The sequence below is a fragment of the Lelliottia sp. 489 genome, assembly GCF_050435885.1.
Lineage (GTDB): Bacteria > Pseudomonadota > Gammaproteobacteria > Enterobacterales > Enterobacteriaceae > Enterobacter > Enterobacter nimipressuralis.
The window spans coordinates 57,672-112,974 of the sequence record NZ_JBNDLC010000009.1; the positions used below are offsets into that span (position 1 = coordinate 57,672).

Annotated in this window: 59 protein-coding genes and 1 tRNA gene (1 of these 60 running past the window's edge); 34 read left to right on the forward strand and 26 right to left on the reverse strand. The window is 51.7% G+C overall.

Annotation, left to right across the window (positions count from 1 at the left end; genetic code table 11):
• On the reverse strand, nt 1-1,107 hold the 5' portion of the coding sequence (gene pncB, locus ABIE11_RS20185; RefSeq protein ID WP_102105764.1) for a nicotinate phosphoribosyltransferase. 96 nt of this gene lie to the left of the window's left edge; only the first 1,107 of its 1,203 coding nucleotides appear in the window; its start codon is at nt 1,105-1,107; the stop codon falls past the left edge of the window.
• A gap of 265 nt (nt 1,108-1,372) precedes the next feature.
• On the opposite strand from pncB, the gene pepN reads away from it, so the two are divergent.
• Entirely contained in the window at nt 1,373-3,985 is a 2,613-nt protein-coding gene (gene pepN / locus ABIE11_RS20190; RefSeq protein ID WP_102105765.1) for an aminopeptidase N, read from the forward strand.
• 109 nt (nt 3,986-4,094) lie between these two features.
• Here the strand turns inward: pepN and ssuB are convergent, their stop codons facing one another.
• The 5 genes from ssuB to ssuE are packed head-to-tail and all read right to left on the reverse strand — an operon-like array spanning nt 4,095 to nt 8,321.
• Nucleotides 4,095-4,862 (reverse strand): aliphatic sulfonates ABC transporter ATP-binding protein, encoded by a 768-nt coding sequence (ssuB, locus tag ABIE11_RS20195; RefSeq protein WP_429185238.1) that lies wholly within the window; start codon nt 4,860-4,862, stop codon nt 4,095-4,097.
• Nucleotides 4,859-5,650, reverse strand: a complete 792-nt coding sequence (ssuC, locus tag ABIE11_RS20200; RefSeq protein WP_100780699.1) for an aliphatic sulfonate ABC transporter permease SsuC — start codon at nt 5,648-5,650, stop codon at nt 4,859-4,861. The genes ssuB and ssuC overlap by 4 nt, the downstream gene beginning before the upstream one ends.
• Nucleotides 5,651-5,660: 10 nt before the next feature.
• On the reverse strand, nt 5,661-6,806 hold the full coding sequence (gene ssuD, locus ABIE11_RS20205; protein WP_429185240.1) for an FMNH2-dependent alkanesulfonate monooxygenase: 1,146 nt from the start codon (nt 6,804-6,806) through the stop codon (nt 5,661-5,663).
• On the reverse strand, nt 6,803-7,753 hold the full coding sequence (locus tag ABIE11_RS20210; protein WP_429185241.1) for a sulfonate ABC transporter substrate-binding protein: 951 nt from the start codon (nt 7,751-7,753) through the stop codon (nt 6,803-6,805). The genes ssuD and ABIE11_RS20210 overlap by 4 nt, the downstream gene beginning before the upstream one ends.
• Complete coding sequence (gene ssuE, locus ABIE11_RS20215) at nt 7,746-8,321, reverse strand: NADPH-dependent FMN reductase (RefSeq protein WP_100780696.1); 576 nt, start codon at nt 8,319-8,321, stop codon at nt 7,746-7,748. Before ssuE ends, ABIE11_RS20210 begins: the two co-directional genes overlap by 8 nt.
• A gap of 247 nt (nt 8,322-8,568) precedes the next feature.
• Between ssuE and pyrD the strand changes: the two genes are divergently transcribed.
• Complete coding sequence (gene pyrD, locus ABIE11_RS20220) at nt 8,569-9,579, forward strand: quinone-dependent dihydroorotate dehydrogenase (protein WP_107703924.1); 1,011 nt, start codon at nt 8,569-8,571, stop codon at nt 9,577-9,579.
• Nucleotides 9,580-9,744: 165 nt separating this feature from the next.
• Nucleotides 9,745-10,287, forward strand: coding sequence for a cell division protein ZapC (gene zapC, locus ABIE11_RS20225; protein WP_100780694.1), 543 nt, complete (start codon nt 9,745-9,747; stop codon nt 10,285-10,287).
• On the opposite strand, the gene ABIE11_RS20230 is transcribed toward zapC, so the two are convergent.
• Nucleotides 10,284-11,393, reverse strand: a complete 1,110-nt coding sequence (locus tag ABIE11_RS20230; RefSeq protein WP_429185242.1) for a YcbX family protein — start codon at nt 11,391-11,393, stop codon at nt 10,284-10,286. The genes zapC and ABIE11_RS20230 overlap by 4 nt on opposite strands.
• 104 nt (nt 11,394-11,497) lie before the next feature.
• Here ABIE11_RS20230 and rlmKL point away from each other — a divergent pair, with 104 nt between their 5' ends.
• From rlmKL to rmf, 6 genes are all read left to right on the forward strand, one after another.
• Complete coding sequence (gene rlmKL, locus ABIE11_RS20235) at nt 11,498-13,606, forward strand: bifunctional 23S rRNA (guanine(2069)-N(7))-methyltransferase RlmK/23S rRNA (guanine(2445)-N(2))-methyltransferase RlmL (protein ID WP_102105594.1); 2,109 nt, start codon at nt 11,498-11,500, stop codon at nt 13,604-13,606.
• A 12-nt stretch (nt 13,607-13,618) separates the two neighbouring features.
• Nucleotides 13,619-15,526: an ABC transporter ATP-binding protein gene (locus ABIE11_RS20240; protein WP_429185243.1), complete on the forward strand. Its 1,908-nt coding sequence runs from the start codon at nt 13,619-13,621 to the stop codon at nt 15,524-15,526.
• 13 nt (nt 15,527-15,539) lie between these two features.
• Nucleotides 15,540-16,793 (forward strand): membrane integrity-associated transporter subunit PqiA, encoded by a 1,254-nt coding sequence (gene pqiA, locus ABIE11_RS20245; protein WP_100780690.1) that lies wholly within the window; start codon nt 15,540-15,542, stop codon nt 16,791-16,793.
• Between the two features lie 4 nt (nt 16,794-16,797).
• Complete coding sequence (gene pqiB / locus ABIE11_RS20250; protein ID WP_429185245.1) at nt 16,798-18,435, forward strand: intermembrane transport protein PqiB; 1,638 nt, start codon at nt 16,798-16,800, stop codon at nt 18,433-18,435.
• On the forward strand, nt 18,435-19,001 hold the full coding sequence (gene pqiC / locus ABIE11_RS20255) for a membrane integrity-associated transporter subunit PqiC (RefSeq protein WP_429185246.1): 567 nt from the start codon (nt 18,435-18,437) through the stop codon (nt 18,999-19,001). The genes pqiB and pqiC overlap by 1 nt, the downstream gene beginning before the upstream one ends.
• Nucleotides 19,002-19,255: 254 nt before the next feature.
• Nucleotides 19,256-19,423, forward strand: coding sequence for a ribosome modulation factor (gene rmf / locus ABIE11_RS20260; RefSeq protein WP_100780687.1), 168 nt, complete (start codon nt 19,256-19,258; stop codon nt 19,421-19,423).
• A 76-nt stretch (nt 19,424-19,499) separates the two neighbouring features.
• Here rmf and fabA read toward each other — a convergent pair whose 3' ends face one another.
• Together fabA and ABIE11_RS20270 are read right to left on the reverse strand one after the other, a co-directional pair.
• Nucleotides 19,500-20,018 (reverse strand): bifunctional 3-hydroxydecanoyl-ACP dehydratase/trans-2-decenoyl-ACP isomerase, encoded by a 519-nt coding sequence (gene fabA / locus ABIE11_RS20265; RefSeq protein ID WP_064325594.1) that lies wholly within the window; start codon nt 20,016-20,018, stop codon nt 19,500-19,502.
• Between the two features lie 68 nt (nt 20,019-20,086).
• On the reverse strand, nt 20,087-21,847 hold the full coding sequence (locus ABIE11_RS20270) for an AAA family ATPase (RefSeq protein ID WP_429185248.1): 1,761 nt from the start codon (nt 21,845-21,847) through the stop codon (nt 20,087-20,089).
• A gap of 186 nt (nt 21,848-22,033) precedes the next feature.
• Between ABIE11_RS20270 and matP the strand changes: the two genes are divergently transcribed.
• Entirely contained in the window at nt 22,034-22,486 is a 453-nt protein-coding gene (gene matP / locus ABIE11_RS20275; protein WP_100780685.1) for a macrodomain Ter protein MatP, read from the forward strand.
• A gap of 63 nt (nt 22,487-22,549) precedes the next feature.
• On the opposite strand, the gene ompA is transcribed toward matP, so the two are convergent.
• Both ompA and sulA read right to left on the reverse strand, forming a co-directional pair.
• A complete protein-coding gene (gene ompA / locus ABIE11_RS20280; RefSeq protein ID WP_123429141.1) occupies nt 22,550-23,605 on the reverse strand; it encodes a porin OmpA in 1,056 nt (351 codons plus the stop codon).
• A 356-nt stretch (nt 23,606-23,961) separates the two neighbouring features.
• On the reverse strand, nt 23,962-24,471 hold the full coding sequence (gene sulA, locus ABIE11_RS20285; protein WP_181827581.1) for an SOS-induced cell division inhibitor SulA: 510 nt from the start codon (nt 24,469-24,471) through the stop codon (nt 23,962-23,964).
• 218 nt (nt 24,472-24,689) lie between these two features.
• On the opposite strand from sulA, the gene ABIE11_RS20290 reads away from it, so the two are divergent.
• Nucleotides 24,690-25,316 (forward strand): TfoX/Sxy family DNA transformation protein, encoded by a 627-nt coding sequence (locus ABIE11_RS20290; protein ID WP_100780904.1) that lies wholly within the window; start codon nt 24,690-24,692, stop codon nt 25,314-25,316.
• Here the strand turns inward: ABIE11_RS20290 and yccS are convergent.
• Both yccS and ABIE11_RS20300 read right to left on the reverse strand, forming a co-directional pair.
• Nucleotides 25,273-27,435, reverse strand: a complete 2,163-nt coding sequence (gene yccS / locus ABIE11_RS20295; protein WP_429185249.1) for a YccS family putative transporter — start codon at nt 27,433-27,435, stop codon at nt 25,273-25,275. The two genes, ABIE11_RS20290 and yccS, sit on opposite strands and share 44 nt — an antisense overlap.
• 19 nt (nt 27,436-27,454) lie before the next feature.
• Nucleotides 27,455-27,901 (reverse strand): YccF domain-containing protein, encoded by a 447-nt coding sequence (locus tag ABIE11_RS20300; RefSeq protein ID WP_429185250.1) that lies wholly within the window; start codon nt 27,899-27,901, stop codon nt 27,455-27,457.
• A gap of 123 nt (nt 27,902-28,024) precedes the next feature.
• Between ABIE11_RS20300 and helD the strand changes: the two genes are divergently transcribed.
• Nucleotides 28,025-30,079, forward strand: a complete 2,055-nt coding sequence (helD, locus tag ABIE11_RS20305) for a DNA helicase IV (RefSeq protein ID WP_429185252.1) — start codon at nt 28,025-28,027, stop codon at nt 30,077-30,079.
• Nucleotides 30,080-30,121: 42 nt separating this feature from the next.
• On the opposite strand, the gene mgsA is transcribed toward helD, so the two are convergent.
• A complete protein-coding gene (gene mgsA / locus ABIE11_RS20310; RefSeq protein WP_100780679.1) occupies nt 30,122-30,580 on the reverse strand; it encodes a methylglyoxal synthase in 459 nt (152 codons plus the stop codon).
• 88 nt (nt 30,581-30,668) lie between these two features.
• Nucleotides 30,669-31,331 carry a curli synthesis inhibitor gene (gene csgI, locus ABIE11_RS20315; RefSeq protein WP_429185254.1) on the reverse strand — a complete coding sequence of 221 codons (663 nt, stop codon included), beginning with the start codon at nt 31,329-31,331 and terminating at the stop codon, nt 30,669-30,671.
• 173 nt (nt 31,332-31,504) lie between these two features.
• Here csgI and ABIE11_RS20320 point away from each other — a divergent pair, with 173 nt between their 5' ends.
• Nucleotides 31,505-31,918 carry a CoA-binding protein gene (locus ABIE11_RS20320; protein ID WP_100780677.1) on the forward strand — a complete coding sequence of 138 codons (414 nt, stop codon included), beginning with the start codon at nt 31,505-31,507 and terminating at the stop codon, nt 31,916-31,918.
• Between the two features lie 35 nt (nt 31,919-31,953).
• Here the strand turns inward: ABIE11_RS20320 and hspQ are convergent, their stop codons facing one another.
• Both hspQ and rlmI read right to left on the reverse strand, forming a co-directional pair.
• A complete protein-coding gene (gene hspQ, locus ABIE11_RS20325) occupies nt 31,954-32,271 on the reverse strand; it encodes a heat shock protein HspQ (RefSeq protein ID WP_100780676.1) in 318 nt (105 codons plus the stop codon).
• A 60-nt stretch (nt 32,272-32,331) separates the two neighbouring features.
• Complete coding sequence (rlmI, locus tag ABIE11_RS20330; RefSeq protein ID WP_268196487.1) at nt 32,332-33,522, reverse strand: 23S rRNA (cytosine(1962)-C(5))-methyltransferase RlmI; 1,191 nt, start codon at nt 33,520-33,522, stop codon at nt 32,332-32,334.
• 94 nt (nt 33,523-33,616) lie between these two features.
• Between rlmI and yccX the strand changes: the two genes are divergently transcribed.
• Nucleotides 33,617-33,898, forward strand: a complete 282-nt coding sequence (yccX, locus tag ABIE11_RS20335; RefSeq protein ID WP_100780674.1) for an acylphosphatase — start codon at nt 33,617-33,619, stop codon at nt 33,896-33,898.
• On the opposite strand, the gene tusE is transcribed toward yccX, so the two are convergent.
• Together tusE and yccA are read right to left on the reverse strand one after the other, a co-directional pair.
• On the reverse strand, nt 33,895-34,224 hold the full coding sequence (gene tusE / locus ABIE11_RS20340) for a sulfurtransferase TusE (RefSeq protein WP_100780673.1): 330 nt from the start codon (nt 34,222-34,224) through the stop codon (nt 33,895-33,897). The two genes, yccX and tusE, sit on opposite strands and share 4 nt — an antisense overlap.
• Nucleotides 34,225-34,311: 87 nt before the next feature.
• The gene (gene yccA, locus ABIE11_RS20345; RefSeq protein ID WP_107703913.1) at nt 34,312-34,971 is read right to left on the reverse strand and encodes an FtsH protease modulator YccA; all 660 of its coding nucleotides are present in this window, start codon (nt 34,969-34,971) and stop codon (nt 34,312-34,314) included.
• A 266-nt stretch (nt 34,972-35,237) separates the two neighbouring features.
• On the opposite strand from yccA, the gene ABIE11_RS20350 reads away from it, so the two are divergent.
• Nucleotides 35,238-36,866: an ABC transporter substrate-binding protein gene (locus tag ABIE11_RS20350; RefSeq protein ID WP_429185257.1), complete on the forward strand. Its 1,629-nt coding sequence runs from the start codon at nt 35,238-35,240 to the stop codon at nt 36,864-36,866.
• Between the two features lie 145 nt (nt 36,867-37,011).
• A tRNA-Ser gene (locus tag ABIE11_RS20355) sits at nt 37,012-37,099 on the forward strand.
• A 103-nt stretch (nt 37,100-37,202) separates the two neighbouring features.
• Here ABIE11_RS20355 and ABIE11_RS20360 read toward each other — a convergent pair.
• The 4 genes from ABIE11_RS20360 to ABIE11_RS20375 all read right to left on the reverse strand — a co-directional run bounded on the left by ABIE11_RS20360 (nt 37,203) and on the right by ABIE11_RS20375 (nt 39,049).
• Entirely contained in the window at nt 37,203-38,231 is a 1,029-nt protein-coding gene (locus ABIE11_RS20360) for a tyrosine-type recombinase/integrase (RefSeq protein ID WP_429185296.1), read from the reverse strand.
• On the reverse strand, nt 38,170-38,448 hold the full coding sequence (locus ABIE11_RS20365) for a DUF4224 domain-containing protein (protein WP_409255621.1): 279 nt from the start codon (nt 38,446-38,448) through the stop codon (nt 38,170-38,172). Before ABIE11_RS20365 ends, ABIE11_RS20360 begins: the two co-directional genes overlap by 62 nt.
• Nucleotides 38,449-38,480: 32 nt before the next feature.
• Nucleotides 38,481-38,690 (reverse strand): hypothetical protein, encoded by a 210-nt coding sequence (locus ABIE11_RS20370; protein WP_429185300.1) that lies wholly within the window; start codon nt 38,688-38,690, stop codon nt 38,481-38,483.
• Nucleotides 38,691-38,866: 176 nt separating this feature from the next.
• Entirely contained in the window at nt 38,867-39,049 is a 183-nt protein-coding gene (locus ABIE11_RS20375) for a DUF1482 family protein (RefSeq protein ID WP_429185259.1), read from the reverse strand.
• A gap of 369 nt (nt 39,050-39,418) precedes the next feature.
• Between ABIE11_RS20375 and ABIE11_RS20380 the strand changes: the two genes are divergently transcribed.
• Complete coding sequence (locus ABIE11_RS20380; RefSeq protein WP_429185261.1) at nt 39,419-39,889, forward strand: hypothetical protein; 471 nt, start codon at nt 39,419-39,421, stop codon at nt 39,887-39,889.
• Between the two features lie 316 nt (nt 39,890-40,205).
• Here the strand turns inward: ABIE11_RS20380 and ABIE11_RS20385 are convergent, their stop codons facing one another.
• Nucleotides 40,206-40,610, reverse strand: coding sequence for a helix-turn-helix domain-containing protein (locus ABIE11_RS20385; RefSeq protein WP_429185263.1), 405 nt, complete (start codon nt 40,608-40,610; stop codon nt 40,206-40,208).
• Nucleotides 40,611-40,732: 122 nt separating this feature from the next.
• On the opposite strand from ABIE11_RS20385, the gene ABIE11_RS20390 reads away from it, so the two are divergent.
• The 14 genes from ABIE11_RS20390 to ABIE11_RS20455 all read left to right on the forward strand — a co-directional run bounded on the left by ABIE11_RS20390 (nt 40,733) and on the right by ABIE11_RS20455 (nt 51,385).
• The gene (locus ABIE11_RS20390) at nt 40,733-40,963 is read left to right on the forward strand and encodes a transcriptional regulator (protein WP_429185265.1); all 231 of its coding nucleotides are present in this window, start codon (nt 40,733-40,735) and stop codon (nt 40,961-40,963) included.
• Between the two features lie 2 nt (nt 40,964-40,965).
• Nucleotides 40,966-41,520, forward strand: a complete 555-nt coding sequence (locus tag ABIE11_RS20395) for a toxin YdaT family protein (RefSeq protein WP_429185267.1) — start codon at nt 40,966-40,968, stop codon at nt 41,518-41,520.
• Between the two features lie 27 nt (nt 41,521-41,547).
• Nucleotides 41,548-42,588, forward strand: a complete 1,041-nt coding sequence (locus ABIE11_RS20400; RefSeq protein ID WP_429185269.1) for a DnaT-like ssDNA-binding domain-containing protein — start codon at nt 41,548-41,550, stop codon at nt 42,586-42,588.
• On the forward strand, nt 42,500-43,045 hold the full coding sequence (locus tag ABIE11_RS20405) for a replication protein P (protein ID WP_429185298.1): 546 nt from the start codon (nt 42,500-42,502) through the stop codon (nt 43,043-43,045). Before ABIE11_RS20400 ends, ABIE11_RS20405 begins: the two co-directional genes overlap by 89 nt.
• 14 nt (nt 43,046-43,059) lie before the next feature.
• Nucleotides 43,060-43,479 (forward strand): PerC family transcriptional regulator, encoded by a 420-nt coding sequence (locus tag ABIE11_RS20410; RefSeq protein WP_429185271.1) that lies wholly within the window; start codon nt 43,060-43,062, stop codon nt 43,477-43,479.
• Between the two features lie 3 nt (nt 43,480-43,482).
• On the forward strand, nt 43,483-43,737 hold the full coding sequence (locus ABIE11_RS20415) for a DUF977 family protein (RefSeq protein WP_429185273.1): 255 nt from the start codon (nt 43,483-43,485) through the stop codon (nt 43,735-43,737).
• Nucleotides 43,738-44,080: 343 nt separating this feature from the next.
• Nucleotides 44,081-46,201 (forward strand): hypothetical protein, encoded by a 2,121-nt coding sequence (locus ABIE11_RS20420; RefSeq protein ID WP_429185275.1) that lies wholly within the window; start codon nt 44,081-44,083, stop codon nt 46,199-46,201.
• Nucleotides 46,202-47,041: 840 nt separating this feature from the next.
• Nucleotides 47,042-47,929: an endonuclease/exonuclease/phosphatase family protein gene (locus ABIE11_RS20425; protein ID WP_429185277.1), complete on the forward strand. Its 888-nt coding sequence runs from the start codon at nt 47,042-47,044 to the stop codon at nt 47,927-47,929.
• Complete coding sequence (locus ABIE11_RS20430) at nt 47,919-48,350, forward strand: hypothetical protein (RefSeq protein WP_429185278.1); 432 nt, start codon at nt 47,919-47,921, stop codon at nt 48,348-48,350. Before ABIE11_RS20425 ends, ABIE11_RS20430 begins: the two co-directional genes overlap by 11 nt.
• Nucleotides 48,351-48,791: 441 nt before the next feature.
• The gene (locus ABIE11_RS20435) at nt 48,792-49,025 is read left to right on the forward strand and encodes a DinI-like family protein (RefSeq protein ID WP_429185279.1); all 234 of its coding nucleotides are present in this window, start codon (nt 48,792-48,794) and stop codon (nt 49,023-49,025) included.
• A 415-nt stretch (nt 49,026-49,440) separates the two neighbouring features.
• Nucleotides 49,441-49,641 carry a hypothetical protein gene (locus ABIE11_RS20440; protein ID WP_429185281.1) on the forward strand — a complete coding sequence of 67 codons (201 nt, stop codon included), beginning with the start codon at nt 49,441-49,443 and terminating at the stop codon, nt 49,639-49,641.
• A complete protein-coding gene (locus ABIE11_RS20445; RefSeq protein ID WP_429185283.1) occupies nt 49,632-50,000 on the forward strand; it encodes a RusA family crossover junction endodeoxyribonuclease in 369 nt (122 codons plus the stop codon). The genes ABIE11_RS20440 and ABIE11_RS20445 overlap by 10 nt, the downstream gene beginning before the upstream one ends.
• Nucleotides 50,000-51,019 (forward strand): DUF968 domain-containing protein, encoded by a 1,020-nt coding sequence (locus ABIE11_RS20450; RefSeq protein WP_429185284.1) that lies wholly within the window; start codon nt 50,000-50,002, stop codon nt 51,017-51,019. Before ABIE11_RS20445 ends, ABIE11_RS20450 begins: the two co-directional genes overlap by 1 nt.
• A 9-nt stretch (nt 51,020-51,028) precedes the next feature.
• A complete protein-coding gene (locus ABIE11_RS20455; RefSeq protein ID WP_429185285.1) occupies nt 51,029-51,385 on the forward strand; it encodes an antiterminator Q family protein in 357 nt (118 codons plus the stop codon).
• Here the strand turns inward: ABIE11_RS20455 and ABIE11_RS20460 are convergent.
• Together ABIE11_RS20460 and ABIE11_RS20465 are read right to left on the reverse strand one after the other, a co-directional pair.
• Nucleotides 51,366-52,592 carry a hypothetical protein gene (locus ABIE11_RS20460; RefSeq protein WP_429185286.1) on the reverse strand — a complete coding sequence of 409 codons (1,227 nt, stop codon included), beginning with the start codon at nt 52,590-52,592 and terminating at the stop codon, nt 51,366-51,368. The two genes, ABIE11_RS20455 and ABIE11_RS20460, sit on opposite strands and share 20 nt — an antisense overlap.
• Nucleotides 52,593-52,597: 5 nt before the next feature.
• On the reverse strand, nt 52,598-53,737 hold the full coding sequence (locus tag ABIE11_RS20465; protein ID WP_429185287.1) for a nucleoid-associated protein: 1,140 nt from the start codon (nt 53,735-53,737) through the stop codon (nt 52,598-52,600).
• A 223-nt stretch (nt 53,738-53,960) separates the two neighbouring features.
• On the opposite strand from ABIE11_RS20465, the gene ABIE11_RS20470 reads away from it, so the two are divergent.
• Genes ABIE11_RS20470 through ABIE11_RS20480 form a run of 3 tightly spaced genes read left to right on the forward strand, consistent with a single transcriptional unit; the run spans nt 53,961 to nt 55,224 of the window.
• The gene (locus ABIE11_RS20470) at nt 53,961-54,176 is read left to right on the forward strand and encodes a class II holin family protein (RefSeq protein WP_000286102.1); all 216 of its coding nucleotides are present in this window, start codon (nt 53,961-53,963) and stop codon (nt 54,174-54,176) included.
• On the forward strand, nt 54,176-54,712 hold the full coding sequence (locus ABIE11_RS20475; protein WP_429185288.1) for a lysozyme: 537 nt from the start codon (nt 54,176-54,178) through the stop codon (nt 54,710-54,712). The genes ABIE11_RS20470 and ABIE11_RS20475 overlap by 1 nt, the downstream gene beginning before the upstream one ends.
• On the forward strand, nt 54,709-55,224 hold the full coding sequence (locus ABIE11_RS20480; RefSeq protein ID WP_429185289.1) for a hypothetical protein: 516 nt from the start codon (nt 54,709-54,711) through the stop codon (nt 55,222-55,224). The genes ABIE11_RS20475 and ABIE11_RS20480 overlap by 4 nt, the downstream gene beginning before the upstream one ends.
• Nucleotides 55,225-55,303 lie beyond the last annotated feature (79 nt).

Below are 55,303 nucleotides of genomic sequence, written 5' to 3' on the forward strand. Positions count from 1 at the left end.
AAGCTTGGCGACCGGCTTGCCGTTACATTCCACCAGTTTGATAACGATATTCAGCGGTTTTACCTGGGGAATATCGCACGTCAGGCGGGTACCGATGCCAAAACTGAGGTTAACCCTAGAGGAGAACTGGCGGTAAAGATCGACCGCTTTTGTCAGATCCAGATTGTCGGAGAAGACCAGCACTTTGGTGAGCGGGTCGATGCCGAGCTTCTGATAATGGGCGATTGCTTTCTCACCCCATTCAACCGGATCCCCGGAGTCATGGCGCAGACCCTGATAGCGATTGGCAAATTCCGGGCCGAAATCGCGCAGGAATGCATCCATGGTAATACAGTCGGTGAGGGCAATACCCAGCTGATCCGGATACTCATCAAGCCATGCGGCGAGCGCCGCGCGCTGGCTGGTGGCAAGATCGGGGCTTATCTGCTGATGAGCCTGGAACCACTCGTGAGCCTGTGTACCCATCGGCGTTAGATTACGGCGACGCGCCAAATCATAGTTGCTGGTTCCGACAAACCACGGCTCTTGCTGCAGACGTTCCACAATCGCCTGCTGCACTTCGCGGGAGAAACGACGGCGCGTGCCGAAATCCATCAGTCGGAAACGAGACATATCAATCGATTCCGTCATCTGGTGGAAATCAACCAGCTTGCTTTCCAGCGTCGCCAGCGCCTGTTCAACGCTCGCTTCGGGAGAACGGTAGCGGTGCACAATCTCGCTAATCACCGCCAGCAGCGGCACTTCCCACATGATCACTTCACGCCACGGGCCGGCGAGGCGAATGTGCAGCCTGCCATTATTGTTGGTGACGGTAACCTGTTCGGGGTTGTAGCGGAAATCGCGCAGCCAGTTGAGATAATCGGCTTTGAAGAAGGGGAGACCAGAGAGCCACTGGTATTCGTCGTCCTGAAGAGTCAGATGCTGCATGGCATCGACCTGTTCACGGATGGTATCAGCGTAAATACCGAGCAGGTCATCACCGCGGCAGCGAAATTCAGCCGCTACCTCTACATCATAGTAATGGTGAAAAACGGCTTGCTGCATATGCAGTTTATACGCATCGGTATCCAGCAGTGTATGCAGAACAGGGGAAGCGAATTGAGTCATAGGTGCGCAGTAGCATCCTCTCACGGGAGCGTTTAGTACAATAAACAACTATTGAAACCGCTGGAGTATACCTTGTTTAGCGATTTATTGAACCCCGATCACAACATAAGCTGCCGTTATGGTCGAGGGCATTTCGTGCCCCGTGTTATACAAATGTAGCAAAAATGGTTTTTCCGCCTGAAAAGATGAACATTCTGCGTAGCGCGTTTTACACAACAGGAATAGACTGGATTCGTTATTCGACAAACGATGCATAAGGTTTTCTATGACACAACAGCCACAAGCCAAATACCGCCACGACTACCGTGCGCCGGAATACCTGATTAGCGATATCGATCTGACTTTTGACCTGGATGCCACCAAAACCGTTGTCACGGCCGTAAGCCAGGTCACACGCCAAAGTGCGACGGCTGTTCCGCTGCGTCTCGATGGCGAAGACCTGACGCTGGTCTCAGTCCACGTGAACGACGAAGCCTGGTCTGACTATAAAGAAGAAGAGAACCAGCTGGTCATCAACAATCTGCCAGAGCGTTTCTCCCTGCGCATCGTGACTGAAATCAGCCCGGCGTCCAATACGGCGCTGGAAGGCCTGTATCAGTCAGGCGTGGCGCTTTGCACCCAGTGCGAAGCCGAAGGTTTCCGCCATATTACCTGGTATCTGGACCGCCCGGACGTTCTGGCGCGTTTCACCACCAAAATCATTGCCGATAAAAAGCGTTATCCGTATCTGCTTTCCAACGGTAACCGTGTGGGGCAGGGCGAGCTGGAAAATGGCCGTCACTGGACACAGTGGCAGGATCCGTTCCCGAAACCATGCTACCTGTTTGCCCTTGTCGCGGGTGATTTCGACGTGCTGCGCGATACCTTCAAAACCCGTTCCGGTCGTGACGTCGCGCTGGAGCTGTTTGTCGATCGTGGCAACCTCGACCGCGCGCCGTGGGCGATGACGTCCCTGATTAACTCTATGAAGTGGGACGAAGAGCGTTTCGGCCTGGAGTACGATCTCGACATCTATATGATCGTCGCCGTCGACTTCTTTAATATGGGCGCGATGGAGAACAAAGGCCTGAACGTCTTTAACTCCAAATACGTGCTGGCCCGTACCGACACCGCCACCGATAAAGATTACCTCGATATCGAACGCGTGATTGGTCACGAGTATTTCCACAACTGGACCGGGAACCGCGTCACCTGCCGCGACTGGTTCCAGCTGAGCCTGAAAGAGGGCCTGACCGTGTTCCGCGATCAGGAGTTTAGCTCCGATCTGGGATCACGCGCCGTCAACCGCATCAGCAATGTGCGCACCATGCGCGGCCTGCAGTTTGCCGAAGACGCCAGCCCAATGGCGCACCCGATTCGTCCTGACAAAGTGATTGAGATGAACAACTTCTACACCCTGACGGTGTACGAGAAAGGTTCTGAAATCATTCGTATGATCCACACCCTGCTCGGCGAAGAGAACTTCCAGAAAGGGATGCAGCTCTATTTCGAACGCCACGACGGCAGCGCGGCGACGTGCGACGATTTCGTGCAGGCGATGGAAGATGCGTCCAACGTTGACCTGTCGCATTTCCGCCGCTGGTACAGCCAGGCCGGTACGCCGATTGTCAGCGTTAAAGATGACTACAATCCGGAAACCGAGCAGTACACCCTGACCATCAGCCAGCGCACGCCGCCGACGGCTGAGCAGGAAGAGAAGCACCCGCTGCACATTCCGTTCAGCATCGAGCTGTACGATAACGAAGGCAACGTGATCCCGCTGCAGAAAGGCGGTCATCCGGTGCATCACGTGCTGAACGTAACCCAGGCGGAACAGACCTTTATCTTTGATAACGTCTACTTCCAGCCGGTTCCGGCGCTGCTGTGCGAATTCTCCGCACCGGTGAAACTGGAATATAAGTGGAGCGATCAGCAGCTCACCTTCCTGATGCGTCATGCGCGCAACGATTTCTCCCGCTGGGACGCGGCGCAGAGTCTGTTGGCGACCTACATCAAACTGAACGTGAATCGTCACCAACAGGGTCAGCCGTTGTCGCTCCCGGTTCATGTTGCCGATGCGTTCCGCGCTATTCTGCTGGATGAGAAAATCGATCCGGCGCTGGCCGCAGAGATCCTGACGCTGCCGTCCGCGAGCGAAATCGCCGAGCTATTCGAGATTATCGATCCCATCGCCATTACCGCCGTGCGTGAAGCCCTGACCCGCACGCTGGCGACCGAACTGGCCGATGAATTCCTGGCCATTTATAACGCCAACAAGCTCGACGAATACCGTGTGGAACACGCGGATATCGGCAAGCGTTCCCTGCGTAACACCTGTCTGCGCTATCTGGCATTTGGTGAAACGGAACTGGCGAACACGCTTGTCAGTAAGCAGTATCACGAAGCCGATAACATGACCGACGCATTAGCGGCCCTGGCGGCAAGCGTGGCGGCAGAGCTGCCGTGCCGTGATGCGCTGATGCAAGAGTACGATGATAAGTGGCATCAGGACGGCCTGGTGATGGATAAGTGGTTTATCCTGCAAGCCACCAGCCCGGCGGCGGATGTGCTGAGCAAGGTACGCAATCTGCTCAAACACCGCTCTTTCACCATGAGCAACCCGAACCGCGTGCGTTCCCTGATTGGCGCGTTTGCCAGCAGCAACCCGGCGGCCTTCCATGCGGAAGACGGCAGCGGTTATCAGTTTATGGTGGAAATGCTGACTGAGCTTAACAGCCGTAACCCGCAGGTGGCATCGCGTCTGATTGAGCCGCTGATCCGCCTGAAACGCTACGACGCAGCGCGTCAGGCGAAAATGCGTGCTGCCCTTGAGCAGTTAAAAGGGCTGGAAAATCTGTCGGGCGATCTGTTCGAGAAGATTACGAAGGCGCTGGCCTGACGTTAATGCCGGGTAGCACTGTTAAGTAAAAACAAAACGGCAACGCAAGTTGCCGTTTTTTATGGGTTTAACCGTTTCTTGTATAAGAGGCTTTCAGGCATTGCCTTCTTTATCCATGACGCCGGGCCTTCTCTTCTGTTGCCCCACGCTTCATCACTCTCTCCAGCACTTCTGCTTCCAGCTCTGCCAGTCTTACAGAACCGAGCCGTCGTGGACGGGGAATATCCACCGCCAGATCCAGGCCGATTTTGCCTTCTTCAATTAACAGCACCCGATCCGCCATCGCCACGGCCTCGCTCACATCATGCGTCACCAGCAGCACGGTAAAACCGTGTTCCTGCCACAGGGAGGCGATCAGATCCTGCATTTCGATGCGCGTCAGGGCATCAAGCGCCCCGAGCGGTTCGTCCAGCAGCAGCAGGCCTGGCCGGTGGATCAACGCGCGCGCCAGTGCCACACGCTGTTTTTGGCCGCCGGAGAGGGCAGCAGGCCACTCGTCCGCACGGTTTTCGAGGCCGACGGCGCGCAGCGCCTGACGTGCGTTATCCCGCCAGTTACCTTTCAGCCCCAGCCCCACGTTGTCGATAACCGTTTTCCACGGCAGCAGGCGCGCATCCTGAAACATCATGCGGGTATCGTCCTGAATATCCGCCAACGGCGTATTGCCCGCCAGCAATTCTCCGCCGTTCGGTGCCTCCAGCCCGGCAAGCAGCCGCAGCAGGGTGCTTTTGCCCCCGCCGCTGCGCCCGACAACCGCAATAAATTGTCCGGCAGGGACATGCAGATCCAGCGCGTTCAGGATAGTGTTATCGCCGTAGCGTTTGGTGACACCGTTAAGCAGCAGCGGTGTCCCCTGGGTTAAACGAGCCGTATTCATGCGTTTGCCTCCTTCGTGGAATAGGCCGGGTTCCAGCGCAGCCAGCTTCGCTCAAGCCACTGGGCGCTGACGTCGGCGAGTTTGCCGAGCAGGGCGTAAAGAATGATGGCCACCACCACCACGTCGGTTTGCAGAAATTCACGGGCGTTCATCGCCAGATAGCCGATCCCGGAGTTGGCCGAGATGGTCTCCGCCACAATCAGTGTCAGCCACATCAGACCGAGGGCGAAACGCACGCCGACCATAATCGATGGCAGCGCGCCCGGCAGGATCACATGGACAAACAGCGCAAAGCCGGACAATCCGTAACTGCGCGCCATCTCCACCAGCCCACGATCGATATTACGAATGCCGTGCCAGGTGTTGATGTAAATCGGGAACAGCGTGCCGAGGGCCACCAGGAAAATCTTGGCGCTCTCGTCGATGCCAAACCACAGAATTACCAGCGGGATTAACGCTAAATGCGGGACGTTACGCAGCATCTGAATTGACGTATCCAGCAAACGCTCGCCCCAGCGGGAGAGGCCACTGATAAGCCCCAGGGTCAGGCCAATCGAGCCGCCGATTGAAAAGCCTATTAGCGCACGCCAGGAGCTGATCGCCAGATGCTGCCACAGCTCACCGCTCGAACTGAGCGACCAGAACGCCTCCACCACGCCCTCCGGAGAGGGCAGAATACGGCTCGACAACCATCCCACGGACGAGGCGATTTGCCAGACAATCACAATGCCGACGGGCAGAAACCAGGGGGCCAGACGCAGCAGCCATTTTTGGGATGGATTTGCCATACGTACCTCGTTAGCTCTGCGCGACTTTTCGCGGGATAAACTCATTCGCTACGGCTTCGCCCTGGAGCTGGAGCGCGCGCGGCTGCGGAATTTCCGGGATGGCCACATCCAGATGCGGGAACAGCAGCTCGCCGACGTTGTATGCTTCTTCCAGATGCGGATAGCCAGACAAGATAAAGCTGTCGATACCCAGATCGGCATACTCGTTGATCCGCGCCGCGACCGTAGGGCCATCGCCCACCAGCGCCGTGCCTGCGCCGCCGCGAACCAGGCCTACACCCGCCCACAGATTCGGGCTGATTTCGAGATTGTCCTTGTTGCCTTTATGCAGGGAGGCCATTCGGTGCTGTCCTACGGAATCAGTCTTCGCAAAGGCTGCCTGCGCTTTAGCAATGGTGTCATCGTCCAGATGCGAAATCAGACGGTCGGCGGCCTGCCAGGCTTCGGCGTTCGTTTCTCGCACGATGACGTGCAGGCGAATGCCAAAGCGCACTTTGCGCCCATGCGCGGCGGCTTTGGCGCGCACCTGCTCAATTTTTTCTTTCACCAGCTCAGGCGGTTCGCCCCAGGTCAGATAGAGATCAACCTGTTCAGCAGCCAGATCCTGTGCGACATCTGACGATCCGCCAAAGTAGAGTGGGGGACGCGGCTGTTGCACCGGCGCAAACAGCAGTTTCGCATCGCGAACGTGGATATGTTTGCCCTCGTAGGTGACGGTTTCGCCCTCCAGCAGACGGCGCCAGACGCGGGTAAATTCCGCGGAAGCCTCGTAACGTTCCGTGTGATTGAGGAACACCCCGTCGGCGGCCAGCTCCTGCGGATCGCTGCCGGTCACCAGGTTAAACAGGGCGCGGCCATTGGAAAGGCGATCCAGCGTCGCGGCCTGACGGGCGGCAACGGTTGGGGAGACCACGCTCGGGCGCAGGGCCACCAGGAATTTCAGACGCTGCGTGACCGGTATCATCGAGGCGGCCACCAGCCATGCATCCTCGCAGGAGCGCCCTGTCGGGATCAGTACGCCGGTAAAACCGATTCTGTCGGCGGCCTGCGCGATTTGCTGCAGATAGCCGTAGTCCACCGGGCGCGCACCCTCTTCGGTGCCAAGATAATGCCCATCACCGTGGGTCGGTAAAAACCAGAACAGATTCAGACTCATGATTTCGATCCTTCTTTGTCAGAGGGTTGCCAGATACGGTCGCGAATATCGATTTTTTTCGGCACGAGACGGTTCTCGTAGAACAGATCTGCGGTTTGCTGCTGCAGGACAGCGGTTTTCGCGTCGACGGGTTTAATCACCGTCGTCGGGCGATGATCCAGATAGCTGGCGATCACCGGCTCCGGCAGGCCCATGGTTTTGGCGAGCAGGGCGATGCTTTCCTGACGCTGACTCTGAGTCAGCGCATCCGCCTCGCTAAAGGTCTGCAGTACACCCTGAACAAAGTCGCCGTTCTTTTCCGCATACGGACGTGCGGCAAGATAGAACGAACCGGTCTGCTTTAGCGTTTCGCCATCTTTCAGCACCCGAACGCCGCCCTGTAATAAGGCGGCAGAGTAGTACGGGTCCCAGATCGCCCAGGCATCAACATTATTTTGCTGGAACGCCGCGCGGGCATCCGCCGGGGTTAAGAAGACAGGCTGAATATCCTTGAACGTCAGACCCGCCTGTTGAAGGGCGCGCAAAAGCAGGTTGTGGGAGCTGGAACCTTTCTGGAAGGCGACTTTGTGGCCTTTCAGATCGGCGACGGTTTTGATCGGGCTGTTTTCAGGCACCAGAATCACTTCCGCTTTCGGCTTTGGCGGCTCGACGCCGACATAAACCAGATCCGCTCCGGCAGCTTGCGCAAAAATAGGGGGGATGTCGCCGGTACTGCCCAAATCAATACTGCCGACGTTCAGCGCCTCCAGCATCTGCGGCCCGGCCGGGAACTCGACCCATGAGAATTTTGTGTCCGGATAGCGCTTCTCCAGCAGCTGATGGCTTTTCGCCAGCACCATGCTGACGCTGCCTTTTTGATATCCGATACGCAGGCTTTCAGGCGCCGGTTCCGCCGCCTGCGCAAGCGCAGAAACAGCGAACAGGGCGGTCAGAAGATATTTAAACATGGGCGACTCCTTTCAGACGGCCAAAGGCGGGGGCTTGCACATCGCGGCGATGCAACGCCTGCCAGAAGGTTTCCAGCGCGCTATCAAGGCGCAGGTGCAGGTTCGGGGTGAACTGCGGTTTATGCTGGTAATCGATCACCTGAGAGTCATCGGCAAACACCCCGTGCAGGATCTCCTGGGCTTTGAGCGCATTCAGGACTGGCTTGAGGGCGTAATCCACCGCCAGCATGTGCGCAACGGTGCCGCCGGTCGCCAGAGGGAGAACCACTTTTCCCTCCAGCGCACGTTCAGGCAGAAGATCGAGCAGGGTTTTCAGCGCGCCTGAGAAAGAGGCTTTATAGATCGGTGTCGCCACGATCAGCCCGTCGGCTCCTTTGAGCTGTTCGATCAGCGCCTGTAATGCCGGGCTGTCGAAACGGGCATAGAGAAGGTCTTCCGGCTCAAAGTTTTGCAAGTTCCAGTGGCACACCTCGACGTTCAGCGAGTTGAGTTGTTCGCGGGCGTATTCCAGCAGGGCGCTGGAGCGAGAAGGGAAACGCGGACTTCCGGCCAACGTGATGACGCGCATGTTTGCTCCTTATAACTATTTGTTTGCTTTTATCTAACATTCATAACAATTTTCACGAGTGTGACATTGCACGGTTATTCCACTAAATGATTTATCTGAAATTAAAATGCCGAAAATTGCATAAGAAAGAGGCAGAAAGGAAAACGATTGCGCTTTACGATGATTTTTTGCCACAGGTCAATTCCCTTTCCTGGCGCGATCGCTGATAATCCGTGTCCGGTTTGCATACCGGAATCCAGGAGAGTTCATGTACTACCCCTTCGTTCGTAAAGCCCTTTTTCAGCTCGATCCAGAGCGCGCTCATGAATTGACATTCCAGCAGTTACGCCGCATTACAGGAACGCCTCTTGAGGCGCTGGTGCGCCAGAAAGTGCAGGAAAAACCTGTCCAGTGCATGGGCCTGACGTTTAAGAACCCACTGGGTCTGGCAGCAGGTCTCGACAAAAATGGTGAGTGCATTGACGCCCTTGGCGCGATGGGGTTTGGCTCCATCGAAGTGGGCACCGTGACGCCGCGCGCGCAGGATGGGAACGACAAGCCGCGCCTGTTCCGCCTGGTTGAAGCAGAAGGTTTGATCAACCGGATGGGCTTCAATAACCACGGTGTTGATCATCTGGTAGAGAACGTTAAAAAAGCCCATTTTGACGGTGTGCTGGGAATTAATATCGGCAAAAATAAAGATACGCCGGTTGAGCAGGGTAAAGATGACTATCTGATTTGTATGGAAAAAGTCTATGCCTATGCCGGTTATATCGCGATAAATATCTCTTCGCCAAATACCCCTGGCTTGCGTACGCTGCAATATGGTGAAGCGCTGGACGATCTGTTAAGTGCGATTAAAAATAAACAGAATGAACTCCAGGCGACCCATCATAAATATGTTCCGATCGCGGTTAAGATCGCCCCGGATCTTTCTGTCGAAGAATTGATCCAGGTTGCCGACAGTTTGGTTCGCCATAATATTGATGGTGTTATTGCCACCAATACTACGCTCGATCGCTCCCTCGTGCAGGGAATGAAAAACTGCGACGAAATGGGTGGCTTAAGTGGTCGTCCGGTACAATTAAAAAGCACCGAAATTATTCGTGCCTTGTCGGCGGAATTAAAAGGTCGCTTACCGATCATCGGCGTGGGCGGGATCGACTCAGTCATCGCGGCTCGCGAGAAGATGGCGGCAGGTGCCTCACTGGTGCAAATCTATTCCGGCTTTATTTTTAAAGGCCCACAATTGATTAAAGAAATCGTTAATCATATCTAATCTTTTCTCCATATCAGACAACCAGGGCTTTATTTCCAGCCCTGGTTGTTTTATATTCCGTCTTTGTTGCTTATTTAGACATTATGGTCTTTTATTATTGATGTTATAAACGAAGCGATAATTTGGACATTTTAAGAACAGGACGTTGTGGGGAAGGAGAGGAAAATGCGAATAAAACCTGACGATAACTGGCGCTGGTATTTTTGCGAAGAGCACGATCGAATGATGCTCGATTTAGCCAATGGTATGTTATTTCGCTCTCGTTTTGCTCGCCGAATGCTGACCCCGGATGCGTTTGCACCGTCAGGCTTTTGTGTTGACGATGCAGCCCTGTTTTTCTCTTTTGAAGAGAAATGTCGCGATCTTATTCTCTCTAAAGAGCAGCGCGCCGAACTGGTGCTGAATGCGCTGGTGGCGATTCGCTTCCTGAAACCGCAGATGCCAAAAAGCTGGCACTTTCTCGCTCATGGGCAAGCATGGTCGCCGGTCACCGGCGATGCGGCCTGCGTCAATCTCAGCGATACTTCGGAAGAGGTGAGTTTGCTGGTGGTTGAGCCGGGCGAAAACGCCGCGCTCTGTTTGCTGGCGCAACCCGGCGTGGTGATTGCCGGGCGCACAATGCAGCTGGGTGATGCGATTAAAGTGATGAACGACCGGCTTAAACCGCAACTGCGTATGGATTCCTTTAGCCTCGAACAGGCTGTTTAGCGCTCTAGCTGCAACGACGTTTTCGGAATGCAGCTACAGCACAGAATCGTACCATCTTCGCTTACGGCTGATTTCTTCAGCGCCGTCACTTCGCCATCGACCAGAGTGATGCGACAGCTTCCACAGATCCCTGCACGACACGAATAGGGCACGCGGATCCCCGCTTGTTCCAGCTGTTCAAGCAATACCTGCTGATTATTCCCCGGTAAGGTTTGCCCCTCCCACTGAAGCGTCACCTTTGTGACAGGCTGTGTTTCGGCTTCAATCTCTTCTTCTTCCGGCCCTGGGCCGTAAACTCGGGCAGGACCCGTTGCGAGGATCTCAATCTCGTCGCCGACGCGAATCACGCCGCTGGAGCGTGGGATCAGGTTCTGACCAAAATCGACATCGCCGTTATCCTGTGCGGTGCGGAAAGATTGCAAAGTTTTCAGCGGCTCGCCGGAAGGGTGTTTTTGCCCTTTTTCCGGGCTGATGGTGGTGAAAATACAGCGGCTGCACGGCTTCACCACATCAAAGATCACGCTGCCGATACGGATCACTTTCCAGGTATCTTCTTCCCAGGCCTGTGCGCCCGTCACGACCAGATTCGGGCGGAACTGCTCCATTTGCACGCTGGCGGAACAGCGGTTTTGCAGATCGCGCAGGGAGGCGTCATTCGTCAGCAGATAGGGAAAACCGTCGGCAAAGGAGAGGGGAACTGCTTCAAAACGCTTCACGCGGCGCGTAAGCTCCGGGCCGACCCAGCGCAGCTGCACCGCGCGGGAGAAGAAACCGCTCAGCCAGGTGTTAATCTCATCCGGGGCGATGCGGGCGGTGAAATGGTTACCCCACACTTCTGTCGGGGCATCAACGGGGGCAAAGTCAGTAAAGCGTGCAATCACGCTTGAGCCATCCGGCGCCGTCAAATGCAGGCCGTCGTGCAGCGGAGCCGGGATAAAACGCACCATCTGCGGGAACTGGCGGGCGGTGATGAAGGTGCCGTCCGGTTCGGTAATCATAAATATGCGATCGAAGGCAAAGCCGCTGACGTCAGCAAGCGCGTGGGTCAGGCCAATACCACGCATGGATTTGACCGGATGAATAAAAAGCCTGGATAACGTCGCCACTGTTCACGCCCTCGAACGATTTGAAAATAAGCCTTCAACTTTATGACATAGAGCGCATATTAGCTATAATGCGCAGCAATTTTCTACGAGTAATAAGTGACGATATGAATTCTCTGTTTGCCAGTACGGCCCGTGGGCTGGAAGAGCTGTTAAAAACTGAACTGGAAAGCCTTGGCGCGCTTGAGTGTCAGGTGGTTCAGGGTGGTGTCCACTTTGAGGGCGACACACGGCTTATTTACCAGAGCCTGATGTGGAGTCGCCTGGCGTCGCGCATCATGTTGCCGCTGGGTGCCTGCAAGGTCTACAGCGACCTTGATCTGTATCTCGGTGTGCAAGCGATCGACTGGACAGAGATTTTCGCCCCGGGTGCGACCTTTGCCGTGCACTTCAGCGGGCTGAACGACGAAATCCGTAATAGCCAGTACGGTGCGCTGAAAGTGAAAGACGCCATCGTCGACAGCTTCACGCGTAAAAATCTTGAGCGCCCGAACGTCGATCGTGAAAATCCCGATCTGCGTATCAACGTGTGGCTCAATAAAGAGACCGCCAATATTTCTCTGGATCTCTGCGGCGAAGGCCTGCACCAGCGAGGTTACCGCGATCGCGCCGGTATTGCGCCGATCAAAGAAAACCTGGCTGCGGCCATTGTGATGCGCTCTGGCTGGCTGCCGGGCACGCCGATGATCGACCCAATGTGCGGTTCCGGCACCTTGCTGATTGAAGCGGCAATGCTGGCCACCGACCGCGCGCCAGGATTGCATCGCGGGCAGTGGGGCTTTAGCGGCTGGGCACAGCATGACGACGCCATCTGGAAAGAGGTCAAAGCCGAAGCACAGGTCCGTGCACGTAAAGGCCTGGCTGATTACACTTCCCGTTTCTACGGCTCGGACAGCGACGCTCGCGTAATTGAACGCGCGCGCAGCAACGCCCGCCGCGCCGGTATCGGCGAACTGATCGACTTCGAGGTGAAAGACGTCTCCCAGTTAACCAACCCGCTGCCGAAAGGCCCTTACGGTACGGTGATCAGTAACCCGCCGTACGGCGAACGTCTCGATAGCGAACCGGCACTGATTGCGCTGCACAGCCTGCTGGGTCGCACCATGAAAGATTATTTCGGCGGCTGGAATCTGTCGCTGTTTAGCGGTTCTCCTGAGCTGCTAAGCTGCCTCCAGCTCCGCGCCGAGCGTCAGTTCAAAGCTAAAAACGGCCCGCTGGACTGCGTACAGAAAAACTACCATCTGACCGAGAAAGATGGCGACAGCAAGCCATCAACGGTGGCAGAAGACTACGCTAACCGTCTGCGTAAGAATCTGAAGAAATTCGAAAAATGGGCGAAACAGGAAGGCATTGAATGCTATCGCATTTACGATGCCGATCTGCCGGAATATAACGTTGCGGTAGACCGTTATGCGGACTGGGTCGTGGTGCAGGAATACGCTGCGCCGAAAACCATTGATGCCCAAAAAGCGCGCCAGCGTTTGCTGGACATCATCGCGGCGACAATTGGCGTGATGGGCATTGCGCCGAACAAACTGATCCTGAAGACCCGTGAGCGTCAGAAAGGGACCAATCAGTATCAGAAAATGGGCGATAAGGGCGACTTTATCGAGGTGGGCGAATACAATGCGCGCCTGTGGGTGAACCTGACAGACTATCTCGACACCGGTCTGTTCCTCGATCACCGTATCGCGCGTCGTATGCTGGGCCAGATGAGCAAAGGGAAAGACTTCCTGAACCTGTTCGCTTATACCGGCAGTGCCAGCGTTCATGCGGGCCTGGGCGGTGCGCGTAGCACCACCACGGTGGATATGTCGCGTACCTATCTGGAGTGGGCGGAGCGCAACCTGCGTCTTAACGGCCTGACCGGTCGTCAGCATCGTCTGCTGCAGGCCGATGTACTGGGCTGGCTGCGCGATACGGACGAACAGTTCGATCTGATCTTCATCGATCCGCCGACCTTCTCCAACTCCAAGCGTATGGAAGACACCTTCGACGTTCAGCGCGATCACCTGCGTCTGATGACCGACCTGAAACGTCTGCTGCGTAAAGGCGGCACCATTATGTTCTCGAACAACAAACGCGGCTTCCGCATGGACAATGACGGGCTGGAAAAACTGGGGCTGAAAGCACAAGAAATCAGTCAAAAAACGCTGTCTCAGGACTTCGCCCGTAACCGTCAAATTCACAACTGCTGGTTGATTACCGCAGTCTGAAAGGAAATTTAAATGTCATTAATTAGCATGCACGGCGCATGGCTGTCCTTCAGCGATGCGCCACTTCTCGACGATACAGAACTGCACATCGAAGACAACGAACGCGTCTGTTTGGTGGGCCGTAACGGCGCGGGTAAATCCACGCTGATGAAGATCCTCAACCGTGAGCAGGGTCTGGACGATGGGCGTATCGTTTATGAGCAGGATCTGATCGTTTCTCGTCTGCAACAGGATCCGCCGCGCAACGTCGCGGGCAGCGTCTATGATTTTGTCGCCGAAGGGATCTCCGAGCAGGCCGAATACCTGAAAGGCTATCACGATATTTCGCATCTGGTGATGACCGATCCGAGCGAAAAAAACCTCAAAGAGATGGCGCGCCTGCAGGATTTGCTGGATCACCACGGCCTGTGGCAGCTGGAAGACCGCATCAATGAAGTGCTGGAGCAGCTTGGCCTTGAAGCCGATATGGCGCTGGCGTCTCTGTCTGGTGGCTGGCTGCGTAAAGCGGCGCTTGGCCGCGCGCTGGTCTGCGGGCCAAAAGTGCTGCTGCTCGATGAACCGACGAACCACCTGGATATCGAAACCATCGACTGGCTGGAAGGATTCCTGAAAACCTTCAATGGCACCATTATCTTTATCTCGCACGACCGTTCGTTTATCCGCAATATGGCGACACGCATTGTCGATCTCGATCGCGGCAAGCTGGTCACGTATCCGGGCGATTACGACACTTATCTGCTGGAAAAAGAAGAGAACCTGCGCGTTGAAGAGCTGCAAAACGCCGAGTTTGATCGCAAACTGGCGCAGGAAGAGGTGTGGATCCGTCAGGGCATCAAAGCGCGTCGTACCCGTAACGAAGGCCGCGTGCGTGCCCTGAAAGCGATGCGTAACGAACGCAGCCAGCGCCGTGAAGTGATGGGCAGCGCGAAGATGCAGGTCGAAGAGGCCTCTCGCTCCGGCAAAATTGTCTTCGAAATGGAAAATGTGAACTATCAGGTCGACGGCAAAGTGCTGGTGACCGATTTCTCCGCACAGGTTCAGCGCGGCGATAAAATTGCGCTGATCGGCCCGAACGGCTGCGGTAAATCCACGCTGCTGAAATTGATGCTGGGCCAGTTACAGGCTGACAGCGGCCGTGTTCACTGCGGGACTAAACTGGAAGTGGCCTATTTCGATCAGCACCGTACTGAGCTTGATCCTGAAAGAACGGTGATGGATAACCTGGCAGAGGGCAAGCAAGAGGTAATGGTTAACGGGAAACCGCGCCATGTGCTGGGCTATCTGCAGGACTTCCTGTTCCATCCAAAACGCGCCATGACGCCTGTTCGCGCGCTCTCCGGTGGGGAACGTAACCGACTTCTGCTGGCCCGTTTGTTCCTGAAACCCAGCAACCTGTTGATTCTCGATGAACCGACGAACGATCTGGATGTCGAAACCCTGGAACTGCTCGAAGAGCTGATCGACGGCTATCAGGGCACCGTGATGCTGGTGAGCCACGACCGTCAGTTTGTAGACAACACCGTCACCGAATGCTGGATTTTTGAAGGCGAAGGTCGTATTGGTCAGTATGTGGGCGGTTATCAGGACGCGCGTGGGCAACAGGCGCAATCCTTAGCCCATAAACAGTCCAAATCTAAAACGGGCTCGCAACCGTCTGTCGCAAAAGCAGAAACTGTCAAAAAGCCGACGGTCAAAATGAGCTATAACCTGCAGCGCGAACTGGAAGGGTTGCCGCAGCGTCTTGAAGAGCTGGAAACGCAACTGGAAGCATTACAGGCTCAAGTTGCTGATGCATCCTTCTTTAGCCAGCCACACGACTATACTCAGAAAATATTGGCAGAGCTTTCCCAGGCCGAAAAGGCGCTGGAAGAGGCATTTGAGCGCTGGGAGTACCTTGAGGCACTCAAAAACGGCGCATAAACAGGGATACCCGATGTGTGATCAGCACCATGCCGACCGGCATATTTTATGCTCGCAATGCGATATGCTCGTGGCGCTGCCTGAGATGGGTCACGGACATAAGGCGGCATGCCCCCGTTGTGGGGCAACGCTGACGACAGAGTGGGACGCGCCAAGGCAGCGTCCCACTGCTTATGCGCTTGCGGCGCTGTTTATGCTGCTGCTCTCGAATCTTTTTCCGTTCATCTATATGAAAGTCGGCGGGATGACCAGCGAAGTCAATTTGCTGGAGATCCCAGGCGTCATGTTCTCGGAAGATTACGCCAGCCTTGGCACCTTCTTTCTTCTCTTTGTGCAAATCGTTCCGGCGTTTTGTCTGGTCGTGATTTTATTGCTGGTAAACCGCGTCCGGATGCCCATTAAAGTCAAAATCCTGCTTGCCCGAATTCTTTTCCAGCTGAAAAGCTGGGGGATGGCGGAGATTTTCCTCGCGGGGATTTTGGTCAGTTTTGTGAAGCTGATGGCCTATGGCGATGTCGGCATCGGCAGCAGTTTTGTTCCCTGGTGTCTGTACTGCATGCTACAGCTGCGCGCCTTCCAGTGCGTCGACCGTCGCTGGGCCTGGGATGATATTGCGCCTGCGCCAACGCTAAACCAGACGGTTAAGGTGGGCGTGCCCGGGATTCGCCAGGGATTACGCTCCTGTACGTGCTGCACCGCCATTCTGCCTGCTGATGTGGAAGAGTGCCCGCGTTGTGGCACCAAGGGGCATGTGCGGCGCAAAAACAGTCTGCAATGGACGATGGCCTTACTGGTCACCTCCATCATGCTTTATCTGCCGGCCAATATTTTACCCATCATGATCACCGATCTGCTGGGAGATAAAATGCCTTCGACGATCCTGGCCGGAGTGGTGTTGCTGTGGGGTGAGGGATCTTATCCGGTGGCGATGGTGATTTTCATTGCCAGTATTATGGTTCCCACCTTAAAGATGATCGCGATTGCCTGGCTGTGCTGGGATGCCAAAGGCCATGGAAAGCGCGACAGCGAACGCATGCATCTGATTTATGAAGTCGTCGAATTTGTTGGCCGCTGGTCAATGATCGACGTGTTTGTGATTGCCGTTCTCTCCGCGCTGGTGCGCATGGGTGGACTAATGAGTATTTATCCCGCTATGGGCGCGCTGATGTTTGCGTTGGTCGTTGTCATGACGATGTTTGCGGCCCTGACTTTCGACCCGCGTTTATCCTGGGATCGTGAGCCAGAGTCAAGCCATGAGGAAGAGTGAAAGCATGGAAAATAAGAGTGGAGAGGCGAAAGTGCAGAAGGTCAAGAACTGGTCGCCGGTGTGGATCTTCCCCATCGTCACAGCGCTGATCGGAGCCTGGATCCTGTTTTATCATTACAGCCATCAAGGGCCGGAAGTGACGCTGATCACGACCAACGCCGAAGGCATTGAAGGGGGCAAAACCACCATCAAGAGCCGCAGCGTTGACGTGGGTGTCGTTGAGAGTGCGACGCTGACTGACGATCTCACGCACGTTGAAATCAAAGCGCGCCTTCATTCCGGCATGGAGAAGCTGCTGCATGACGATTCCGTTTTCTGGGTGGTCAAGCCGCAGGTCGGACGCGAAGGGATTAGCGGCCTGGGGACGTTGCTTTCCGGGGCTTACATTGAGCTTCAGCCCGGTGCAAAAGGCAGTCAGCCTGGACATTATCAACTGCTGGATGCACCGCCGCTAGCGCCACCTGACGCGAAAGGTATTCGCGTGACCCTCGACAGCAAGAAAGCGGGGCAGCTCAGCCCTGGCGACCCAGTGCTGTTCCGTGGTTACCGCGTGGGCTCCGTGGAAACCAGTACCTTCGATGCGCAAAAACGCACCATCAGCTATCAGCTGTTTATCAATGCGCCAAACGATCGTCTGGTGACCAGCAACGTACGCTTCTGGAAAGACAGCGGTATCGCGGTGGATCTGACGTCGGCGGGGATGCGTGTCGAAATGGGTTCTCTGACCACGCTGTTTGGCGGCGGGGTGAGTTTTGACGTGCCTGAGGGGATGGATCTGGGGCAGCCAGTTGCGCCGAAAACCGCGTTCAGACTGTTTGACGATCAGAAAAGCATTCAGGATGCGCTTTATACCGATCATGTCGACTATCTGATGTTCTTCAAGGACTCTGTTCGTGGCCTGCAGCCAGGTGCGCCGGTGGAATTCCGCGGTATCCGCCTGGGTACAGTAGGTCAGGTGCCGTACTTTGTGCCGGGTCTGAATCAGGTACTGGATGACGACTATCGTATCCCGGTGTTGATCCGCATTGAACCAGAACGGTTACTGGCCCAGATTGGTCAGAACCAGGATATCGGCACGCATATTAATCAGCTGTTGAGTCGCGGGTTACGTGGCTCGCTGAAAACCGGCAACCTGGTGACGGGCGCCCTGTATGTGGATATGGACTTCTATCCGAAAGCGCCAGCGATTACCGGTGCGCGTGAATTCGGTGGTTATACCATTATCCCAACCGTCAGCAGCGGTCTGGCGCAGATCCAGCAGCGCCTGATGGAGACTCTGGATAAGATTAACAACCTGCCGTTGAATCCGATGCTTGAGCAAGCGACCAACAGCCTGACGGAAAGCCAGGCCACGATGCGTCGTCTGCAAACCACACTGGATAACATCAACAAAATTACGGCTAACCAGTCGATGCAGCAGCTTCCGCAGGATATGCAGAAAACATTGCGTGAGCTTAACCGCAGTATGCAAGGCTTCCAGCCAGGCTCGGCGGCGTACAACAAAATGGTGGCGGATATGCAGCGCCTGGATCAGGTCCTGCGCGAACTGCAGCCGGTTCTGAAAACGCTGAATGAGAAGAGCAACGCGCTGGTATTTGAAGCGAAGGACAAAAAAGATCCTGAGCCGAAGAGGGCAAAATAATGAAAAAATGGCTATTAATCGTCGGAGCACTGGTTTTAACGGCCTGTAGTTCAGGAAGCGATACCAAGAATTACTACCAGTTGCCGATGGGGGCTCAGACGGGCGGTCAAAGCAGCGCCAGCCAGGGGCATCGTCTGCTGTGGGTTGAGCAGGTCACGATCCCGGATTCCCTCGCCGGCAACGGTGTGGTGTATCAGACCAGCGACGTGCAGTATGTGATTGCGAATAACAATCTGTGGGCCAGCCCGTTGGATCAACAACTGCGCAATACGCTGGTGGCGAACCTCAGCAGCCACCTTCCGGGATGGGTTGTAGCCTCACAGCCTTTGGGCAGCGACCAGGATACCCTCAACGTCAATGTGACGGGTTTCCATGGACGCTACGATGGCAGGGTGGTGATCAGCGGTGAGTGGCTGCTGAACCATCAGGGGCAGCTGATTAAGCGCCCGTTCCATCTTGAGCTGAAACAGCAGGAGGATGGTTACGACGCTATGGTGAAAGCCCTGGCCCAGGGCTGGGCACAGGAATCTGCCAGCATCGCCCAGGAGATTTCTCGCCTGCCATAAGCAAAATTCATGATGTTAAGCCGCCATCCGCGTTTCGCTGATGGCGGCTTTTTTTTCGGTTTTTGTTCAGGCTGTTACTTGTTCCAGCTCACAATTTTTGTACAAATGATCTTCTGTGTAGCTCACAAATATGACACTGGCGTGAATTTTGCGCATTGACGCATGGCGTGATTCGGGTTATTCGTTATCTGTGTTTGCACGTTTTGCATACACTGTTTTCTTTCCACCAGACCAAAGAATGAGGGAAACGAGGCATGAAGAGACAGAAACGAGATCGCCTGGAAAGGGCTCATCAACGTGGTTATCAGGCTGGCATTGCTGGACGCTCAAAAGAAATGTGTCCTTATCAGACGATAAATCAAAGGTCACAATGGCTGGGAGGCTGGCGAGAAGCCATCGGAGACAGGGTACTTCTTGCTTGATAACGTCTCTTTAAAAACAGAAACCTCCGCCATGCGGAGGTTTCGCCTTAGTTGCTTAAGACCGACTTAAGCAAAATCAGAACGCGGAAGTGTCCTGGAACAGACCGACTTTCAGGTCACTGGCGGTATAGATCACACGGCCATCAACCAGCACTTCGCCGTCTGCCAGACCCATCACCAGACGACGGTTCACAATGCGTTTGAAGTGAATACGGTAGGTAACTTTCTTCGCGGAAGGCAGAACCTGACCGGTGAATTTCACTTCACCCACGCCCAGCGCGCGGCCTTTGCCTTCGCCGCCCAGCCAGCCGAGATAGAAGCCAACCAGCTGCCACATCGCATCCAGGCCTAAACAGCCAGGCATTACCGGATCGCCGATAAAGTGGCAACCGAAGAACCACAGGTCTGGATTGATATCGAGTTCCGCTTCCACGTAACCCTTGTCAAAGTTGCCGCCGGTTTCGGTCATTTTCACGACACGGTCCATCATCAGCATGCTAGGTGCCGGTAACTGCGGGCCTTTAGCGCCGAACAGTTCACCACGACCAGAGGCAAGAAGATCTTCTTTTGTATAGGATTCGCGTTTATCTACCATGTTCTCAGTAAGCCTTATTTTAGTGAAGCACGCAGGATAGCTAACACGTGTACGCTGAACAAGTCCGATCAGTTCGGGCTAAACCAGCTTAACCAGCGTAACGGCCATGGATAACGATGACGAGCATCCTGTTGCATCGCCTGAGCGATACGCTCCTGGATAGTTTGCATCAGCGTTGTTTGCACTTCGCCATCCCAGACCTGATTTGTCAGTAAGGGTAGCGCATCCGTGACATCGTCGATGGCCCAGATACTGAATTGCTCTGCATCCACCGCATCCAGTACCGCCTGGCTCAGGCTCAGATGACGTGCGTTTGGCGCAGGAATAATCACGCCCTGTTTGCCACTCAATCCACGCTGCTGGCAAATAGAGAAGAAGCCTTCGATTTTCTCATTCAGACCGCCAACCGGCTGAGCGCGACCAAACTGATCGACAGAGCCGGTGATAGCAATGCTCTGGTTAACCGGCACATCCGCAAGCGCACTGATAACAGCACAAAGCTCGGCCATAGACGCGCTGTCGCCGTCCACTTCACTGTAAGACTGCTCAAAGGTCAGTGAGGCGGAGAAGGGCAACTGTTGCTCCAGCTGAAGCTGTGACATCAGGAAGGCCTGCATAATCATCATGCCTTTAGCATGAATGTTCCCGCCCAGCTCGGCTTTGCGCTCAACGTCAGTAAATTCGCCGTCACCAATGTGGATGACGCAGCTGATACGTGAAGGTTCGCCAAAGGCACGCGGATGACCAGGGAACTCAATGACGGACAGGGCGTTGATTTGCCCCACACGCTCGCCTTCGGTTTCCACGAGGATCTGTTCCAGCAGGATTTCGTCCTGCATACGATCCGCGAGATACCCTTCCCGCCATTCGCGCTGTGCCAGCATCTGGGCGAACTGCTCACCGGTAAAAGTACCTGACCCGCTAATGACGCCCGTTTCGCGCAGTTGCTTGCTGATCCACAGCGGACAGAGCGGCAGAGTTTCCTGATCGCCTGTATCACGTGCAGCTTCACGAATAAGACCTGTCCAGGCATCTGCGGCAGGGATCGGAAGAGCATAACGTGCCGCGACGGCCAGCACCCATTGGCACCATTGTGTCACGTCGTCTGCATCGGCGATCTGGATGTTATCTTCAAATTCGGTGTAAACGGCCTGATCGGCAAGTTCCGGCTCCATCTCCTGGAAATCCGCCAGAGACTCACGATCGCCTGTCAAAATTACTTTCAGTGACAGAGGCATCGATGGAATGGCGACAGGCAACGGGCGGGACTCATCATAGGCAATCCAGTCGAAACGCTGATGCGCCACAATGTTCTTCAGACGCATCCACAGCAACGGCTGTGCAAGCAGCGTTCGCAGAGAGATGATCAGGACACCGCCGTTGGCTTTGTGCACCAGGCCCGGCTGGATACTGAGCTGACCGTTAAAGTGACGAAGACAGCCAAACAATTGCTCCGCTTCGGCCCACTCGGCGGTAATGACCTCGCCGGTAGCGGCAAAATTGTCATCAGCCTGCGTGGCGGGTTCGAAAGTGACATCACTTCCCACGATACGATATTGTCCGCCAAAAACGGTGTCCGTTTCTGGTTGCAATTGACGCACGGCATCGGCCATCAGAGCCAGGTATTCAGCTTCTTCTGGCGCCTTCAATAACATGAAGGGGGAGGTTGTCCATGGGCTTAACGTCTGCTCAAGCGCGTAATGTAAACGCGGTTGCGTATCGCTAAGGATGAAGTCGTGTTCTTTTGCGAGGTCTGGCTGTGCAAACAGTTCCTGATAGCTCTCAGTATCAGGAACCAGGTCACGCCATGCTAGTTTCGTAATGGTCAAAGTTGATGTTTTTTAGTTAGATGTAAAACGGTGGATTATACCGCAAGCCTTGACCCATTCCCACGTGGTATTAGGGATTTCAGGCGGGGAATGCGCGGTAAGGGGTCACTGGATATGATTTCTTTTCAGCAGATTGCCAAAAAACTGATATTCTGAACATAGTTACGAGGTAACACTGAGATCGCGATGAAATATCAACAACTGGAAAATCTCGAAAGCGGCTGGAAATGGAAGTATCTGGTCAAAAAGCATCGAGAAGGCGAGCTGATCACCTGCTACATCGAAGCCAGTGCTGCAAAAGAAGCGGTAGATCTATTGCTGACCCTCGAAAATGAGCCGGTGCAGGTCAACGGCTGGATCGAGAAACACATCAATCCTGCTCTGCTAAACCGCATGAAGCAGACCATTCGTGCGCGCCGCAAACGCCATTTCAACGCGGAGCATCAGCACACGCGTAAGAAGTCTATCGACCTGGAGTTTATGGTCTGGCAGCGATTAGCGGGGCTTGCTCAACGGCGCGGGAAAACCTTATCGGAAACGATCGTGCAGCTCATTGAAGATGCGGAGCATAAAGAGAAATACGCGAGCCAGATGTCTACGCTTAAAAATGACCTTCAGGCGATGCTGGGTAAAAAATAGTTTCTCATTTTCTTCAGCCAATAAAAAACCCCGCATAGCGGGGTTTTTTTATAAGACGATAACTTATGCCGCAGGCTGAGTTACAACGTCTTTGATACCTTTAACTTCGATCTCAACGCGACGATCTGGTGCCAGGCAGTCGATCAGTGCAGCGCGAGCTTTCACGTTGTCACAGGTATTGCCAGTCACTGGGTTAGATTCGCCCATACCACGTGGGGAGATCTTGTTAGCTGGGATACCTTTAGATACCAGGTAATCAACTACAGACTGAGCACGTTTCTCGGACAGGTTCTGGTTGTATGCGTCAGAACCGATACGGTCGGTGAAGCCCAGAACAACTACAGAACCATCTTTAGGGTCGAGGTTGCTCAGCTGGGTGTACAGCTGATCCAGTGCCTGCTGACCTTCTGGTTTCAGAGTTGCTTTGTTGAAGTTGAAGAGAACGTCAGACTTCAGAGTGAAGTGCTTGGTCTGTACTTCTGGAGCTGGAGCCGGAGCTGGAGCAACGATCGGAGCTGCATCTTCCTGCTGGCCGAAACGGTAGGAAACACCTACGCTCAGCATGCCGTTGTCAGGACGAACGCCAACGGTGTTACCGTCGCCGATGTTGTTAACCCACTGGTATTCCAGACGGGTAGCGATGTCACGGGTCATTGCCCACTCTACGCCACCAGCGAATACTGGAGAAACACCAGTGTCGTGGTCGTCGCCAGCAACACTGTTGCTGGAGTCAGCGCGCCATACCATGCCGCCCAGACGAGTATAAACGTCCAGATCGTCAGTCACTGGGTAACCCAGTTTAGCGGTCAGCTGTACGCCTTGAGCTTTGAATGCGCCGTTAACGTTGTCGCCTTTGTATGGCATACGACCTAACCAGTCGTAACCCATTTCAAAGCCAACATACGGGTTAACCTGATAGCCACCAAACGCACCTGCACCGAGCTGGCTTTCGTGAGTTGGGCCATCGTTGTTCAGGGAGCTGTTGTACCAGCCAGTGTCGTGGAACTGAGACCAGCCCAGTTTGCCACCTGCATACCAGGTATTATCTTTCGGAGCGGCCTGCGCTACGGTAGCGAAGCCAGCCAGTGCCACTGCAATCGCGATAGCTGTCTTTTTCATTTTTTGCGCCTCGTTATCATCCAAAAATCGCCATGAAGATCTCGTCGAGAAATCACGGTTAAATCCTTCACCGGGGGGCGAGCTCAAACTAGTAACTCTACCGATATCTTCGGCTTAGACCGAGCACCCCTGGCGATGTAAAGTCTACAACGTAGTTGAAAACTTACAAGTGTGAACTCTGTCAGGCATATGAAAAAAAAAGTTCCGTATACAAAATATTTAACATTTTTTGCGAGTATTTTATGCAGTAAAATTAACGGAAACCGCGCCAGACAAGCGTTGTCGAAGTTTTTAGTCAGGGAACTATTTGCACTTACGGCTGTCAAAAAAAGTTCCAGGAATACTCTTAAATTTACTCAATGATACAAATTAGAGTGAATTTTTAGCCCGGACAGGTGTCCTCTGCCGAGAGAATCAAGACGAATTGGGCGCATAATGAACCCGATCGCATCACCTTCTTCAGCAGCTTCAGCCAGACGAAAATGCTCTTCCTCCGTCAATTCCTCTGACAACCAACCGATTACCACACTGTAATTTCCGGTGCGCAAAGCGCGAACCATCGAATCAACCGTATGACATGGCGAAACCAGGCTGCTTTGCATCATTTTGGTGAGCGGCAGGCCCGCCGACTGTACCCATTCGCGGCTCAATTTCTGCTGCGGGGTTAGCCACAGCTGCCAGCGTGACTGCTGACCAAGTTGTTGTAAAAGCGGCAATAAAAGCAGCTGCGTCATCAAGGGCTGGTCTTCGCGATATACGATTTCACTGATCAAACCGGTAGAAACACGCCCGGAGGTTTTCTGCGCGCCATTACCCGCGGAAGAAGAAAAAGAGGTTAAGCGATTTGCATAGTTTGAAGTGTGCATAATCATTCCAGCCCTGTAGTTACTGTATGAATATACAGTAACCCCTGTACGTCTAAAGATCAACCTCATTTTCGGAAAGCGTCTCGCAAAATTGGTTCGATATTGGCGTGTCCTGCAAAATAATCTTGCCGAGTGACAATAAGTTTTCTATTTTCCTGCTAACGGATCCGGTAGTAAGAAAAACACATCGTTAATGTTTGATTTATATGGTGAATATCATGAAAAAGATATCTTATGAACGGATCTATAAGTCCCAGGAATACCTCTCTCCGTTGGGTGAAATCCATCATCGTGCCCTTTTCGGCGGGTATACCCTGGCAGTGAATGAAGCCGTGTTTGCGATGGTCTCTGATGGCGAGCTTTACCTGCGTGCCTGTGAACAAAGCGCTCAGTACTGTGTAAAACAGTCCTCTTCATTTTTAACCCTATTGAAACGGGGCAGGCCTGTACTGCTGAACTATTACCGGGTGGATGACGGGCTATGGCAGGACAGGGAAAGGTTATTGCAACTTTCCAGTTTTGCACTTGAAGCCGCCCGTCAGGAGCGCTCTCTACGGCATCAGAGGCGGCGACTCAAAGATTTGCCCAACCTGACGTTTCAAATTGAAGTGCTTCTCTGCGAAGCTGGCGTCACCAGTGAAACCATGCTGAGGGCGCTAGGGGCAGAGGAGTGCTGGCTGAAAATCAGGGCCAGAAATAAAAACCTGGGGATCAGAGTGTTGTTTGCGCTGGCGGGGGCAATAGAAGGAACGCATGAAGCTGCGCTCCCGACGGTCAGACGCCGGGAGCTAACGGAGTGGTTTAATGCGCTTCCTGTACTGCCGGATAGTCATTCCGATAGGTAGCAATCTGCTGCTGCAACCGGCAGATTTCGGGCAGAAGTGCAATGAGCAGACCGATTTGTTGGAGTATGAGTGGCGCCTTGTTATCCGTACCAGGATCGCAATGCGCAATGCGCTGGCTCAGTTCGTCTATGGCACTCTGCACGCGCGGTTCGTCTGCGGGACGATGATGAAGAGCATCGTCAACGTAGCATACCGCGTCATCCAACAGAGCGAGGATGTTCGGATCGGTTAGCTGCTCACGATGCGCGCCCAACGTTGAAATGTAACTGGTGAAGGTGTGGTTCAGACACAGCAGACGAAAGGCGACTTCCCGGATTTCTGCGGTAGCACGCGGCTCCGTTGACATGTTTGACACCACCGACGCCAGTTCTGCATCGCGGTTATGGGCATCCCGTCGGGCAATGCGATACGCCAGACGGTTATCGCGGCCCTGATGGTATTGCTCAAGGATCGCATCCAGATAGCGACAGTTCGCATTCATGGCGAGATCCAGGGCGCGTGGCAGATTGCGAAAACGCCAGTCCGGCCAGATAAAACTGACCGCGGCCCAGGCAATCGCGCAGCCTATCAACGTATCGATCACGCGTGGCAGGGCGACTTCGAACCCTTCGCCCAGCAGGTTAAAGCACAGCAGCACCAGCAGGGTAATAAACATGGTGGCATGGGCATACTGAACATTACGGAAGGCGAAGAACAGCACGCCCGTAATGACTATCAGGATCAGTTGCCCTTCAACGGAAGGAACAAAGTACAGCACCGGCAGGCCGATTGCGACGCCGACCAGCGTGCCGATCACGCGTAGCGCCAGTCGATGGCGGGTGGCGTTATAGTTCGGCTGGCAAACAAACAGGCTGGTGAGCAAAATCCAGTAGCCGTGATGCAGGCCGGTTATCTGGATAAAGGCGTAACCGACGCACAGCACGGCAGACATTCTCACGGCATGGCGGAACAGCGCCGATTCCGGTGTGAAGTTGCGGCTTAACCGCAGCCACATATCCGCGAAGCCGTGCGGACTGTCATCGGCAAGCTGATTTTCGACCTCGCTACCCGGCGCTGACAGCGCCTGTTCAGACTGAATTGTCGCGAGCTGCGCATCGATGGCGCGTAAATTGCTGAGCAAGAACCCCAGCGCTTTCATCTGTTCTGGCGATGTGCCGCTGGCCTGCACCCGGTCGAGTGCCGCATCAAGATGGCTGAACGCACGCTCGAAGCGAGGGTCATGCTGGTAGGGGGTACGCAACAGAATCGATCGCGCAAGTTGCTGGCAGGCCTGAGACTGCATCGACAGCATCCGCTGGAAGCGGAACATCACGTCGCTATAGCGAAACTTCTCGCGCAGCGCGGCGTACTGGATATGCGATGAACTGGCGCGCTCGTGTATATCCTGGGCGACGAAGTAGTAATGCAGCGTTTGCCGCGTGCCGCGCTGGCCGCGATCGCCACGAAGACGCGTCAGCAGAGAGGCTTTGGTTTGATTCAGCGTGGTAACCAACTGGCCGTTGGCCAGCGCCAGATCGTAAAGCGGCGCCTGGCTCTCTTCTTCAATGTCGGGATCGAAAAGCCTGGATTTAAGTTCCAGGTAGTGCGCCAGCTGCTCGTAGCTGCGGGCGAGATTATCCTGCAAGGGGCGAATCGGAAAGATAAGGTGACCGGTTAAGGTCAGCAGGTTATACCAGATTGCACCCACCAACAGCAGCAGGGGCTGCTGATACCACTGGTCGTAAAGGGAAACGCCCAGCATGGTATAGATTGCAATCAGCAACGCGCCAAAAGCAATGGTGGCGTAGCGCTGCCCCAGCCCGCCCAGCAAAATAAAACCGCTGGTGGAGATCATCAGCCCAAGGGCAAACAGCCAGGGCCACGGGAAAAGCAGTTCTACAGACGCGGAGGCGATGAAAAAGCAGATCAGCGTAATCACCAGGTTACGCAGCCGCCCGGCCAGACGATCGTCCAGATCCGCCAGTGCTCCGGCTACCACGCCCAGAGTGAGAGGGATCGTGAGTTTAATCTCACCCAGCCACCACGGCACGGCAGCCGCACCGCAAAGCGCGATAAAAATCCTGACGTTATAGAGCCAGGCACTGTTCCATGTGTATCTGCGAAGCAAAGGGCTTAGCATAAAGGCGGCGTATCCTTATTTACTGAAAACGACGACGGGCATTGGCTTCGCGTGCGGCCTGGGCGACTTCCACGGGAACCACGCGGCGACCGACGGGCCAGAGCGCAATCGCGGCAATCTTGAAGTTGGCGATACCGACCGGGATACCAATAATCGTAATACACTGGGTAATCCCGACCGCGATGTGCATCAGGCACAACCACCAGCCAAAGAAGATCAGCCATAAAATATTAAGCAGCGTGCCGCCCGTATTCATCAGCACACTTTTGCTGTCCGGGTTGAGTTCATCAACGTGAACCGCTTCATTTCCGTAGGGCACCAGCGAGAGTTTGGTGATCTCCCAGCACGAACGCGTCAGGGGAAGCGTGAAGATCAGCACGATGCTGATCAGAGTGGCGAAAAGCCAGGAAAGAGTGGTGGCAAAACCGCCAAGGACAAAATTCAAAATATTCAGAACGGTACGCATAAACCCTCACTTCCTTTCGATATGATTAAAGCCTGATGATTGTAACGTTTTTTTAGGCTGGAGCACCTGAAAACTGGCGGTTAAACTAATGAGCAAACTATCACTTCGTGGATCAGGCTGGACATGGAACTAAAAGCAACATCATTAGGCAAGCGCCTGGCGCAACATCCGTACGACAAGGTTGTCCTTCTCAACGCCGGGGTGAAAGTTTCCGGCGAACGCCACGAATATCTTATTCCATTCAATCAGTTGCTGGCCATTCACTGTAAGCGCGGCCTGGTGTGGGGCGAGCTGGAGTTCGTCCTGCCTGCCGATAAAGTCGTGCGTCTGCACGGTACGGAATGGGCTGAAACTCAGCGCTTTCATCATCATCTGAATACCCTCTGGCAGCAGTGGAGCGCAGAGATGAGTCAGGTGGCCGAGCAAGTATTGCAGCAGGTTTTGGCGGATATCGCTCAGAGCCAGGAGCAAAAAAAATGGCTGACCCGCGCCCAGACGGCGGGGATGCAGCAGCGCATTCAGCAGGCGCTGACCGCGCTGCCACTGCCTGTTTCTCGTCTTGATGAGTTTGAAAATTGCCGCGAACCGTGGCGCAAATGCAAAGCATGGCTGACGGATATCGATCGAAGCCGACTGGCGCACAACCAGGCCTGGACGGATGAGATGCTGACCCAGCACGCTGACTTTTTCAAAAATATCGAATCGTCGCCGCTAAATCCGGCTCAGGCGCGTGCGGTGGTGAACGGAGAGCACTCGCTGCTGGTGCTTGCGGGCGCGGGCAGCGGTAAGACCTCTGTGCTGGTGGCGCGAGCCGGATGGTTGCTCGCCCGAGGTGAAGCAACGGCGGATCAGATTTTGCTCCTGGCCTTTGGCCGCAAGGCGGCGCAGGAGATGGACGAGCGCATTCAGGAACGTTTGCACACGCGTGATATCAGCGCGCGAACCTTCCATGCGCTGGCACTGCATATTATTCAGCAGGGCAGCAAAAAAGTGCCGGTTATCAGTCAGCTGGAAAACGACACCCAGGCCAGGCTGTCGCTGTTTGTCACCACCTGGCAACAGCAATGCAGTGAGAAAAAGGCGCAAGCAAAAGGGTGGCGGCAGTGGCTGGAAGAAGAGTTGAACTGGACTGTGCCGGAAGGCAGTTTCTGGCAGGATGAGAAACTGGCGCGCCGTCTCGGTTCACGCCTCGATCGCTGGGTGAGCCTGATGCGCATGCACGGTGGTTCGCAAGCGGAGATGATTGAGAATGCGCCAGAAGAGGTGCGGGCGCTGTTTTCCAAACGCGTCAAACTGCTGGCTCCGCTTCTCAAAGCCTGGAAATCAGCGCTGAAAGAAGAGAATGCTGTGGATTTCTCGGGGTTAATTCATCAGGCAATTATCATCCTCGAAAAGGGGCGTTTCGTGAGTCCGTGGAAGCATATTCTGGTGGACGAGTTTCAGGATATCTCCCCACAGCGTGCGGCGCTGCTGGCTGCGCTGCGCGCGCAAAACAAACACACCTCACTCTTCGCGGTGGGCGATGACTGGCAGGCAATTTACCGCTTTAGCGGCGCGCAGCTGTCGCTGACCACGGCGTTCCACCACTATTTTGGCGAGGGTGACCGCAGCGATCTCGACACCACGTACCGTTTTAACTCGCGCATCGGCGAAATCGCCAACCGCTTTATTCAGCAGAACCCCCATCAGCTGGTGAAACCGCTGAACAGCCTCTCCGCCGGGGATAAAAAAGCGGTGACGCTGTTGCCCCAGGATCAGCTGGAACCTTTGCTGGATAAGATGAGTGGGTATGTCAAAGCCGAGGAGCGGATTTTGGTGCTGGCGCGTTATCACCATCTGAAACCGGCGATCCTCGAGAAAGCCGCCACGCGCTGGCCAAAACTTACGATCGATTTCATGACCATCCATGCCAGCAAAGGGCAACAGGCAGATTACGTGATTGTCCTTGGGCTGCAGGAGGGGAGTGACGGCTTCCCTGCACCGGCGCGCGAATCGGTGATGGAGCAGGCGCTGCTGCCTGTGGTAGAGGATTTCCCGGATGCAGAAGAGCGACGTCTTCTGTATGTGGCCATCACCCGCGCACGTCATCGCGTCTGGCTGCTGTTTAACAAAGACGAACCCTCACGCTTCGTGGAGATTCTGAAGAATATCGATGTGCCGGTGGCGAAGAAACCTTAAGGATAAAAGCCGGGACAGGCGGAGCCGCCGCCCGGCAAACACTTACTTCAAGCGCTCAGCCAGATAGCGCGGATAATCCGGAATCAGGATCTCAATCGGCGCGTTGAACTGCGGTGACTCAATAATAAAGTCCGCCGTAGAGAGGTTAGTGGCGACCGGGATATTCCAGACGGTGGCCAGGCGCAGCAAGGCTTTCACATCCGGATCGTGCGGCACCGCGTTCAGCGGGTCCCAGAAGAAAATCAGCACATCAATTTTCCCTTCCGAAATCTGCGCGCCCACCTGCTGGTCGCCGCCCATCGGGCCGCTCAGCATGGCGTTCACGTTCAGCCCGGTTTCACGTTGGATCAGATTACCGGTGGTGCCCGTTGCCGAAAGGGTGTGCTTTTCAAGCAACGCCTGGTGGCGCTGAACCCAGTTCAGCAGCATTTTTTTGCAGTGATCGTGCGCGACCAGAGCAATGTGTTTGCGCTCTGGCAGGGTACGTGTCGTCAGTTCCATAATCTCTTTCCGTCAGGTTCAGGTTAACTGGCTACACGATGACGGGAACCGCCTGAGGCTGCAAGAGAAAGGGCAAAAAAAATGCGGCTTAAGACGAAGGTTGTTGCTTTGCCCACTGTAAAAATCGCGTGCGGGTGTCGGGATCGGCCTGCTGGAACCAGAATTTGAGGCGCTGCTCGGTAAGCGTCTGCGACTGCGGCGGAATCACGTCCAGCTCCGAAACGCCGGACAGCAGCGTGCTGTCATCCGCCATCATGGTAGCAAATTTCGGCAGTGACGCCGTTTTACCCGCTTTGTTATAGCGCTCCGTATCCGCTTCGTAATCCAGCCCCTTCGGCGTTTTAGTGAGGGCCAGAATATCCAGTTTCACCGGAATGGGCATCGCATCGCCGTCGAGTAATTCCAGTTTCGGTGTGGCCTCAAAAGCGTCGGACTCTTTTTCCGTTTCCAGCCGCGGTAGATTAAAATTAACCTGACTGATCTTTTGCGTGTTGAAGCTCACCACCAGCGGCGGGGAGATATAGAGACGTTGTTCGTGGTTGGAGAGGCGAATGTTTTTTTCGACGCGAAAGACGATCTGGTGCGGCCCATTATCCAGCTCAATGCTGTCGGCACCGCGCAGGAGCGAACTGGACACTTTTTTACCGTCCAGTACCAGCAGATCGATGTCGGTAGATAATCGCAGCGTCGTGGCATATACGCAGACCGGCATCAATAATGCAATCACAGCAGAGGCAATGCCGGTCTTCATAGGATGCTCCTGTCGAAAAGTCTTTCGTCGTAATAATGTATCTAAATTTTTCGATAAACACGTTTACTAACATATAGACATATTCCCGGGTTTTGCCCTCATACAGATGTATGGGATGAATGGTTGCCTGATGTGCTTTGACGTACACTTAAAAAAAAGCCAGGAGAAACATTATGAAAGAGAACGATATTGTCGGCATTCTGACCTCCACCCATACCATTGCGCTGGTGGGCGCCAGTGATAAACCCGATCGCCCGAGCTATCGGGTGATGAAATATCTTCTCGACCAGGGCTATCACGTCATCCCCGTGTCACCAAAAGTCGCGGGTAAAACTCTGCTGGGGCAGCAGGGGTACGCCACCCTTGCGGATGTGCCTGAAAAGGTGGATATGGTGGATGTGTTCCGTAACTCCGAGGCGGCCTGGGGTGTTGCGCAAGAGGCGATTGCCATTGGCGCGAAAACCCTGTGGATGCAGCTGGGCGTGATTAACGAACAGGCGGCCGTGCTGGCGCGCGATGCGGGATTAAACGTGGTGATGGATCGCTGCCCGGCGATCGATATTCCGCGTCTGGGTCTGGCGAAGTAATAAAAAAAGCCCGAGCGATTCGGGCTTTTTTAAGGTTAGTTCCGCAGGCGCGGGGCCTGGAGCTGTTTGCGGATGGTCTGGGCCAGTTCATCCATTGAAGGCTGCTCCGGATGTTCCTTTTGCAGTTCACTGCTTAACTGCGCTTCGGCGAGATAAGTGTGAACCGGCTGGCCATCGTCGTCTTCCATAACCACATGGTACCAGGGTGCGGCGCGAAGCTCGGCGTTTACCGCCAGCTCATCCGCTGACGGTTCATCAAGGGAGTATTCCGGGTCAATATCCACCACCACACCCAGATACCCTAACAGGGAGTGGCGCACCTGCTGGCCGATACCGTATTTGCTGGCAATCATAGTCACCTCCCGGGAAATGTTACTTACATCCGATGTATGGGCAACATTCCACTTTTCAAGCTACATGACGCGACAGGCAAACCCTTTCAGATACAGCCCTTCCGGGTAGGTAGCGATCACCGGGTGATCGGCCGCCTGACGGAACTGCTCTATAAATTGTACATCACGGCCCGCATCTACAGCGGCATCTGCGATCAGTTTCTGAAATAAATCGGTGGTCATCAGGCCAGAGCAGGAGAAGGTCAGCAAAATGCCGCCTGGATTGAGCAGCTGAATGGCAAGCATGTTGATGTCTTTATAGCCACGGCAGGCGCCCATCAGCTGGCTTTTGTTTTCCACGAACTTCGGCGGGTCCATCACGATGACATCGAATTTCTCCCCCTGATCGCGGTATTTGCGCAGCAGCTTGAACACGTCATCGCGGACAAATTCGGCTTTGCTCAGATCCAGCTTGTTCAGCTCAACGTTCTGTTTCGCCACGTCCAGCGCTTCCTGCGAGGTGTCGACGCTGACCACCTGGCTGCACCCGCCCATCAGTGCCGAAACGGCAAATCCGCCGGTGTAGGAGAAGCAGTTCAGCACGCGTTTATTCGCAACGTACTGGCGCGTCGCCAGGCGGCTGTCGCGCTGATCGAGGTAATAGCCGGTTTTATGGCCACCCCGGATGTCGACGTACAGCTTCATACCATGCTCTTCAATGGGCAGCAGGGCAGGCGGCAGTTCACCGGTGACCGGACCTTGCGTCAGCTCCATCCCCTCTTTTTTACGCACCGCGACATCGCTGCGATCGTAAATAGCGCAGTCTGGGTAAAGGCCCTGCAGGGCACTGATTAACGCGGCGCGCTGATACTCTGCGCCTGCGCTCAGGAGCTGAAGCACCAGAAAATTACCGAAGCGGTCGATGGTCACGCCCGGCAGACCGTCGGACTCGCCGGCGATCAGTCGATAGCTGTCCAGCCCGTCACGTTTCGCCAGCCAGTCACGCCACTCCTGCGCCTGCTGTAAACGGCGAGTGAAGAAGGCGATGTCGATGGTTTCGTCTTTATCAAAGCTCCAGACGCGCGCACGGATCTGTGAAGCAGGCGAGTATGCGCCGCGCGCTAACCATTTCCCCTGATGGTCAACAATATCGATGGTTTCACCGAGGCTGGCTTTCCCTTCCATGCGGGCAACGGCACCAGAAAACACCCAGGGATGACGGCGCAATAATGATTTCTCGCGCCCTTTGGCTAACACTAAACGTACACTCATAATTTGCTATTCTGTTGATTCAATGAATTGGCGGCCATTTTCCCGAGTTCAGTGGGGAAATGCAACGCGCCAGACAGGATTAAGGGGAACGATGATGTCAAAAGTCTGCACAATCGCCTGGGTTCACGGCACCGTTCAGGGCGTCGGGTTTCGCTACAGTACGCAGCGCGAAGCGTTACAGCTTGGGCTGACGGGCTATGCGCGCAATATGGATGACGGCAGCGTGGAGGTGGTGGCCTGTGGCGACGCTGAGCAAGTCGAAAAACTGGTCGCCTGGCTGAAAGCGGGCGGGCCACGCAGCGCGCGGGTTGAAAAGGTATTAACCGAACCGCATCAACCCGGCCGCGACTATGTGGATTTCGGTATTCGCTATTAAATACACTTCACGGGCTTGGGCAAACCGGCGATTTTGGTCGCCTGTTTCGCTGGCCCTTTCGGGAACAGGCGATACAGATAGCGGCTATTGCCTTTCTCTTCGCCAAACTTGTTGGCCATCGCCTTCACCAGCATACGGATGGCGGGAGAGGTGTTGAATTCCAGATAAAAGTCGCGCACAAAGCGCACCACTTCCCAGTGCTCCGGCGTCAGGGTAATAGCCTCTTTCTCGGCAATCACCTCGGCAAGGCCTTCGCTCCACTGGCTGCTCTCTTTCAGATAGCCGTCGTTATCGGTTTCTATCTCTTTACCTTCAAAGCTCAACATAGTCATTCACACGTCAATCGAAAACCCGCGCAGTGTACCAAAAAACAAAGCCCCGCATAAGCGGGGCTTGATTCGACGCACTGTCTGTTAATCGCGGCTGGCGAAGCCCAGGATGCTCAACAGGCTGACGAAGATGTTGTACAGCGACACATACAGGCTCACGGTAGCGCGAATGTAGTTCGTTTCGCCGCCGTGAATGATGTTGCTGGTTTCATAAAGGATCGCCCCGGAGGAGATCAGGATGAACACCGCGCTAATCGCCAGGTGCAGGGCAGGCAGCTGCAGGAAGATGTTTGCCACCATGCCGACCAGCACAATCACAATACCCGCCATCAGCATTCCGCCGAGGAAAGACATGTCTTTACGGGTCGTCAGGACGTAAGCGGAGCAGCAGAAGAACACCAGTGCCGTACCACCCAGCGCCATGCCAATCACATCACCCATGCCCGCAGACAGATAGGCGTTGAGGATTGGTCCCAGGATATAACCCAGGAAGCCGGTAAAAGCGAACGCAGACAGAATACCAATCGGTTTGTCAGCGGTTTTGTAGGTCAGGAACATCAGACCATACATGCCCACCAGCGTCAGAATCAGGCCCGGAGACGGCAGCATCAGCACGGTGCTGGCCGTTGCGGTCATGGCGGAAAACGCCAGGGTCAGGCTGAGCATGAAATAGGTATTGCGCAGCACTTTGTGGGTGCTGAGTAGCGATGTGCGGTCGCGTGAAGAACTAATAATACGATCCATGAGTCACTCTCTTATGACAGATGTAATTAACGGCAAGAATAAGAAAGGTCTTGCCAGTTACAAAGTGGTTTTACCCATCTTTACTCAGCACCTTAGGGCTTGCGATGGTGCTTTGTTTCAAAGAAATCCATTTCAACAGAATGAATATCGGTTTGACGAATTTAATCAGATCAACATCTTATAGGTTACTGAAAAATATTGCCTTATTTATCTTTGAGCGCTAAGAGTGAATACGCATCGTCAAAAACCCACAATAAGGCGAAACAATGAAATCAGCATCACGCACTCACTTTACACTCTCTTTACTGACGGCAGGGATCTTGTGCGCCAGCACAACGGCCTGGGCGGCCAGTGTACCAGCAGGAACACAGCTGGCAGAGAAACAGGAACTGGTCAGGAATAACGGCAGCGAGCCGGCATCGCTCGATCCCCACAAAGTCGAAAGCGATGTCGAATTCAATATTATCAGTGATTTGTTCGAAGGGCTGGTGAGTGTCTCACCGGCGGGGGAGATTCAGCCGCGCCTGGCAGAGAAATGGGAAAATAAAGACAACACCGTCTGGACCTTCCACTTGCGTCCTGGCATCAACTGGAGTGACGGCTCTGCTATTACCGCTCAGGATATTGTCTGGAGCTGGCAGCGTCTGGTTGATCCTAACACCGCGTCACCCTACGCCAGCTACCCTGGTAACATGCATATTGTGAATGCGACCGATATCGCGCAGGGCAAGCAAAAGCCCGACACGCTGGGCGTGAAGGCGATTAACGACACCACTCTCGAAGTGACGCTGACGCAGCCGAATGCGGCGTTCCTCGCCATGCTGGCGCACCCGTCGCTGGTGCCGGTCGATAAAGTGCTGATAAGCCGCTTCGGCGACAAGTGGACCAAACCCGAGCACTTTGTCAGCAGCGGCGCGTACAAACTCTCACAGTGGGTGGTCAACGAACGCATCGTTGCTGAGCGTAACCCGCGCTACTGGGATAACGCCCACACGGTGATCAATAAAGTGACGTATCTGCCGATCACCTCTGAAGCCTCGGACGTGAACCGCTACAAAGCGGGTGAGATTGATATCGTCTATACGGTGCCCATCAACCAATTTGCCCAGCTGAAGAAAACGCTGGGCGCAGAGCTGGATGTCTCCCCGCAGCTTGCCACCTATTACTACGAATTCAACACCACCCGACCGCCGTTCAACGACATGCGCGTGCGTAAAGCGTTAAACATGGCTCTGGATAAGGACATTATCGCCGAGAAAGTATTAGGGCAGGGGCAGCGCCCGGCATGGGTGATCAGTCAGCCGGACATCGGCGGCGTGAAACTTAAGGCGCCGGAGTACGCGAGCTGGCCAATCGACAAACGCATCGCAGAGGCGAAAAAACTGCTCAGCGAAGCGGGATTCAACGACAGCCATCCGCTCAGTTTCAATCTGCTCTATAACACGTCGGAATCCCATCAGCGTATCGCCATCGCCGCCAGCTCAATGTGGAAGAAAAATCTCGGCGTGGAAGCGAAGCTGCAAAACCAGGAGTGGAAAACCATGCTGGACACCATGCACACGCACAATTTTGATGCCGTGCGCTACGCCTGGATTGCCGACTACGATGACGCCGCAACCTTCCTGAACAATTTCCGCACCGGCGACAGCGAAAATACCAGCCAGTACAGCAACCCGGCCTATGACAAAGCGCTGGTGGATGCGGCGAAAGCAAAAACGACCGAGGAGCGTGGCAAGTTCTACCAGCAGGCGGAAGACCTGTTGGGCCAGGATGTGCCCGCTATTCCGGTGTATCACTACGTCCGTACGCATTTGATTAAGCCATGGGTGGGTGGATTTACGCCGGATAAACTGGGTTATTACTTCACGAAGGACATGTACATCAAAAAGCATTAAGCCGGAAACGGGCTATTTTGTGCTGACAAAATAGTCAATGCGTTGTTATTTCAACCGATTAACACCGTTTTGGCTATTTTTGAAGCAAACGAACACATTGATGCTTTACACGAAGTACGGAGGTGTTTATAGTGCGCCCCATACCGGAAGCGTGGCCGAGCGGTTGAAGGCACCGGTCTTGAAAACCGGCGACCCGAAAGGGTTCTAGAGTTCGAATCTCTACGCTTCCGCCAAATTAAACAAGGGGTTACCGAAAGGTAGCCCCTTTGTTCTTTGGGGTGTTGGTATGGTGTTGGTATATTCACTTGGTATATTTTCCTGTCGTAGTCTCTCTCTTTACCCCTCCTCACCCATCATTGGAACATCCAGCGTTGGAGAAATTTTCACCTTCCGATCATAAGTCACAACCTGACTTTCCGTTTTGTGTCCACTGAACAACTGCTTCTCTTTACTGCTTCCCTCATAATCTGAAATAGCTTTGGCTTTAATATCGTGGAAGGTTCCCGGAATTGACCTGCCCAGTTTTAGAGCTGCGGCTTTCTTTGCGTTATTCCACCAGGTATTGAAGGTTTTCTTGTTCATCCTTCCACCTGTGGGTGAAGGAATAACGTAACCAGATGCTGACTTGTTCGCAAAATGCTTGCTTGCCAGGTTGATAGCTGCTTGCAGGCGTGGCGTCCATTTTTTGATCTGCTTTTTCCCGGTCTTGTTTTGCTCGATGAAAATGCCGTCTGCGCGTAGGTCTGGGATCTGTAAATCAAACACATCACCCTCGCGCGCCGCACAGAGATAAGATATCTCCATTGCTATCTGCACTTCCGCTCTGGCGCATTCATAGATTGCTAAGTAGTCCTCATCAGGGATGTAAACGTCGCGGTCCAAGAGTGTGAACTTTCTAATACCCCTGCAGGGATTTCCCCTTACATATCCCCGCTCAAAACCCCAACCAAACACCCGAGACATACTCGACACTTCCTGATTGGCCTGGTTTTTACTGGTCATCCCGCGTTTATCCATATAAATACGGACCTGCTCAATTTTAATATCGTCGGCTTTCATGCTCCCAAAGACAGCCAGTAACTTTTTCTGATGCTGCTTATAGTCAGACTGGGTTCTGATCGCTAAATCAGTAAAAGCCGGGCTGGCAAGAAACATCCCCCACAGCCTGGAAAAAGTCATGACGTCGTGGCGCTTTGCCTTTTCCTCCTCATAACGCTGCCAAAGCTTTGACATGCTGGTATCACGAATTTTACCCAGAGTAACGCTTAGCTTTGTCCCTTTTGGCTTCCAGACGTAGCTATATTTATTTTTGGTAACCCGAGGAGGAAGCTGAGCGTCCTTTGGGTTCTTGCGTGGTCTTCCCATAAATGGCGTCGAAGTTAGGTTCTGTTGCAACATATTCGTCAACCTTTGGTAATTCAGTCGTATTTGGTGCCAGATTTCGACGCAGAACGATTGGCCTGTTTTTTCCATCGGTGGTAAATGGAATACCGTGGCAACGCAGCTGCCGTTGCTGTTCTGTGTAACGCCGATAGCCCGTAATTTCTGCAATTTCCGCTGGTGACAGTGTAAGTTCATGCATGGCTATCACCTCCGATAACCAGCCAGCGAATATTAACTGGCTGGTGGATTAAACAGTGAAAATTGAAAATCAGTTTGCACGGGTTTGTTATTTCCCTGACCACGTACGGTTACTATTCCTTCATCTACAAGAGCAACACTCAGCGCCAGATTGGCGCGAGCTTCCGTTTTGTGTGTCTGCCAGTGAACTGCATCTTGTTTTCCTGATTTCTGGGTCGCTTTGATTAAATGGAAGAATTCCATATCGGGCCCTTAATTTTGGTTGTAAAATACCCGCAGCTAATGATTGCCGCCTTGGGTAGTGGTCATTGGTCAAAACTCGATTCCGGAAAGCTTTGGTCGGCTGACCGGGTACTTAACCCGCCTTGCGCGGGTTTTGTGCTTTTAGGGGCTGGTAACAGACATTGATCACAACTCGATTAAAACTTGAAAGTTGGCTGTTGGTCTTCAGCCGGTTTGTACGGGTAACACACTCCTTTAACGTGCTGCTCTGCGGCAGCTGCATTACAAGCAGGCTCGGTCTGATAAACGCCGAGCATGATGTCTGAGCATTCCCCGGTGAGGGCACAGACAGTAACTATCAATGCAAAGAACGAGCTCATGCGTTTAGCTCTGGATTACCTTTCTGTGCAAGTAAATAGCAAAGCTTGCGGACCAGAACTTCAAACAGGTTAAGGCGTACGGCTTGGCAGCCTGTTTTTTTGCGTGAGAAATCGATCATAAGAAATTCCCTCTAGTAATTCTGAATATAAAGAATGTGTTAACATCATCTTGCCGGAATCTTATCCGTGTCCGGCGCACGAAAGCCACATGCCAGTGTGGTTATCTCCATCAAATGCTTAAACATCTCCAATGGAGGATAAAATGCGTATTAATCAGTTTGGTGATACAGATCGTCCTATGCCTGATGGGCAAGTCCCATATCGCCCAGCGCCATCGCCGAGGCCGCCATCAACACCGTGAGGTAATTCATGACCCGGGAATCATTGCTTTTTAATATTCGATATTCATTTCATATCGAAACGATGCAAGCCACTTTTTACAATCGGCTGGACAGATTTATGTCCTTTGCACAGATTATGCTCGGGTCGGCAATATTTGCTGCGTACGGTAGTTCGCCCACCTTTGGTGCAGTAGTAGCAGGCATCTCAGCTATCAGCTTTGTCTGGCAACCAGGCAAAATTGCTATGCTCTGTGAAGTTCAGGCAAAGAAAATGAAAGAACTAATTAACAAGCCATCCTCAGTTTCGGATGAAGACCTTCACGCCGCTTACTTAAGAGCAGAGGAGGGCGATAATCCTACACTTGGCCTCTTGCGCGATGCTGCATATAAACGAGCACTGATAGCTATGGGCCGGTCATCGGAATCATTAGACATTCGCTTAAGCATCCCAGAAAAAATTGCCTCTTGGATTGCTGGCGATTTACCTAAAGATGAATGACTCACCAAACTGATTTTTAAAGAGCAAGGCGTCCTCATGGGCGCTTTTTTTATGCCTGTAACGCTAGGCTGGCGGAACGATAAACCTGCTGCGCGAATGTCTTGCCATCTCATCCGGTGTTTCGTATGCCGCCGGCAGCTACTTCGTGGGCCTCCTGCCTTGATGACTGATTTTCTAAAATCAGACTACAAATAAATATGTCAGTCGTCAATGTATAATTGACAAATATAATTGCATTGATTGTTTTTGTAGGTGCTATTGGCAAGGTTCTAGACGAAAAAAAGGCCGCATATAGCGGCCTCAGTATCGTTGGAGGTTAGTCTTTGGAAGGGGCTGGCTCAATCTTTCTCTTGCTGAGGAATTCAGCCATAAATTTATCGAGTTCTTCTAAGCGGTCACTGGCTAACTGTATGAATTTGGTTTGCTCAACTTCAGGCAACTGATCAAAAACCTCTAACAACGCAGCTTGTTTCTCGTTTAAAACCGTTTTGCTTGCGCTGGTCGCGTTGAGAAGTACCTCTTCTTCATCAGTTAAAAAGAACCAATACAGCGGCTTACCCAACGCTTCGGGGAATAACGCCAACTTTTCCTTACGTGGAAAGTTGCCTGTATTGCACCAGTTACTGACCGTTTGTGAGTTAACTCCCACTCTTCGGCCCAGCTCAGATTGAGATATCCCAGCTTCATCAAGAGCTCGTAACAGTCTTTGTTCGAAGTTCATGTTCGTATCCAAATCAAACCCATAAGTAAGCATACAAAGTTTCTTATCAGATGTGACTGATTAAGTTTCTTGACACTGACAAATTATTTATCAATGATGTGATTTATAAATTGGGAGGAAGCATGAAAGAACATATTCAACAAAAAATCATTTCGCTCTGTGGCAGTCAATCCGAACTGGCTCGCCGCTTGGGCAAAAACTCACAAACCGTTTCTGTCTGGTTTCGTACTCAGGTTGCCAGCACCGAGGTACTTAACGCATGCAGGGTTTTAGACTGGAAAGTAATTCCACATGAATTACGTCCTGATCTTTATCCCAATCCAACAGATGGTTTACCTCAAAGGGAGGCTTAATCATGCAGTCAGCCACTTATCAACATCATACCCAGCATTTGGCTGGGCCGTTGAAAACAAAAAATCAGTTTAAGGTGCGTCGGCGAGACAACTTTAAACACCGTTCAGTTCAGGCAGCAGTTCGAGAGTGGGAATCTACTTTACCCGGTCAGTCACAGGAAAAGATTTCGCAGCTGGTGGCCGAGCAGTGGGCGAAGGAAGGGGGCCGTGGTATCGCAGTCAACAAGCAGAATTTATTCCGATATCTGCGAAATGAAAGTGGCTCGGAGAAATACACCGCTTACGTCATACAGCTATCGGGGGCAATCGTCGCTGCTATGCCCATCGAGATCGCCAGGAAGCATGGACTCAGTAACGCCAGAACGGAAGCCGAGCTGGTGGCGAGCGCAATCAAAGAATGCAGTGAGGCGCATCAGGCGAAGTTGCTGGGCGCACCGCTGCAAAAGCTTGAGAAGGAGATCCGGGAAGCAGCAATCGCTTTATTCAACATGTTACCTGCTGACGCGGCGGGACCACTACTAGCGAGCATCAGCGCCGTAGCGCCGCAATTTTTTTAATCGAGTTTTGACCAATGACCACCAGCGATGCTGGTTAAAAAGAGGTTTTTGATGGCCCGCATCAGAACAGTTAAACCTGAATTCTGGACAGATGAGAAGGTGGTGGAATGTTCAATTCCAGCACGCTTACTGTTTATCGGGTTGTTTAACTTCGCAAACGATATGGGGTGTCTTGAGCGTTCACCTAAACGGCTCAAGATGCAAATATTCCCGGCTGACATGATTGATTGTGAACCGCTGCTTTTAGAACTGATAACTCATGGACTACTCAGTGAGTATTCAGTGAGTGGTGTTAATTACCTCCAAATAAAAGGATTTCTTAAGCATCAGAAAATCAATCGCCCGTCGGCCACAAAAATACCGCTTCCTCCTGAATTCACTGAATCGGGCAAGGATGTCGGGGGTAATTCAAACACCAATCATCGAGGCCTCAGTGAAGACTCAGTGAGTACTCATGGAGAGGTCAATGATCCCTCACTGACGGATACGGATACGGATACGGAAGGGAAAGTAATAAACCCCTCTCTTAGCGCAGGACATACAGAAATCCCCGGTGGGGTAGCTCCACCGCCAGAGCCAACTGCCCCACGTTACCTGGAAGGCATGAATGAACCGATCGGTAAATTCACAATGTCATGCTCCTGGTTGCCGTCCAGAGAGTTTCGACAGCGCGCGGCTATGTGGGGGATCGCTTTGCCTGATCCTGATTATCTCGTTACCGAGCTCGCAGAGTTCACGTCGTACTGGATGTCTGAGGGGAAGGTCTTTACTCAGGTGCAGTGGGAGCAGAAATTTGCCAGGCATGTACAGCGTGTGAGAACGAACCTAAAACCACAGACCGGAGGAAAGCAAAATGCGGCAGTTCAATCAGAACCAACAGCATCCCGAGCTGTACAGCAAATTCAGTCCGCACACGCAGAGTGGCGACGCCGGAACGGACTTGATGGCGACGGAGACGGCGTGGCGGTTATGGCAGGTGATGGGGGAAATCTTCTCAAACCGCTGGACGCAGAAGAATGGGGCAGAGCCTACGGCCCTCTGGATAGCTCAGATCGGTTCGATGACTGAGGCGCAGATCAAATTGGTCTGTCAGCAATGCATGGAGCGCTGCGCATTAGGTAATACCTGGCCCCCCGATCTCGCTGAGTTTGTTTCGCTGGTTTCAGAGAGTGGAGCTAATCCCTTCGGGCTGACATCTGAACGGGTCATGACGGAGTATCGTCGCTGGCGTAACGAGTCTTATCGTTTTTCGGGGAGTGATAAATATCCGTGGGCGCAGCCTGTGCTGTATCACATCTGCATCGAAATGCGCAGAACTGGCGTTGAGCGCCAGATGACTGAGGGGGAACTTAAAAAACTGGCTGAAAAGCTGTTAACCAAATGGGCGAAGCACGTAATCAACGGGCTGTCGGTTCCACCAATTCGTCGCCAGCTTGCTGCACCGCAGCATCCGGCAGGGCCAACTCCGGCACAGCTGCTGATGGAAGAGTATAAGCGCCGCAAAGCGGCAGGTTTAACCAATTAATCGAGTATTGACCAATGACCAAATCCTTAACCCAAAAAGAGCAGGTGGCAGTTTTTGTACGCTACCAACCGAACTGTGCAGTTGGCGACGTTTCCGAGGCGCTTGATATGCATGCCGCTACAGCTGGGAAGTTACTGAGAGAGTTAAGTGACGAAGGGATATTAAACCGGACACGTAACAGCGTTCAGTTTACTTATTCGGCTGCCTCTGATGCGGAAATTCCTGAGGTGGTACTTCCGTGCATGGTTGAAAAAAGCGATCCGGTCATGATGCAAGCTGCCGAGAAAAAAGCGAAGGAGCTTGAGGAGAAGGGCCTGTGGCGACGTGCTGCAGCTGTGTATACGGATATGTTTGGGATCGCAGGGAGTTCTGTTGAGGTTGCCCGTATTGCTAAGCGTCGCAAAGACTGCCTGCGCCAGGCGGGGAGGGCATAACCGATGCCGAGACCTAAATCACAAAGTGAGCAGGCTCAAATCATCACGCGGATCATCGAGTTGGTGAAGGAGCATGGACGCACCACGACAAATGACGTCGTTGCGATGTTCGATCTGCATCGCACGACTGCGGAGAAATACATCCGTACAGCCGTTCAGCGTGGAGAACTTATCCGTTATGGCCGGTGCGGCATTTTCCGTGATCAGCGTGCTGTTATCGACTTTGACCTGAAACGCTTTTCACACAACAAAACATAAGGCTGATGTAAAAAGATTGCCGCTATCCGCGGCATCTACAAACTCTTAAAGGTCCGCTATGAGCGAAGAGCAGAAGTCCGTAGTTGAATCATCATGAATCTTGCTCACAATGCCGTGTGTCAAGTAACTGGTAACAGGTCAACTATGGTCTGGCTAAAGTGGATCGGTAATATGCAAATTTATTTAGGTAGAAGTAATAAAAAACTCAACGGAATTCTATAATATCTGTTGTCTAAGGGGGGGCCTTGAACCGCCTCCGATTTGGCTACAGTAGACTTATTGAGAATTTGCAGACCACTATGGCGAAGGTCGTCGGTGCCAGCTACAGGGAAAGGGGATCATCTTGTCCGTAAAAATTGATTTCGAAAATAAATCGCCAATTGCCAGTATTTCGTTGGAAGGTTGGGCTCAGCCGCTTGTCGAATTCCTCGCACGGTATTTTACCATTGATAAAGACATGCTTCATTTGGACTACTCCCACCTATTAACTGAAAACTCTAGTACTAGTGTTACGCATTGGAAATATTATTCGCTTACTGCGCGTGAGAACTTTATTCAAGAATTCGAGATCGCGGCACAGGACGGGCAGATAGCGCTGACCTTAAAAATTCTCGGACACGGATCCACGGGGATCGAGAAGTCGTGCTCTATCTTGAACCAAACTTCTTACCGGTGCGCCCAGCAGACCTTCAGTGATAGCATACTTAATGGCGACCCCTCGGCGTTACGCGAAACCATTGTAGCGAAAATCGAGCCGCGTGCTATTTGGGTTGAATGGTTGCTCGAAAACCGTTCATATCGGAATAAATATTTGGCCGATCATCACATCATGAAGGCGTTGGTGGTCAATACGTCCGAAAAAGATTGCATCCATGTTCTTCAACTAGTCGCCCCTACTCACGGAGAGAAAAGTTGGGCTTTCGATCAACTGATCCAGCAGTATTGGCAGTGTGTATTCGACTACCTGAAAAAAAATATCGACAGACCGTTGGACTATTCAAGCAACAGAATGCCTGAGGTCGTCTTAACTCTATTTAAGAATTCGTCGAAGGTGCAGGCGTGCCGGCGGGTCTGTGAACAGGTTTTTGAACGAGCCGCTCCGACAGTCTTTCCTGAGCTAATCGAACATTGCTGTGCGATCTTGCCGGAGGATGTACGTAGTTTGTTCCTGCGCTTGAACATCCATTCGAAGAGAGAGAAGTATGACTATATCAAGGTGTGCGTTGCCAAAGCCTATTCGAAGCTTGCTACATTGAACGTGGACACCATACCCTCGGACCTCGCGCTTGCGGCGGCCTGGCACAAAGTTGGAGACCCAGCGCGGTCTAGCCAGCAAAGAGTTGCTGCCAGCCTCAGAGAATTGCCATCTCTGCCGTGGGTCCGAGAATCGCTGTGGACACAACTAGGCCCGGCCGCCCGCGAGGCCTGGCGACAGGATCTATTCGAACAGGTGAATGAGGATCCTGAATTAGCCCAGGGGCTCCTCAATTTTGCTTGCCTTTGGCTCGAGCAGACGGCATTCGCCGAAGTCGAGCCAGTGCTTTTGCGATTGATGGATGACGAGGAACATCTGGCGTTTGCGAATCGGCTTGTAAGCACTGATGTAAGGCAACTGCAACTGAGATGCAAGGGTCTACTACGGTCTAAGCAGGGTGCACTGGACCTAGAGGGGCCGGTAGACCGGGGCGACGGAGCCGCTGAGTTGCCTAGCGTTGGAGCCCAAACTTGGCTGAGCGATCCTTCCGTGGAGCAAGTCATCTATAGGGCGCTTAGCCAGATTGAGGAAAAATTTTGTCGCGAATACTCGGAGACCTGGGGAGAGGACGAGGAAGCCCATACGGCGCGCCTCCTGACTTTGACGATGGAGGCGATCGGCAATGTGAGCAGCCAGTTGCATCAACTCTCGATTACGGCGCGGGGGAGGTATCCGAGCCTAACAGTGAAGGTACGTCAACCCAGCAAGCGGGAGGAAGGGGCGAATACACCAGCCGGTGCTCCGCTGGGGGCAGACATGCTGTTCCTGAGTCGTATCGTGGAAAAGGGAGAAACAGTTATTCAGCGTGCGACCCTTATGCAGGTGAAAAAGCGCAGAGGCACTAAATCGGGGAAGGGGTTCAGTTCGACGGTAGACATCAACCTGAAGCAGTGCGAGGACATACTCAAGCAGTCAGAACACGCCTACTATCTGTTCGCGACTCCGGCCTCGTCTCGCCCGGTTCTCTGGGTTGCCCCTGCGCGGCTCGTTAGGAATTTGACCCAGTTGCACACGAGCAAAAGCACTGTTTCGGCGTTGCAGGTGCGGGACGCCAGCTGCTCCTACGCGGATTTTTTTCTGCGCGAGCTTGTTGGCCTGTGGGCTGGCGACGAGCATGAGGACATCATCGCTGTCGCCAACGGCGAGCATCGGCTTGGGCGAACACCTCGGCACATTGTTGAAATCGAGGTGCGCCGCCAATCTGATTAATGCTTCGGGGAGAAATCCATGCTCCAACTATAGGGCAGGATCGTCTACCAAGGCGGGGTCAGTCCAGTCTATTTGACTAACCCCCCCCCCCGTTGCTTGCCACAGATTGTTCTCATTAACGTCCGCTCCTGGCACGAAGCGGACCAGGTAACTGAGGTGAAGGTCCGCTGTGAGCGATGAGCGGAAGTTCGGAGTTCATTCTTACATTGAGCTATGAGGAGCACAATAAACCGCTGCAGCGTTCCCAAGTCCACCGAGGGTTCAAATAGTGATGTCTCGGTGAAATATGCCTAGAGGAATACGGTACCGCTTTAAGCAGTCTCGTGTTGATGAGCGCGTTCAAGGCCTGAAGGGATTAGTATAGTCAGCGCTAGCAGGGTGCGAGACATAGCCGCAAGACAGCATATTACGCAACACACACTCGCGGGCACAAGTGATCTGAAAGAGTGCCAGGATCTGACCCTTCGAATGAAGTGCAGTCGTTTGTCTTGATCAAAGTCGCTATCTGCCAGGCTGACGAAGAGAGGAACATACTAACAGATTTTATTGTCGTCCTCGATGAATAGGGTCCAACACGTCATTCCGCTACAAATCACATACCATGCTCTCATACAGCGTCCTTATATCTACGGTCTTATACAAAAGTCACTATATTCATGAGGTTGCAGATTGATATAGTTCCTGAAATTCCACTTTGTCAGGTTTTTTCTTTGATTGATAAGTAGGGTAAGTCATCCCTGAAACGATAGTTAAGGATTTTTTTGCCTCTTCGCACCCAAACCTATTCAAAATTGATAACAAAAACAATATAATGAGAAAAAATTACTGATACATACTGCTATGGAACTGAACTTATGTTGGTGGAATATTGGAATATCTCCACCTGTCAAATCAGAAAAAAAAGATAAAACAGAAGCTATTAATCTGGCTAAACATTATATAAAGAAAATCTCACAAGAAAAAAGTGTTGATTTCTTTGGTATTTGCGAAATATCAGACGATGAAGCAATTGACTTTAAAGATTTGGCTGACAAGCTACATTTAGAGTACCTAGATTTATCTGGCACAGTGGGAAGGGTCATAATTGATATATCAATTATGTATGAAGCATCAAAATTAGAATTCATATCACACAAATACATTACAAAAATACAGCCAGATGATCGAACATTACGTGTAGGTGTTAGAACTGTATTCAAAGACATTAAAACAGACAATCTACTTTCTATATTTCTATCTCATTGGCCATCAGTTTTAAGCGCAACAGAAAAAACTCGAGAAGATGTAGCGGAGGCGTTGCGTAATAATATTACAAAAATAATGGATGATCACGGGAGTGACTCACAGATAATATGTATGGGCGATTACAATACTAACCCATATTCTGTAGCTATAAGTGATAAGCTATATGCAACCAGAGACTACCACCAGATACAGAAGAAAAGGAAACTGCTGTTCAACCCATTTTGGTATCTTCTTTCAGATAAAAAGACAAATAACATTGGTACTTATCACTACAAATCAGGCTCGGCCAACAGATGGCATGTCTTTGATCAAATGCTGTTTTCTTCTTCATTCCTTTTTGGTGGCGATAAATGCCTACGATTAGATATGAATAGCCTTGATTTTCATCGAGTCATGAGTGAGGATAACCTATGTTTAGATCAACGATTCTTCAAATCTTTTGATCATTACCCTATATTTTGCAGGATTCATCATGACCATTAAAAACGAAGAACTTATAACTAGATTAAGAAATTCATTGGAAAAAGCAAATGTAACACTGAAGTTAAAAGCTAGGATAGAGGAGGACATGTCTTCAGTGTTAGATATACTAAAAGAATTAACTTCAGACTCCATCGATTATTATATCATGGAAAACAACCCAGTTATCCCTTCATATAAAGACTGCTCGAAGCTAATTCGATTAAAAAAGAAATCGAATGGCGATTACTCTTCAGGAATAGTATTATTTGGTTTTAGTATTAACGATTCAACAGGTTATCCCTTACAGTTAGAAACCGAAAGTGAATATTTTGAATGCAGCGATGTTGACGAAATGAAAGAATGTGTTGCTGTCATAATAGAAAAAAAGTCAATAGATATTATGAAATTAATATCCGAAGACAGTGATTTTATTCCATTCTAGTCTATTCGTTTGCTTGATTAATCTGTAATGAACCGGCTAACAAGAGTATTATTACAATAATCCTATTTACCGTAAACGCCTTATTACCAATACCATAAAACAGGTCTGCAGACTGCGGACCTGTTACCTCGATGCCACTCGCGAACGGCTCCCCGGTGATCACCTCTTACAGTCGTTTATTACTTCCGCTTCTGGCACGAAGCGGACCCCCTCGAGCCATGCGACTACCAAAGTTTCTGGTAGATGAACGCTGTTTTTGCGTGGTGTGAAATTAATTCAATATATATAATTGAATGTTCTAATTATTTTTCGACAGTCGCTAACAGCGATTCATCTTTCCTCAAATGATGTGGCTATTTGCAATTTGTGCGGTTAAGGCGTTGATCAAACTCACCCCGCAGTGTACTGTATAAACATACAGTTAAAGCAGCGGAGGCATTTATGAAAGTTGAATTAACCATTGATCGCACTAAAGAACTTCCAAATGGCGCGGTCCCGGCGCTGGAAAAAGAATTATTAAAACGACTCCAGACTCAGTTCGATGAGTGCAGTCTGGTTATAAGCCGTGCAGGCTCGGATGGGTTAAACGTTTACAGTGGCGAAAAGGAAGTTAAGAAGAAGGTTGAGGAAATCCTCCAGCAGACTTGGGAAAGCGCAGGCGACTGGTTTTATTGATACAGCATGCAATAACTTTCCAGTTTGGAGGGGGGATTGGTGAAACCAAAAGAAGAATTACCGAACAGGGGCTACGCGGTCATCAGATGCCACGATGGGGTAATCGTTGCAAGACTACACTCATTTCCTGACAGCGCGCGCGCACTCATGTACAGACGTGGTGATGAAGTATCATTCATGCCGTTGCAGGATGATGAAATGGTTGGAACTCCGACACTCTTTACGCAGATGCTTGAGCGGGCTGGTTATCGCGTTTCCAAGAATTCTGTTACACTCCCGTCATAGGCCTGAACACCCTATACCTGCTGCGCCACTGGAGAGACACCATGGCGCAAACACCAAACCAGAATAAATTCCTACTGACCCCTCAAAAGGCCAGCGATTTCCTTTTGATGTCATTCCTGCAGGGGGTGGCATGAAGAAAAGCTGGTTCACTCACTCCGGACTGACAACCGAAGAAGCCAATGAGCTGGTGGCGCGCTATCAGTCTAAAGGCGTTCCCGTTGAGAAAAGCCTCGATACTGATCCTCGGCTTTGGATAGTCAGCGCATTACTCCCACAGCAAAAATCCTCACCTAAGACAGCGCAAAGCATGCGCTCCCGGACATGGGGATGATCGTGACAGTCTACAACATCCTCCCCATGGGTAAGCCCCGCATGACGCGTGCAGACAAATGGAAGAAGCGCCCTGAAGTTATGCGTTACCGTGCCTTCTGCGATCACGTCCGGCTCATGGGCATCTGCATGCCTGAATCAAATTCACACGTTACCTTCGTTCTTCCGATGCCGAAGAGCTGGAGCAAAAAGAAGCGCGCAGAAATGAACGGGCAGCCTCATCAGGGCAAACCCGATCTCGATAATCTGCTGAAGTCTCTGATGGATGCGCTCTTTGAAGACGACAAGCATATCTGGGATTCAAGGATAACGAAGCTCTGGGGCGAAAACGGGCAGATCATTATCAAGGAGAGCGAGTAATGCGTGCGCTTTTGAAACCTGTGATTGCGAGAGAACTTGGTGTCGTGCTGTTGAAGCCGGGCAGGGAACTGATGGAGTTATTCACAGCAGGCAGAATCCTGATCGAGCGCCAGCCAGAAAGTATGGCCGAGTATCAAACTGGTCGTGTTCCGGATGCGCGGCAGCCACTGGAAGACAACGAGCAGCTGCGAAGCTTCTTCTTGAATGAAAAGGTCCTGATTGCAGCCGGTGGAATAAGCGGGCTTGATTACTGGTTGCTGAAGTACGGCGGCGGAAATTGCCAGTACGCTCACAGTGATTACCACTATCACGAACTAACCATCATGCACCATGAGCCGGGGTCTATCCTGCTTTGTGGCTATTGCGACAACCAACTGCGAGAGCAGCGTACCGAGGCGCTGGCAGAACTGGCACGCAGAAACCTAATTGCCTTTGTTCTGGATTCTATTCGTATTTGTCTCGGTATCGACAAAAGTCGCGAGATTTCCCTCGCGGAACTCAGCTGGTGGGCTGTTCGTAAGTCAGTAACGGATGCTTTACCGGAATGTTGTGCTCGGGAAGTGCTTCGTTTACCCGAAGAAAGCGAGATTGGACGCGAAAGCGATATTACACCTGCAGTAACGGCCACCAGCATCCTTGGCGAATTAGTTTCAGCTGTTGATCTGCCTGATACGCTAACAGAACCGCTGGTGGTCGTGATAGTGGATCCGGCACCGCCTCAATCTTTTATGCGTCGTCCAAAGCGCCTGCGCTGGGAAAATCGCGATTATCTGAATTGGGTTAAAACACAGCCCTGCGAATGCTGCCAGCAGCAATCAGACGACCCGCAGCACTTAATCGGATGGGGGCAGGGTGGCATGGCAACGAAAGCGCACGACATTTTCTCCATTCCACTTTGCCGAAAACATCATACCGAACTTCATAACGACCGCCTGGCATTCGAGCGCAAATATGGCTCACAGCTAGAAATGATTAAAAACGTGCTGGACCGGGCATTTGCGCTCGGCGTTCTGGCTTAAGGAGAACCTATGAGCGATATGTATGAAAAAATGGATCGTTGGGGGGCGTGGGCTGCCGATGAAAATAATGGCGTTGACTGGCAACCCATTGCTGCAGGTTTCAGGGGTCTTCTGCCACATGGTAAAAAGTCTCGACTTCAGTGTAATGACGATGAGGGTATATTAATTGATGGGTGCCTAACAAGACTAAAGAAATATAAACCCGAAGAATACGAGTTAGTAATTGCACATTTTGTTATGGGCATATCATTACGCACTATTGCCAAAAAGAGGAAATGCTCTGATGGTACGGTCAGGAAAGAATTACAGTCTGCGCTGGGCTTTGTTGATGGTATTATCTGTATTCTCAATGTACAGGAGGCATAAACTTTAAAAATATCCCCACGATGCCTACGCAAGTGGGCATCCATGCAAGAGATAACAGGCAGTCTAAAACATTTCTACAGAAAGTTTCATTATCATTTAACTTTTCAATAACCTCTTGAAGGCTACATTTAAGGTCGGTAGTATCATCTTTTATTCGAATGTTTAGTTGTTTAAACAAAACATCTTTAGAGTGTGAGATGCGCTCCAATTGTTTTTTTTGTGATAATAGCATAGCGGATGAAATTACTGCTGTGATAATCACGCCCGCGAAAGTAATAATCCATTCTGAGTTTGTTGTAAGCTTAAAGATAGCCAAAGATGCTGCTAATGAAATAGGTATTGCCAATGCTTTACTTGAGATGTCAGATATGATCTTTGACAATTTCTCTGAATATTCAATTTCAGCATCAACAACTTCTTTTCTGGCTTTGTGGAAAGAAAAGGCAGACATGTACGAGGCTAAATTATTGGAATATAACTGACAGATGTCATCCCAGTTTTTAATTATTTCTGAGAATGAGTTGCCATTTCTTTCAACGTACTCAATGATTGTGTTTCTGAATGTGTTAACTTTTTCAATGTAGTGAATGTCGGCACTCGATTCTAGTGAGACCAGTGACCTTATTAAATCCAGATTAATAATATTATCATCCACAACGTCTTCTGAAAAATTAGTTTCTATTACTATTGAAGTTGATTTAGACTCGGAGTGTAGTACAAATACGAGTCTAAAAAAGGTGCCTTTACTATCATGTTTGATATCATGAAAATGAGCTAATTTAGAAAGATTGAAAATAAGGTTGCAAATACTTTCTATTTTTTGAATGTAAAGGGGCTTTTGATTGTCTGTAGAATAATAATTATCTTCGACTATATAGTAAAAGTCTGGCATCATCCCTTTTTTTAATGTGTGGATTTTTACGAAATCACTTCGTTTTTTATAAAAACGATTAGCACTACCTTGGTTAACTTTAAATGTAAATTCCAGCTTTTTCCCTGCTTCTGGGAAATCCTCTGTCGCATAACATGGGGTTCCGTCAACTTCTACATCATCTAAAGAACCAAACTGAGGATTTATATTGTACAATTTTTCAAATAGTGATTTTGTTGTTGTGGTAAAATCAAGGCATGCAGAGAATTTATCACCATCAAAATACGGGTGATTTGATAACCTATACAACTCTACCACCAAACAAAAATCATTCATTTTAATTAATCACCATCACATGGGTTATTTAATTCTTTTAATGCGGTTCTAATTTTCGTAACTGCTTCTATTGGTAAATTATTAAAAGTTAAGCTTGCACTTTCATCATTATAATATACCTTCGCATCAATAGTCGAGCCTAGCAAGTCTTTATCGAAGTTAAAACTTAATGAAGGTGTTTTATAAATAACATTGCGAATTTTATCTAAGGAGGTTTTATTTATAACGAATTCAGAAGGAATGCGAACTTCTTCACTATTTAGATGCTTCATAAGTTTTTCAACTAATGATGTTCTTTCACTCTCGTCCATTGCAGACATATGGTTAGTTGCTACAGCTTCAATGTCTGAAAGTTTAGCTGAGTGTTTATTTTCAAATTGTTTTTCTAAGTACTTGATAACGTCGTTTCTAAGCATGTCAGCATGCGCTTTCAGTGCAGGTGCAGCTCTGCAAAAACGCCTGATTTCATCAGGAAGTTTTCTGGTCGCGCCAGCAGATGCAATACCTTTATCACATCCCAGGGCGGCTATAAAGTAAGCTGCTGCTGATTGCCCGGTAGTTTTGCTAATGAAGCTTAAATAACTAAGTTCGGTTTTTTTAAGATCATCCGCAACTTGATATTCTTCGTAATTTCTAAAGTTTATTTTTGCAGCTTGATTAATATTCCCTAGTTCCAGATGAATCATTTCTTCGGGTTCGAGTTTATCACTTATAGTTACACCATTGGTTTTTTTTATCATTGTTACTAACAAATAACGAAAACCAGACGTGATGTAGTCTGTGAAAACAACATAACCTCCAGACGCCCATGGTTGACTCATAGCAGCATGATACATTTCTTTCATGACTTGTTTAGTTAAGCTTATAAAATCCTTTGAGACAGAATCTTTTACTAAAGAATAGTCATGAAACAAACCAGGCACAGGTCCCTGCTTAGTCTTTTCATTAATGAAAATCCCATAGTGCGCAGAATTTCCTTTCGAGCCATATAAATCTATAACTCCATCAACGAGTTTTTTCACTATCTCGTTAGTTTTAACGAGTTCTGTGTCACGTAAATTATATGGTTTTGAATGATTAAAATCTTTATTGGACTCTTTTATCAACTCATGCACTATGACGTGTCTGATAGTAATGTTGGTCATTTTTTAGACGCCCTTGTCTGAAAGCCGTAATTTATGTATGAGATTAATAAAAAACTAACGCGTACGCAAAATCTATCTTAATGTGTTAAGAGTTTTAACTTAGTCACATCACTTAATCATAAACATCCGTCATTTTTTTGCGGGTTGTGACGTTTCCTTGGCTGCCAATTGGTAGCCTTTTTTATTCCTAAAACACGCACCCGCAACGTAGCGAGGTGAGAGCATGTATCGAATGGAAAAAATCACTACGGGTATTGCATACGGAGCATCTGGAGGGGGGACCGGATACTGGCTGCTTCAGCTCCTCGACAAAGTCTCCCCATCACAATGGGCGGCCATTGGTGTGTTAGGTAGCCTCATGTTTGGTTTGCTGACGTGGTTGACGAGTTTGTACTTCCAAATCAAAGCGGATCGCCGCAAAGCTGCGCGAGGTGAGTGATGTCGAATAAGTCAAAGCTCAGCGCAGCAGTGCTGGCGCTAATCGCGTCCGGAGCAACTGCGCCATTTATTTTCGACCAATTCATCAGTGAGAAAGAAGGTAATGCGCTGGTGGCCGTAGTGGATCCGGGTGGGGTCTGGTCTCTATGTCACGGCGTGACCGTCATCGATGGCAGGCGTGTTGTTAAAGGTATGACGGCCACTGAGGAACAATGCCGCAAAGTTAACGCTATTGAACGCGATAAGGCATTAACCTGGGTTGATCGTAATATCAAAGTGCCTCTGACAGAGCCACAGAAGGTGGGTATCGCATCCTTCTGCCCGTACAACATTGGTCCCGGTAAATGCTTCCCTTCGACATTTTATCGGCGCATCAATGCAGGCGACCGCATAGGTGCATGCGAGGCAATCCGCTGGTGGATTAAGGACGGTGGACGTGATTGCCGCCTGACTAAAGGCCAGAAGAATGGCTGTTATGGGCAGGTCGAGCGGCGCGATCAGGAAAGTGCGCTGGCGTGCTGGGGGCTGGACCAATGAAAATTTATCCGGGTCTTATAGGCGTTGTCGTTATTGCTGGCCTTTCGGTCGCTCTCGTTAAGAGTTGCTCAGACGCCAGTAGCCTTAAGAACGATAACGACGTTCTGCGAAGTGATAACTCTTTGCAGGGGCAGGTGATCGCCACCCAGGCATTCAACTTCAATCGATTCAATCAGGTTGCAGAACATGCCTACAGGCTTAACTCCCTGATCGACACCAGCACCGAAGAAACCGTAATCGAATACCGAGAGATTCTCCGCCGTGAAAAAACCTGTGATTTGCCTGTTCCTGCTGATATCGCTGGTGGGTTGCTCGAATACGCGTACCGTCTACGTTCCAGCGCAATGCACTCCGCTACCAGCAGACCTGACGAGACCGATGATCGTACCTTTGCCACCAATTCAATGACGTATTGCCAGGCGGTTTTGTGGATTAAGCCGTTACTGGCGGTCATCGAGAAGGGAAACAATGATCTCGCCAGTATTCGGAGTATAGAAAATTTCAGGAAATAATGTATGTAAACGACGTGGCGTATTTTTATTTATTTCTAATTATCAAGCTATTGTCTTTCAGAAAGTAGAGTTCTGAAAG

Bases quoted from the DNA above. Each gene is read 5' to 3' on its own strand.
- pepN (WP_102105765.1), top strand. From the start codon at position 1,373: ATGACACAACAGCCACAAGCCAAATACCGCCACGACTACCGTGCGCCG.
- ssuB (WP_429185238.1), bottom strand. From the start codon at position 4,862: ATGAATACGGCTCGTTTAACCCAGGGGACACCGCTGCTGCTTAACGGT.
- ssuC (WP_100780699.1), bottom strand. From the start codon at position 5,650: ATGGCAAATCCATCCCAAAAATGGCTGCTGCGTCTGGCCCCCTGGTTT.
- ssuD (WP_429185240.1), bottom strand. From the start codon at position 6,806: ATGAGTCTGAATCTGTTCTGGTTTTTACCGACCCACGGTGATGGGCAT.
- ABIE11_RS20210 (WP_429185241.1), bottom strand. From the start codon at position 7,753: ATGTTTAAATATCTTCTGACCGCCCTGTTCGCTGTTTCTGCGCTTGCG.
- ssuE (WP_100780696.1), bottom strand. From the start codon at position 8,321: ATGCGCGTCATCACGTTGGCCGGAAGTCCGCGTTTCCCTTCTCGCTCC.
- pyrD (WP_107703924.1), top strand. From the start codon at position 8,569: ATGTACTACCCCTTCGTTCGTAAAGCCCTTTTTCAGCTCGATCCAGAG.
- zapC (WP_100780694.1), top strand. From the start codon at position 9,745: ATGCGAATAAAACCTGACGATAACTGGCGCTGGTATTTTTGCGAAGAG.
- rlmKL (WP_102105594.1), top strand. From the start codon at position 11,498: ATGAATTCTCTGTTTGCCAGTACGGCCCGTGGGCTGGAAGAGCTGTTA.
- ABIE11_RS20240 (WP_429185243.1), top strand. From the start codon at position 13,619: ATGTCATTAATTAGCATGCACGGCGCATGGCTGTCCTTCAGCGATGCG.
- pqiA (WP_100780690.1), top strand. From the start codon at position 15,540: ATGTGTGATCAGCACCATGCCGACCGGCATATTTTATGCTCGCAATGC.
- pqiB (WP_429185245.1), top strand. From the start codon at position 16,798: ATGGAAAATAAGAGTGGAGAGGCGAAAGTGCAGAAGGTCAAGAACTGG.
- pqiC (WP_429185246.1), top strand. From the start codon at position 18,435: ATGAAAAAATGGCTATTAATCGTCGGAGCACTGGTTTTAACGGCCTGT.
- rmf (WP_100780687.1), top strand. From the start codon at position 19,256: ATGAAGAGACAGAAACGAGATCGCCTGGAAAGGGCTCATCAACGTGGT.
- fabA (WP_064325594.1), bottom strand. From the start codon at position 20,018: ATGGTAGATAAACGCGAATCCTATACAAAAGAAGATCTTCTTGCCTCT.
- matP (WP_100780685.1), top strand. From the start codon at position 22,034: ATGAAATATCAACAACTGGAAAATCTCGAAAGCGGCTGGAAATGGAAG.
- ompA (WP_123429141.1), bottom strand. From the start codon at position 23,605: ATGAAAAAGACAGCTATCGCGATTGCAGTGGCACTGGCTGGCTTCGCT.
- sulA (WP_181827581.1), bottom strand. From the start codon at position 24,471: ATGCACACTTCAAACTATGCAAATCGCTTAACCTCTTTTTCTTCTTCC.
- ABIE11_RS20290 (WP_100780904.1), top strand. From the start codon at position 24,690: ATGAAAAAGATATCTTATGAACGGATCTATAAGTCCCAGGAATACCTC.
- yccS (WP_429185249.1), bottom strand. From the start codon at position 27,435: ATGCTAAGCCCTTTGCTTCGCAGATACACATGGAACAGTGCCTGGCTC.
- ABIE11_RS20300 (WP_429185250.1), bottom strand. From the start codon at position 27,901: ATGCGTACCGTTCTGAATATTTTGAATTTTGTCCTTGGCGGTTTTGCC.
- helD (WP_429185252.1), top strand. From the start codon at position 28,025: ATGGAACTAAAAGCAACATCATTAGGCAAGCGCCTGGCGCAACATCCG.
- mgsA (WP_100780679.1), bottom strand. From the start codon at position 30,580: ATGGAACTGACGACACGTACCCTGCCAGAGCGCAAACACATTGCTCTG.
- csgI (WP_429185254.1), bottom strand. From the start codon at position 31,331: ATGAAGACCGGCATTGCCTCTGCTGTGATTGCATTATTGATGCCGGTC.
- ABIE11_RS20320 (WP_100780677.1), top strand. From the start codon at position 31,505: ATGAAAGAGAACGATATTGTCGGCATTCTGACCTCCACCCATACCATT.
- hspQ (WP_100780676.1), bottom strand. From the start codon at position 32,271: ATGATTGCCAGCAAATACGGTATCGGCCAGCAGGTGCGCCACTCCCTG.
- rlmI (WP_268196487.1), bottom strand. From the start codon at position 33,522: ATGAGTGTACGTTTAGTGTTAGCCAAAGGGCGCGAGAAATCATTATTG.
- yccX (WP_100780674.1), top strand. From the start codon at position 33,617: ATGTCAAAAGTCTGCACAATCGCCTGGGTTCACGGCACCGTTCAGGGC.
- tusE (WP_100780673.1), bottom strand. From the start codon at position 34,224: ATGTTGAGCTTTGAAGGTAAAGAGATAGAAACCGATAACGACGGCTAT.
- yccA (WP_107703913.1), bottom strand. From the start codon at position 34,971: ATGGATCGTATTATTAGTTCTTCACGCGACCGCACATCGCTACTCAGC.
- ABIE11_RS20350 (WP_429185257.1), top strand. From the start codon at position 35,238: ATGAAATCAGCATCACGCACTCACTTTACACTCTCTTTACTGACGGCA.
- ABIE11_RS20360 (WP_429185296.1), bottom strand. From the start codon at position 38,231: ATGGGAAGACCACGCAAGAACCCAAAGGACGCTCAGCTTCCTCCTCGG.
- ABIE11_RS20365 (WP_409255621.1), bottom strand. From the start codon at position 38,448: ATGCATGAACTTACACTGTCACCAGCGGAAATTGCAGAAATTACGGGC.
- ABIE11_RS20370 (WP_429185300.1), bottom strand. From the start codon at position 38,690: ATGGAATTCTTCCATTTAATCAAAGCGACCCAGAAATCAGGAAAACAA.
- ABIE11_RS20375 (WP_429185259.1), bottom strand. From the start codon at position 39,049: ATGAGCTCGTTCTTTGCATTGATAGTTACTGTCTGTGCCCTCACCGGG.
- ABIE11_RS20380 (WP_429185261.1), top strand. From the start codon at position 39,419: ATGACCCGGGAATCATTGCTTTTTAATATTCGATATTCATTTCATATC.
- ABIE11_RS20385 (WP_429185263.1), bottom strand. From the start codon at position 40,610: ATGAACTTCGAACAAAGACTGTTACGAGCTCTTGATGAAGCTGGGATA.
- ABIE11_RS20390 (WP_429185265.1), top strand. From the start codon at position 40,733: ATGAAAGAACATATTCAACAAAAAATCATTTCGCTCTGTGGCAGTCAA.
- ABIE11_RS20395 (WP_429185267.1), top strand. From the start codon at position 40,966: ATGCAGTCAGCCACTTATCAACATCATACCCAGCATTTGGCTGGGCCG.
- ABIE11_RS20400 (WP_429185269.1), top strand. From the start codon at position 41,548: ATGCTGGTTAAAAAGAGGTTTTTGATGGCCCGCATCAGAACAGTTAAA.
- ABIE11_RS20405 (WP_429185298.1), top strand. From the start codon at position 42,500: ATGGGGGAAATCTTCTCAAACCGCTGGACGCAGAAGAATGGGGCAGAG.
- ABIE11_RS20410 (WP_429185271.1), top strand. From the start codon at position 43,060: ATGACCAAATCCTTAACCCAAAAAGAGCAGGTGGCAGTTTTTGTACGC.
- ABIE11_RS20415 (WP_429185273.1), top strand. From the start codon at position 43,483: ATGCCGAGACCTAAATCACAAAGTGAGCAGGCTCAAATCATCACGCGG.
- ABIE11_RS20425 (WP_429185277.1), top strand. From the start codon at position 47,042: ATGGAACTGAACTTATGTTGGTGGAATATTGGAATATCTCCACCTGTC.
- ABIE11_RS20430 (WP_429185278.1), top strand. From the start codon at position 47,919: ATGACCATTAAAAACGAAGAACTTATAACTAGATTAAGAAATTCATTG.
- ABIE11_RS20435 (WP_429185279.1), top strand. From the start codon at position 48,792: ATGAAAGTTGAATTAACCATTGATCGCACTAAAGAACTTCCAAATGGC.
- ABIE11_RS20440 (WP_429185281.1), top strand. From the start codon at position 49,441: ATGAAGAAAAGCTGGTTCACTCACTCCGGACTGACAACCGAAGAAGCC.
- ABIE11_RS20445 (WP_429185283.1), top strand. From the start codon at position 49,632: ATGGGGATGATCGTGACAGTCTACAACATCCTCCCCATGGGTAAGCCC.
- ABIE11_RS20450 (WP_429185284.1), top strand. From the start codon at position 50,000: ATGCGTGCGCTTTTGAAACCTGTGATTGCGAGAGAACTTGGTGTCGTG.
- ABIE11_RS20455 (WP_429185285.1), top strand. From the start codon at position 51,029: ATGAGCGATATGTATGAAAAAATGGATCGTTGGGGGGCGTGGGCTGCC.
- ABIE11_RS20460 (WP_429185286.1), bottom strand. From the start codon at position 52,592: ATGAATGATTTTTGTTTGGTGGTAGAGTTGTATAGGTTATCAAATCAC.
- ABIE11_RS20465 (WP_429185287.1), bottom strand. From the start codon at position 53,737: ATGACCAACATTACTATCAGACACGTCATAGTGCATGAGTTGATAAAA.
- ABIE11_RS20470 (WP_000286102.1), top strand. From the start codon at position 53,961: ATGTATCGAATGGAAAAAATCACTACGGGTATTGCATACGGAGCATCT.
- ABIE11_RS20475 (WP_429185288.1), top strand. From the start codon at position 54,176: ATGTCGAATAAGTCAAAGCTCAGCGCAGCAGTGCTGGCGCTAATCGCG.
- ABIE11_RS20480 (WP_429185289.1), top strand. From the start codon at position 54,709: ATGAAAATTTATCCGGGTCTTATAGGCGTTGTCGTTATTGCTGGCCTT.